This is a genomic window from Reyranella sp. (assembly GCF_965279625.1).
Taxonomy (GTDB): Bacteria; Pseudomonadota; Alphaproteobacteria; order Reyranellales; family Reyranellaceae; genus Reyranella.
Genome location: NZ_OZ257251.1, coordinates 627,651 through 681,708 on the forward strand (window position 1 = coordinate 627,651; position 54,058 = coordinate 681,708).

Annotated in this window: 59 protein-coding genes, 2 tRNA genes, 1 pseudogene and 1 riboswitch (2 of these 63 only partly in view); of the genes and pseudogenes, 31 read left to right on the top strand and 31 right to left on the bottom strand. The window is 65.6% G+C overall.

The window, feature by feature from the left end:
• The 5 genes from ACQY78_RS02850 to ACQY78_RS02870 all read left to right on the top strand — a co-directional run.
• On the top strand, positions 1-675 hold the 3' portion of the coding sequence (locus ACQY78_RS02850) for a ribokinase (protein ID WP_428682553.1). Its footprint begins 240 nt before the window's first position; 675 of the gene's 915 nt are visible here — the last part of the coding sequence; the start codon falls outside the window, past its left edge; its stop codon occupies positions 673-675.
• Positions 676-684: 9 nt separating this feature from the next.
• On the top strand, positions 685-1,386 hold the full coding sequence (locus ACQY78_RS02855; protein ID WP_428682555.1) for an alanyl-tRNA editing protein: 702 nt from the start codon (positions 685-687) through the stop codon (positions 1,384-1,386).
• Positions 1,387-1,397: 11 nt separating this feature from the next.
• Positions 1,398-2,255, top strand: coding sequence for a 3-mercaptopyruvate sulfurtransferase (gene sseA / locus ACQY78_RS02860; protein ID WP_428682557.1), 858 nt, complete (start codon positions 1,398-1,400; stop codon positions 2,253-2,255).
• 31 nt (positions 2,256-2,286) lie between these two features.
• Positions 2,287-3,483 carry a trans-sulfuration enzyme family protein gene (metC, locus tag ACQY78_RS02865; protein ID WP_428682559.1) on the top strand — a complete coding sequence of 399 codons (1,197 nt, stop codon included), beginning with the start codon at positions 2,287-2,289 and terminating at the stop codon, positions 3,481-3,483.
• Between the two features lie 87 nt (positions 3,484-3,570).
• A complete protein-coding gene (locus ACQY78_RS02870) occupies positions 3,571-4,290 on the top strand; it encodes a cupin domain-containing protein (protein WP_428682561.1) in 720 nt (239 codons plus the stop codon).
• A gap of 9 nt (positions 4,291-4,299) precedes the next feature.
• Here ACQY78_RS02870 and ACQY78_RS02875 read toward each other — a convergent pair whose 3' ends face one another.
• Positions 4,300-4,788, bottom strand: a complete 489-nt coding sequence (locus ACQY78_RS02875) for a Fur family transcriptional regulator (RefSeq protein WP_428682563.1) — start codon at positions 4,786-4,788, stop codon at positions 4,300-4,302.
• Positions 4,789-4,882: 94 nt separating this feature from the next.
• On the opposite strand from ACQY78_RS02875, the gene hisI reads away from it, so the two are divergent.
• The 3 genes from hisI to ACQY78_RS02890 are packed head-to-tail and all read left to right on the top strand — an operon-like array spanning position 4,883 to position 6,942.
• The gene (gene hisI, locus ACQY78_RS02880) at positions 4,883-5,284 is read left to right on the top strand and encodes a phosphoribosyl-AMP cyclohydrolase (protein WP_428682565.1); all 402 of its coding nucleotides are present in this window, start codon (positions 4,883-4,885) and stop codon (positions 5,282-5,284) included.
• Positions 5,281-5,754, top strand: a complete 474-nt coding sequence (locus ACQY78_RS02885; protein ID WP_428682567.1) for a hypothetical protein — start codon at positions 5,281-5,283, stop codon at positions 5,752-5,754. The genes hisI and ACQY78_RS02885 overlap by 4 nt, the downstream gene beginning before the upstream one ends.
• 15 nt (positions 5,755-5,769) lie before the next feature.
• Complete coding sequence (locus ACQY78_RS02890; RefSeq protein WP_428682569.1) at positions 5,770-6,942, top strand: MFS transporter; 1,173 nt, start codon at positions 5,770-5,772, stop codon at positions 6,940-6,942.
• A 4-nt stretch (positions 6,943-6,946) separates the two neighbouring features.
• On the opposite strand, the gene ACQY78_RS02895 is transcribed toward ACQY78_RS02890, so the two are convergent.
• Complete coding sequence (locus ACQY78_RS02895; RefSeq protein WP_428682571.1) at positions 6,947-8,473, bottom strand: M81 family metallopeptidase; 1,527 nt, start codon at positions 8,471-8,473, stop codon at positions 6,947-6,949.
• Between ACQY78_RS02895 and ACQY78_RS02900 the strand changes: the two genes are divergently transcribed.
• From ACQY78_RS02900 to ACQY78_RS02915, 4 genes are all read left to right on the top strand, one after another.
• Positions 8,441-8,944 (top strand): hypothetical protein, encoded by a 504-nt coding sequence (locus ACQY78_RS02900; RefSeq protein WP_428682573.1) that lies wholly within the window; start codon positions 8,441-8,443, stop codon positions 8,942-8,944. The genes ACQY78_RS02895 and ACQY78_RS02900 overlap by 33 nt on opposite strands.
• A gap of 175 nt (positions 8,945-9,119) precedes the next feature.
• Positions 9,120-10,520 carry a sensor histidine kinase gene (locus ACQY78_RS02905; protein ID WP_428682575.1) on the top strand — a complete coding sequence of 467 codons (1,401 nt, stop codon included), beginning with the start codon at positions 9,120-9,122 and terminating at the stop codon, positions 10,518-10,520.
• Between the two features lie 9 nt (positions 10,521-10,529).
• Positions 10,530-10,970, top strand: a complete 441-nt coding sequence (locus ACQY78_RS02910; protein ID WP_428682577.1) for a response regulator — start codon at positions 10,530-10,532, stop codon at positions 10,968-10,970.
• 2 nt (positions 10,971-10,972) lie between these two features.
• Positions 10,973-12,007, top strand: a complete 1,035-nt coding sequence (locus ACQY78_RS02915; RefSeq protein WP_428682579.1) for a sensor histidine kinase — start codon at positions 10,973-10,975, stop codon at positions 12,005-12,007.
• A 27-nt stretch (positions 12,008-12,034) separates the two neighbouring features.
• Here the strand turns inward: ACQY78_RS02915 and ACQY78_RS02920 are convergent, their stop codons facing one another.
• Together ACQY78_RS02920 and ACQY78_RS02925 are read right to left on the bottom strand one after the other, a co-directional pair.
• On the bottom strand, positions 12,035-12,928 hold the full coding sequence (locus ACQY78_RS02920; RefSeq protein ID WP_428682581.1) for an NAD(P)-dependent oxidoreductase: 894 nt from the start codon (positions 12,926-12,928) through the stop codon (positions 12,035-12,037).
• Position 12,929: 1 nt separating this feature from the next.
• The gene (locus tag ACQY78_RS02925; protein WP_428682583.1) at positions 12,930-13,259 is read right to left on the bottom strand and encodes a DHCW motif cupin fold protein; all 330 of its coding nucleotides are present in this window, start codon (positions 13,257-13,259) and stop codon (positions 12,930-12,932) included.
• A 51-nt stretch (positions 13,260-13,310) separates the two neighbouring features.
• On the opposite strand from ACQY78_RS02925, the gene mdcA reads away from it, so the two are divergent.
• The 6 genes from mdcA to mdcB are packed head-to-tail and all read left to right on the top strand — an operon-like array spanning position 13,311 to position 18,376.
• On the top strand, positions 13,311-14,960 hold the full coding sequence (mdcA, locus tag ACQY78_RS02930; protein ID WP_428682585.1) for a malonate decarboxylase subunit alpha: 1,650 nt from the start codon (positions 13,311-13,313) through the stop codon (positions 14,958-14,960).
• Positions 14,961-14,971: 11 nt separating this feature from the next.
• Positions 14,972-15,295: a malonate decarboxylase acyl carrier protein gene (mdcC, locus tag ACQY78_RS02935; RefSeq protein WP_428682587.1), complete on the top strand. Its 324-nt coding sequence runs from the start codon at positions 14,972-14,974 to the stop codon at positions 15,293-15,295.
• The gene (locus tag ACQY78_RS02940; protein WP_428682589.1) at positions 15,292-16,170 is read left to right on the top strand and encodes a biotin-independent malonate decarboxylase subunit beta; all 879 of its coding nucleotides are present in this window, start codon (positions 15,292-15,294) and stop codon (positions 16,168-16,170) included. Before mdcC ends, ACQY78_RS02940 begins: the two co-directional genes overlap by 4 nt.
• 3 nt (positions 16,171-16,173) lie before the next feature.
• On the top strand, positions 16,174-16,914 hold the full coding sequence (locus ACQY78_RS02945) for a biotin-independent malonate decarboxylase subunit gamma (protein WP_428682591.1): 741 nt from the start codon (positions 16,174-16,176) through the stop codon (positions 16,912-16,914).
• Positions 16,911-17,546, top strand: coding sequence for a malonate decarboxylase holo-[acyl-carrier-protein] synthase (gene mdcG, locus ACQY78_RS02950; RefSeq protein WP_428682593.1), 636 nt, complete (start codon positions 16,911-16,913; stop codon positions 17,544-17,546). The genes ACQY78_RS02945 and mdcG overlap by 4 nt, the downstream gene beginning before the upstream one ends.
• The gene (mdcB, locus tag ACQY78_RS02955) at positions 17,543-18,376 is read left to right on the top strand and encodes a triphosphoribosyl-dephospho-CoA synthase MdcB (protein ID WP_428682595.1); all 834 of its coding nucleotides are present in this window, start codon (positions 17,543-17,545) and stop codon (positions 18,374-18,376) included. Before mdcG ends, mdcB begins: the two co-directional genes overlap by 4 nt.
• Here mdcB and ACQY78_RS02960 read toward each other — a convergent pair.
• A complete protein-coding gene (locus ACQY78_RS02960) occupies positions 18,373-18,996 on the bottom strand; it encodes an HAD family hydrolase (protein ID WP_428682597.1) in 624 nt (207 codons plus the stop codon). The genes mdcB and ACQY78_RS02960 overlap by 4 nt on opposite strands.
• An 8-nt stretch (positions 18,997-19,004) precedes the next feature.
• On the opposite strand from ACQY78_RS02960, the gene ACQY78_RS02965 reads away from it, so the two are divergent.
• Positions 19,005-19,595, top strand: coding sequence for a GNAT family N-acetyltransferase (locus ACQY78_RS02965; protein ID WP_428682599.1), 591 nt, complete (start codon positions 19,005-19,007; stop codon positions 19,593-19,595).
• Between the two features lie 12 nt (positions 19,596-19,607).
• Here ACQY78_RS02965 and ACQY78_RS02970 read toward each other — a convergent pair whose 3' ends face one another.
• Positions 19,608-20,228 carry a TetR/AcrR family transcriptional regulator gene (locus ACQY78_RS02970; RefSeq protein ID WP_428682601.1) on the bottom strand — a complete coding sequence of 207 codons (621 nt, stop codon included), beginning with the start codon at positions 20,226-20,228 and terminating at the stop codon, positions 19,608-19,610.
• Between the two features lie 111 nt (positions 20,229-20,339).
• Here ACQY78_RS02970 and ACQY78_RS02975 point away from each other — a divergent pair, with 111 nt between their 5' ends.
• Positions 20,340-20,966 (top strand): LysE family translocator, encoded by a 627-nt coding sequence (locus tag ACQY78_RS02975; protein ID WP_428682603.1) that lies wholly within the window; start codon positions 20,340-20,342, stop codon positions 20,964-20,966.
• A 3-nt stretch (positions 20,967-20,969) separates the two neighbouring features.
• Here ACQY78_RS02975 and ACQY78_RS02980 read toward each other — a convergent pair whose 3' ends face one another.
• The 7 genes from ACQY78_RS02980 to ACQY78_RS03010 all read right to left on the bottom strand — a co-directional run bounded on the left by ACQY78_RS02980 (position 20,970) and on the right by ACQY78_RS03010 (position 27,927).
• Positions 20,970-21,386 (bottom strand): ExbD/TolR family protein, encoded by a 417-nt coding sequence (locus ACQY78_RS02980; protein ID WP_422012007.1) that lies wholly within the window; start codon positions 21,384-21,386, stop codon positions 20,970-20,972.
• 12 nt (positions 21,387-21,398) lie between these two features.
• Entirely contained in the window at positions 21,399-22,130 is a 732-nt protein-coding gene (locus tag ACQY78_RS02985) for a MotA/TolQ/ExbB proton channel family protein (protein WP_428682606.1), read from the bottom strand.
• An 11-nt stretch (positions 22,131-22,141) separates the two neighbouring features.
• Complete coding sequence (locus ACQY78_RS02990; protein WP_428682608.1) at positions 22,142-22,939, bottom strand: energy transducer TonB; 798 nt, start codon at positions 22,937-22,939, stop codon at positions 22,142-22,144.
• A 22-nt stretch (positions 22,940-22,961) separates the two neighbouring features.
• Positions 22,962-23,648 (bottom strand): PepSY-associated TM helix domain-containing protein, encoded by a 687-nt coding sequence (locus ACQY78_RS02995; protein ID WP_428682610.1) that lies wholly within the window; start codon positions 23,646-23,648, stop codon positions 22,962-22,964.
• Entirely contained in the window at positions 23,648-24,331 is a 684-nt protein-coding gene (locus ACQY78_RS03000) for a Fe2+-dependent dioxygenase (protein WP_428682612.1), read from the bottom strand. The genes ACQY78_RS02995 and ACQY78_RS03000 overlap by 1 nt, the downstream gene beginning before the upstream one ends.
• A gap of 21 nt (positions 24,332-24,352) precedes the next feature.
• Positions 24,353-26,644 (bottom strand): TonB-dependent receptor, encoded by a 2,292-nt coding sequence (locus ACQY78_RS03005; RefSeq protein ID WP_428682614.1) that lies wholly within the window; start codon positions 26,642-26,644, stop codon positions 24,353-24,355.
• A 332-nt stretch (positions 26,645-26,976) separates the two neighbouring features.
• Positions 26,977-27,927, bottom strand: a complete 951-nt coding sequence (locus tag ACQY78_RS03010; RefSeq protein WP_428682616.1) for an NAD-dependent epimerase/dehydratase family protein — start codon at positions 27,925-27,927, stop codon at positions 26,977-26,979.
• Positions 27,928-28,016: 89 nt separating this feature from the next.
• On the opposite strand from ACQY78_RS03010, the gene ACQY78_RS03015 reads away from it, so the two are divergent.
• Positions 28,017-28,910 (top strand): LysR family transcriptional regulator, encoded by an 894-nt coding sequence (locus ACQY78_RS03015; protein WP_428682618.1) that lies wholly within the window; start codon positions 28,017-28,019, stop codon positions 28,908-28,910.
• A 45-nt stretch (positions 28,911-28,955) separates the two neighbouring features.
• On the opposite strand, the gene ACQY78_RS03020 is transcribed toward ACQY78_RS03015, so the two are convergent.
• The 3 genes from ACQY78_RS03020 to ACQY78_RS03030 all read right to left on the bottom strand — a co-directional run bounded on the left by ACQY78_RS03020 (position 28,956) and on the right by ACQY78_RS03030 (position 30,970).
• A tRNA-Arg gene (locus ACQY78_RS03020) sits at positions 28,956-29,031 on the bottom strand.
• Positions 29,032-29,249: 218 nt separating this feature from the next.
• The gene (locus tag ACQY78_RS03025; protein WP_428682620.1) at positions 29,250-30,086 is read right to left on the bottom strand and encodes an aldo/keto reductase; all 837 of its coding nucleotides are present in this window, start codon (positions 30,084-30,086) and stop codon (positions 29,250-29,252) included.
• Positions 30,083-30,970 (bottom strand): hypothetical protein, encoded by an 888-nt coding sequence (locus ACQY78_RS03030; RefSeq protein WP_428682622.1) that lies wholly within the window; start codon positions 30,968-30,970, stop codon positions 30,083-30,085. Before ACQY78_RS03030 ends, ACQY78_RS03025 begins: the two co-directional genes overlap by 4 nt.
• 526 nt (positions 30,971-31,496) lie before the next feature.
• On the opposite strand from ACQY78_RS03030, the pseudogene ACQY78_RS03035 reads away from it, so the two are divergent.
• Together ACQY78_RS03035 and ACQY78_RS03040 are read left to right on the top strand one after the other, a co-directional pair.
• Positions 31,497-31,894: pseudogene (locus ACQY78_RS03035) on the top strand (IS5 family transposase); the annotation flags it as partial.
• Between the two features lie 156 nt (positions 31,895-32,050).
• Complete coding sequence (locus tag ACQY78_RS03040; protein ID WP_428686555.1) at positions 32,051-32,221, top strand: hypothetical protein; 171 nt, start codon at positions 32,051-32,053, stop codon at positions 32,219-32,221.
• Here ACQY78_RS03040 and ACQY78_RS03045 read toward each other — a convergent pair.
• The 10 genes from ACQY78_RS03045 to ACQY78_RS03090 all read right to left on the bottom strand — a co-directional run bounded on the left by ACQY78_RS03045 (position 32,194) and on the right by ACQY78_RS03090 (position 42,206).
• Positions 32,194-32,685: a class I SAM-dependent methyltransferase gene (locus tag ACQY78_RS03045; RefSeq protein WP_428682624.1), complete on the bottom strand. Its 492-nt coding sequence runs from the start codon at positions 32,683-32,685 to the stop codon at positions 32,194-32,196. The two genes, ACQY78_RS03040 and ACQY78_RS03045, sit on opposite strands and share 28 nt — an antisense overlap.
• Positions 32,686-32,688: 3 nt before the next feature.
• Positions 32,689-33,093, bottom strand: coding sequence for a hypothetical protein (locus ACQY78_RS03050; RefSeq protein WP_428682626.1), 405 nt, complete (start codon positions 33,091-33,093; stop codon positions 32,689-32,691).
• Positions 33,090-34,013: a class I SAM-dependent methyltransferase gene (locus ACQY78_RS03055; protein WP_428686320.1), complete on the bottom strand. Its 924-nt coding sequence runs from the start codon at positions 34,011-34,013 to the stop codon at positions 33,090-33,092. Before ACQY78_RS03055 ends, ACQY78_RS03050 begins: the two co-directional genes overlap by 4 nt.
• Positions 34,014-34,609: 596 nt before the next feature.
• Positions 34,610-35,797: a hypothetical protein gene (locus tag ACQY78_RS03060; RefSeq protein WP_428682628.1), complete on the bottom strand. Its 1,188-nt coding sequence runs from the start codon at positions 35,795-35,797 to the stop codon at positions 34,610-34,612.
• Between the two features lie 123 nt (positions 35,798-35,920).
• Positions 35,921-37,456: a PepSY-associated TM helix domain-containing protein gene (locus ACQY78_RS03065; protein ID WP_428682630.1), complete on the bottom strand. Its 1,536-nt coding sequence runs from the start codon at positions 37,454-37,456 to the stop codon at positions 35,921-35,923.
• A 37-nt stretch (positions 37,457-37,493) separates the two neighbouring features.
• The gene (locus ACQY78_RS03070; protein ID WP_428682632.1) at positions 37,494-39,965 is read right to left on the bottom strand and encodes a TonB-dependent siderophore receptor; all 2,472 of its coding nucleotides are present in this window, start codon (positions 39,963-39,965) and stop codon (positions 37,494-37,496) included.
• A 142-nt stretch (positions 39,966-40,107) separates the two neighbouring features.
• Complete coding sequence (locus ACQY78_RS03075; RefSeq protein WP_428682634.1) at positions 40,108-41,079, bottom strand: FecR family protein; 972 nt, start codon at positions 41,077-41,079, stop codon at positions 40,108-40,110.
• Positions 41,080-41,171: 92 nt separating this feature from the next.
• Positions 41,172-41,705: a sigma-70 family RNA polymerase sigma factor gene (locus ACQY78_RS03080; protein ID WP_428682636.1), complete on the bottom strand. Its 534-nt coding sequence runs from the start codon at positions 41,703-41,705 to the stop codon at positions 41,172-41,174.
• A gap of 95 nt (positions 41,706-41,800) precedes the next feature.
• Entirely contained in the window at positions 41,801-42,103 is a 303-nt protein-coding gene (locus ACQY78_RS03085) for an ETC complex I subunit (RefSeq protein ID WP_428682638.1), read from the bottom strand.
• A 26-nt stretch (positions 42,104-42,129) separates the two neighbouring features.
• A tRNA-Pro gene (locus ACQY78_RS03090) sits at positions 42,130-42,206 on the bottom strand.
• 83 nt (positions 42,207-42,289) lie between these two features.
• On the opposite strand from ACQY78_RS03090, the gene ACQY78_RS03095 reads away from it, so the two are divergent.
• A complete protein-coding gene (locus ACQY78_RS03095) occupies positions 42,290-42,700 on the top strand; it encodes a DUF2237 family protein (RefSeq protein ID WP_428682640.1) in 411 nt (136 codons plus the stop codon).
• A 1-nt stretch (position 42,701) separates the two neighbouring features.
• Here ACQY78_RS03095 and ACQY78_RS03100 read toward each other — a convergent pair whose 3' ends face one another.
• Entirely contained in the window at positions 42,702-43,592 is an 891-nt protein-coding gene (locus tag ACQY78_RS03100) for a PhzF family phenazine biosynthesis protein (RefSeq protein ID WP_428682642.1), read from the bottom strand.
• Positions 43,593-43,595: 3 nt separating this feature from the next.
• Positions 43,596-45,263 (bottom strand): formate--tetrahydrofolate ligase, encoded by a 1,668-nt coding sequence (locus ACQY78_RS03105; RefSeq protein WP_428682644.1) that lies wholly within the window; start codon positions 45,261-45,263, stop codon positions 43,596-43,598.
• A gap of 73 nt (positions 45,264-45,336) precedes the next feature.
• Between ACQY78_RS03105 and ACQY78_RS03110 the strand changes: the two genes are divergently transcribed.
• On the top strand, positions 45,337-45,996 hold the full coding sequence (locus tag ACQY78_RS03110; protein WP_428682646.1) for an O-methyltransferase: 660 nt from the start codon (positions 45,337-45,339) through the stop codon (positions 45,994-45,996).
• A gap of 12 nt (positions 45,997-46,008) precedes the next feature.
• On the opposite strand, the gene ACQY78_RS03115 is transcribed toward ACQY78_RS03110, so the two are convergent.
• Positions 46,009-46,509: a DUF192 domain-containing protein gene (locus ACQY78_RS03115; protein WP_428682648.1), complete on the bottom strand. Its 501-nt coding sequence runs from the start codon at positions 46,507-46,509 to the stop codon at positions 46,009-46,011.
• Between the two features lie 74 nt (positions 46,510-46,583).
• Positions 46,584-46,685, top strand: a riboswitch (TPP riboswitch).
• On the opposite strand from ACQY78_RS03115, the gene ACQY78_RS03120 reads away from it, so the two are divergent.
• The 3 genes from ACQY78_RS03120 (at position 46,671) to ACQY78_RS03130 (ending at position 49,067) form a co-directional block, all read left to right on the top strand.
• Entirely contained in the window at positions 46,671-47,390 is a 720-nt protein-coding gene (locus tag ACQY78_RS03120; protein WP_428682650.1) for an ABC transporter ATP-binding protein, read from the top strand. Its footprint overlaps the riboswitch before it by 15 nt.
• Entirely contained in the window at positions 47,387-48,124 is a 738-nt protein-coding gene (locus ACQY78_RS03125; protein ID WP_428682652.1) for an ABC transporter permease, read from the top strand. The genes ACQY78_RS03120 and ACQY78_RS03125 overlap by 4 nt, the downstream gene beginning before the upstream one ends.
• Before the next feature lie 7 nt (positions 48,125-48,131).
• On the top strand, positions 48,132-49,067 hold the full coding sequence (locus ACQY78_RS03130) for an ABC transporter substrate-binding protein (protein ID WP_428682653.1): 936 nt from the start codon (positions 48,132-48,134) through the stop codon (positions 49,065-49,067).
• 9 nt (positions 49,068-49,076) lie between these two features.
• Here ACQY78_RS03130 and ACQY78_RS03135 read toward each other — a convergent pair whose 3' ends face one another.
• Complete coding sequence (locus tag ACQY78_RS03135; protein ID WP_428682654.1) at positions 49,077-49,595, bottom strand: cold-shock protein; 519 nt, start codon at positions 49,593-49,595, stop codon at positions 49,077-49,079.
• A gap of 125 nt (positions 49,596-49,720) precedes the next feature.
• Here ACQY78_RS03135 and ACQY78_RS03140 point away from each other — a divergent pair, with 125 nt between their 5' ends.
• Both ACQY78_RS03140 and ACQY78_RS03145 read left to right on the top strand, forming a co-directional pair.
• Entirely contained in the window at positions 49,721-50,599 is an 879-nt protein-coding gene (locus tag ACQY78_RS03140; RefSeq protein ID WP_428682656.1) for an SDR family oxidoreductase, read from the top strand.
• Between the two features lie 192 nt (positions 50,600-50,791).
• Complete coding sequence (locus ACQY78_RS03145; RefSeq protein WP_428682658.1) at positions 50,792-51,418, top strand: hypothetical protein; 627 nt, start codon at positions 50,792-50,794, stop codon at positions 51,416-51,418.
• Between the two features lie 13 nt (positions 51,419-51,431).
• Here ACQY78_RS03145 and ACQY78_RS03150 read toward each other — a convergent pair whose 3' ends face one another.
• Positions 51,432-53,231, bottom strand: coding sequence for an IlvD/Edd family dehydratase (locus ACQY78_RS03150; RefSeq protein WP_428682660.1), 1,800 nt, complete (start codon positions 53,229-53,231; stop codon positions 51,432-51,434).
• A 98-nt stretch (positions 53,232-53,329) separates the two neighbouring features.
• Between ACQY78_RS03150 and ACQY78_RS03155 the strand changes: the two genes are divergently transcribed.
• Positions 53,330-54,058: the 5' portion of a sugar kinase gene (locus ACQY78_RS03155; RefSeq protein WP_428682662.1), read on the top strand. The gene runs 204 nt beyond the window's last position; 729 of the gene's 933 nt are visible here — the first part of the coding sequence; its start codon is at positions 53,330-53,332; its stop codon lies beyond the right edge, outside the window.

Below are 54,058 nucleotides of genomic sequence, written 5' to 3' on the forward strand. Positions count from 1 at the left end.
AGCACCGGCGTGACCGAAATCGACGGACCGGCGACCGGCGTGGCGCTGATCCAGGTGGCCGAAGGTGACAATTCGATCACCGTCGCCTCGGGCGCCAACATGCATTTCGGCGCGTCGATGCTGCCCGACGAACCGCGGCGCGACGAAGTTTGGGTGGCGCAGTTCGAGACGCCGCTCGCCGCCACACAGGAGATCCTTGCGCGCGCCCATGCGGCCGGGGCCCGCACCGTCCTCAACCTGGCGCCGTACACGGAGCATCCGCCGGAAATGCTGCAGGCGGTCGACGTCGCCGTGCTCAACGAGATCGAACTTTCTCAGGCAACCGGCACCGGGCTCGACGCTTCCAGCTCGACGGATGAAGTCGTCTCAGCCTGCAAGGTCCTGCGCGAGCGCGGGGCGCGCGCCGTGATCGCAACGCTGGGCGCGCGCGGCGCCGTCGTCGTGACCGCTACCGGCGTCGAGTCCATTCCCGCGTTCCAGACGCGGGTCGTCGACACGACGGGCGCCGGCGATTGTTTCGTGGGGGCCCTCGCCTCGCAACTGGCCGCCGGGCGGACACCGGCGGAGGCCGCGCGCTTTGCCAGTGCCGCCGCCTCCTGTTCGGTCGAACGTCTCGGCGCGGCGCCCGCGATGCCGACGGGTGAAGAAGTTGCGGCGCGTCTGGCGAAAGCCTAAATCCCGGTCATGGTCGAAGAACTCTTCAGGCAGGACGCCTACATCAAGGAAACCGACGCCACCGTGACCGGCGTCGAGGAACGCGGCGTGCGGCTGGACCGCTCGATCTTCTATCCGACCGGCGGCGGTCAGCCCGGCGACACCGGTCTCCTGCGTTGGGACGGCGGCGAGGCCCGGATCGTCGATTCGATCAAGGCCGACGGCGGCGACGTGCTGCACGTGCTCGCCCCCGATGCGCCGCGACCCGAGGTCGGGACGAAGGTTCACACGGTGCTCGACTGGGAGCGCCGGCATATGCACATGCGCATGCATACGGCGCTGCATGTGATGTCGGCCGTCATCAAGGGCAACGTCACCGGCGGCCAGGTCGGCGTCGACAAGAGCCGCCTCGACTTCAACCTCGAGGGGGAGATTCCGACCAAGGAATGGGTCACCGAGGAGGTCAACAAGCTAATCTCCCTCGACCGGCCGGTGACGCAGCAATGGGTCACCGACGAGGAGCTGACGTCACGCCCCGAACTCGTGAAGACGATGAGCGTTCGGCCGCCGATGGGCGCGGGCCGCGTCCGCCTCCTGTCGATCGAGGGCGTCGACTTGCAGGCCTGCGGTGGCACCCACGTTGCCCGCAGCGGCGAGATCGGCCGCGTCGAATGCATCAAGATCGAGAACAAGGGAAAGATGAACCGGCGCTTCATCATCGCGCTGGCTTAGGAGAAATCACGATGGACTACGCAAGGCCCGACGCCCTCGTCAGCACCGACTGGCTCGCCGCCCGCCTCGACGCGCCGGATGTGCGCGTCGTCGACGGCTCCTTCTACCTGCCGGCGCAGAAGCGCGATCCAAAGACCGAGTTCGTGAATCAGCACATTCCCGGCGCGGTCTTCTTCGACATCGACGAGATCGCCGACACGACCAGCAAGCTGCCGCACATGCTGCCGCCCCCGGAAAAATTCTCCGCCCGCGTCCGCAAGCTGGGCCTCGGCGACGGCAACAAGATCGTGATCTACGACACCACCCCGATGACCGGCGCCTGCCGTGTGTGGTGGATGTTCCGCGCGATGGGCTACAAGGACGTGTCGGTCCTGAACGGCGGCCTGCCGAAGTGGATGAGCGAGGGCCACCCCGTCACGGATGATCCGACGCCGCCGCGCGAGCGCCACTTCACCTCGCGTCTCGACAACTCTCTCGTGCGCTCCGTTGACGACGTGTTCGGCCTGATCGACAGCAAGCGCGAGCAGATCGTCGATGCCCGAGCCGCCAACCGCTTCCGCGGCGAGGTGCCCGAGCCGCGCGCCGGCCTGCGCGGCGGCCACATGCCGGGCGCCTTCAACCTCCCCTACAACGAGCTGCTGGATCCCGCGACCGGCACGATGCTGCCAGCAGACAAGCTGGCGGCCCGCATCGCCGCCTCCGGCATCGATCCCTCGAAGAAGGTGACCGCGAGCTGCGGCTCCGGAGTCACTGCCTGTGTCGTGGCGCTCGGTCTCTATCTCACCGGCTCTCCCGAGGCCGCGGTCTATGACGGCTCGTGGACGGAATGGGGCGGTCGTGCCGACACGCCCATCGTCACCGGCCCCTGAACTCCCTTCAACGCCCTGCCATAGTCGAGTCATGACCTCCAAAAAAACCTACACCCGCCCCGACACAGTCCTGGCCGTCTCCGGCCGCGATCCCGACAACAATTTCGGCATCGTGAACCCGCCCGTCTATCACGCGTCGACGATCCTCTCGCCGACGATGGACAAGTTCGAGAACCGGATTCCGTTCGAGGGCTTCGGGTACGGTCGCAACGGCACGCCGACGCAGAAGGCGCTGGAAGACGCCGTTGCCGCCATCGAGGGCGCGCACCGCTCCATCGCCGTGCAGTCGGGCCTGGCCGCCGTGACTGGCGCCATTGTGGGCTTCCTGAAGACCGGCGACCACATGCTGGTGACCGACAATGCCTACGGTCCGGCGCGCCGCTTCGCCAACACGACGCTGAAGGGCTTCGGTGTCGAGACCACCTACTTCGACCCGATGATCGGCGCCGAGGGCATCGCCAAGCTGATGCGGCCGAACACCAAGGTCCTCTATCTCGAAGCGCCGGGCTCGCAGACCTTCGAGGTCCAGGACGTCGACGGCATGGCCGCGGTCGCCAAGAAGGCCGGCGCGACCGTCATGATCGACAATACCTGGGCGACGCCGCTCTACTTCAAGCCGTTCGACCATGGCTGCGACATCTCCATCCACGCCGGCACAAAGTACATCGTCGGCCATTCGGATGCGATGATGGGCATCATCTCCTGCGCCACGCGCGAGATGTTCGAGACGGCGAAGACGGCCTGCCAGTCGTTCGGCTTCCACGCCGCGCCCGACGATTGCTATCTCGCCCTGCGCGGCCTGCGCACCATGGGCGTGCGCCTGCGCCACCACGAGAAGAGCGGCCTCGAGATCGCGAACTGGCTGAAGACGCGGCCTGAGGTCGACAAGGTGCTGCACCCGGCCCTGCCCGACTGCCCCGGCCATGAGAACTGGAAGAAGCAGTTCCAGGGCTCGTCCGGCCTGTTCTCCTTCACACTGCGCGACGGCATCAAGCGCCCCGCGGTGGCCGCCATGCTCGACGGCATGGACATCTTCGGCATGGGCGCGAGCTGGGGTGGCTACGAGAGCCTGATGATCCCGGCGCACCCCGACCAGTATCGCACCGCCGTGCCGTGGCCCGAGGGCAAGCAGCTCCTGCGCGTCCATATTGGCCTGGAAGACGTCGAGGATCTGAAGACCGACCTGGCCGAAGGCTTCGAGCGCCTCAACCGGGCGCACAACGCCTAGCTCATCCGACGAAGGTCGCTCTTCACGCGGCCCGCCGATCGGCTCCACTGTTTTGACAACAAAGAAGTCGAACAGTGGAGGACGCAGATGGGCAAGATTTCCTGGCCTTGGTGGCCACGCAAAACGAACAAGTCGCCGGCCGAACGTGAACTCTTGCCGGACCGGCGTCACCTGCTCGCGGCGCTTTCCGCGATGGCCGGCGGTGGCGCCTTGGCTGCCATGTCGCAACCCGCAGCAGCACAGGCTCCGAGCGACCTGCCACCCCCCAAGCGCGTCGTTACCGGCCGCGATGCCGCCGGCAAGTCGGTTTTCAAGTCCTTCGATCTGACGCCCAGGATCGTGGAAATCGATTCCAATCCGGGGCTGACGTTCCACGAGATGTACATCACCGAGGGCGTGCCTCAGCTCACCGGCCAGGAACCGGACCCGATGCTCAAGGGAACGATCGCATTCCCCGGGCCGGGCGGCACGATGTTCCGCCTGATCTCCTATCCGGGCCGACGCCCGGAGGGCTACAAGCCGCCGGCCGGCGTCACGCTTGAAAGCGCGCTGAAGGAATTGAACGACAAGGTGCCCGGCATGGGCGATGTCATGGAGCGTGGTGCGCCGGGCATGCACACGTCCGATACGATCGACTACGGCATCGTGGTTCGGGGCGAGATGACGCTGGAACTGGACGACGGACAGAAGATCCACCTTCGCCAGGGAGACTGCATCGTGCAGAACGGCACAAGGCATCGCTGGCGCAATCCATTGACCGAGCCCTGCCTCATGGCCTTCGTCTCGATTGGCGGCAAGCGCGCCTGAGGCTTGCGCCTAGGCTTGCTGGCACTCGCCGCAGATGCCGGTCACTTCCAGGGTCATGTCGCGCGCGGTGAAGCCGCGGCGCGTGGCGCTGGCGGAGATGGCGTCGGACAGGCCGTCGCCCTCGATCTCCTCGGCGTTGCCGCACTCGCTGCAGATCAGGAAGAAGCCGCGATGGGCCTCGCCGGGATGGCTGCAGCCGACGAAGGCATTCATGCGCTCGATGCGATGGATCAGGCCGTTCTCGATCAGGAAGTCGAGCGCGCGATAGACCGTGGGTGGCGCCGAGCCGAGATCCTCGTTGCGCAGACTGTCGAGCAGCGCGTAGGCGCCCACCGGCTTGTGGTTCGACCAGACGAGCTCCAGCACCCTGCGGCGCAGCGGCGTGAATCTGAGGTCCTTGGCGGCGCACAGTTTCTCGGCCGCGGCGATCGCGTCCTCGACACAGTGCTCATGATCGTGGGCGTGCCCGGCGGGCGCCGCTTTGGCGGGTTTCTTCACGGAACTCCCGATTTGCCAACCGAGTAGGCTGCGATTATACGCGCCGTTCCTTCCGGAGGCCAAGGCTCGCCCCATGAGCACATTGATGTCCCCAATGACCTACCAACAGCCCGAAATCGACGCCGCCCTCGCCGTCATCAAGTTCGATGCGCAGGGGCTGGTGCCGGCGATCGCCCAGCAGCACGACACGGGCGAAGTGCTGATGATGGCGTGGATGGACCGCGCCGCGGTGGCCGAGACGATGCGCACGGGCCGTGCATGCTACTGGTCGCGCTCCCGAAAGGGCCCGTGGCGCAAGGGCGACACGTCGGGGCACATCCAGACCCTGGTCGAGCTGCGCATCGATTGCGACGGCGATACGCTGCTGGCGCTGGTCGACCAGACCGGCGTCGCCTGCCACACCGGCCGTCACAACTGCTTCTTCCGCGCGATCCGCGACGGCGCCCTTGCGGAGATCGCTCCCATCGAAATCGACATGGAGAAGGACAAGGTTTGAGCAAGTTCGGATCGACGCGCCGCGGCTTCCTGCTCTCGGCCGCGCTCCTGCCGCTGGCCGCCTGTGCCACGACGCCCTCGCCCAAGTACACGCTCTCGGAGCGCGGCGACCGTCTTGTGGCGCTGATCCAGAGGACCGGCCGGGACAACATGACTGCGCCCGAGGCCTTGGCGCTCATGGGCATCGCCAACGAAGGCCGCGACATTCCCGTGCGCCAGCTCGCCGCCGATGGCCCCGACGGCCGCTACGTCGTGAACCTCGTGAACATCCGCAAGTATCACGAGTTCGTTTTCCAGCGCCGCCAGGGCGACGTGTTGATTCTCCATTCCGCCGACACGGCCTTCAAGCGCCTGGTGAGCGTGCGCTACGCGCGCAACGGCAAACCGACCGTCATCACGGACACCGCCTTCGCCGAACGCGATTTTCAGCAGCAGACCGCCTTTTGGTTCGACCGGATACCGGGTCGCTAGTAATGTGACGGTGAGATGACAATCACCGTCTCGGCTCCCACCACGGCCCGCCGCACCCTCACCGTCTGCGGCGGCGCGCATGCCCTGCACGACGGATTCACCGACCTGCTGAACGTCCTCTACCCGCTCCTGCAGTCGCAGTTCGGGTTGAGCTATGGCGCCATCGGCGCGCTGAAGACCTGCTATTCCGGCGCCATGGCCACCGGACAGATCCCGTCGGGCCACCTGGCCGAACGCTTCGGCGGTGTCCGGATCCTGGCCATCGGCACGATGCTGATCGCCGCCGGCTATTGCCTCGCGGGCCTCAGCGGCTCCCTCTCTGGTGTCATCGCCGGGCTGCTCCTCGCGGGGCTCGGCGCCAGCACGCAGCATCCCATCGGCTCCAGCCTGGTCGCAGCGGCCTATCACGGCCCGCGCTCCCGCACCGCGCTCGGCACCTACAACTTCACCGGCGACGTCGGCAAGGTGCTGCTGCCGTCCCTCTTCGCCCTGATCGCCGCCGCGCTCGGCTGGCAGCAGGCACTGGTCGTCATGGCCGCCCTCGCCGTCCTCGGCGCCGGCATCATCCTCGCTTCGCTGAAACCGATCGTGACGCACGGCACGGCCGAACCGTCGAAGGCCGTCGCCGGACAGGACCGGCCCTGGGCCTACTGGCTGCTGTTCTCGATCCACATCGCCGACGATCTGGTGCGGACCGGCTTCCTGATCTTTCTGCCGTTCCTGCTGCGCGACAAGGGCGCCGATCTGCCGACCATCGGCCTCGGCCTGTCGCTGATGTTCGCGGGCGGCGCTGCCGGCAAGCTGGTGATGGGCTGGGTCGGGCAGAAGCTGGGTGTCGTGCCGTCGGTCCTGCTGACCGAGATCGGGACGACCCTCCTCATCCTGGCGGCGCTGCCGCTGTCGCTCGACTTCGCGCTGCTGCTGCTGCCGGCGGTGGGGCTGATGCTGAACGGCACCTCGTCCGTGCTCTACGGCACCATTCCAGAATTCGTGAGCCCGGAACGGCGCACCAAGGCCTTCGCGGTCTTCTACACCGGCGGCTCGGTCGCCGGCGCGACCGGCCCACTATTGTTCGGCCTGTTCGGCGACGTGGTGGGCCTCACCACGGCGCTCATCGCCGTTTCCTGCGTCGCGCTCACGACGGTGCCGATGGTGTGGGCGCTGCGACCGGCCTTCGCCGACGACTGACCGATCAGGCGCCCTGCCAGACCGGTCCCATCGGCTTCAGCCGGATGCCCTTGCGAAGGTTCTTGTAGGGCATGTCCATCGGATCGGTGATGTGGGCACCGGTCGACCGCACCACCAGGATCGTCTCGGCGATCGGCTGGAAGTCGGCGCGGAAATGGACCGTCGATTTCAGGGCCAGGATCGGCACTTGCGACGGCTCGACCCCGACCGCGCGGAACATCTCCTGATCGGCCGCCTGCACGCGCTTGCAGGCGATGACCGCCGACACGCCCGACGCCTCGTCGGTCAGCAGCGCCATCGGCCCGATCTGGAATTTGGCGCCGCCATAGAACGGGCCGGTGCCGGTGAAGACCCCGTCGCTCAGCTTGACCACGCGCCAGTCGGCTTCGACCGGCTTCTCGTCGCCATAGCCCACCACGGCGCCGATACCGCGATGCATCACGTTGCCCTCGCCGGTCTCGACGGCAGCCCGGGCCGCGCCCTCGTCGACGATCATGCCGATCACCGCCCCCTTGGCCTTGTGACGCATCAGGGCCGCCAGCAGGCCGATCGTGTCTGAGGTTCCGCCGGCGCCGGGATTGTCCTGGACGTCGGCCAGCACGATCGGCTTGGTCGCGTTCTTCGACAATTCGAGGGCGCGAAGTGCGGCCTGGTCGGGATCCAGCAGCTCGCCGTCGAACGCCTTCTCCTGCGCCTTGACCGTGGCGGCGAGCTTGTCGGCGGCGGCCTCGACGGCCTCCTTGTCGTGGCCGTACACGACCAGGGCCGGGCCGCACTGGGCGATGTCGGCCGGGGGAAAGCCCGGCGTGTGCGTGACGCTGACGATGCCCTGATTGTGGCTCTTCTCCCCCGCCTCGAGCTCGCCCACCAGGTCGAAGATGCCCTTGGCGGGCTCGATGAAGGTGCATTGCCAGACCAGCGGGATCAGGAAGTCGAGCTGGCGATAGGCGCGATAGACCGGCCGCTTCTCGCGCAGCAGCTTGTCCAGGAGTTCGATCGCGCGGCTGCCGGTCACCGCCATGTCGATATGCGGATAGGTGCGATAGCCGACCAGCGCCGTGGCGAGCTTTGCCATCTCGGGCGTCAGGTTGGCGTGATAGTCGAGGCTGGCCACGATCGGTAGCTCGTCACCCACGAGGCCGCGGATCCGGCGCAGCAGTTCGCCCTCGCCGTCCTCGGTGTTCTCCGCGACCATGGCGCCGTGCAGGTCGAGATAGATCGCGTCGAACGGTCCGAGCTTCTTCAGGTCCTCGTCGAACAACGCCCACATCTTCTCGAAGGCATCCTCGGTCACGTAGGAGGCAGGCGACGCGGCCGCCCAGGCCAGCGGCACGATCTCGTGTCCCAGCTCCGTCAGCTTCCTGACCGCGCCGGCGATCGGGATGTTGAAGCCTTCGACCCCGGCGATCATTTCCGGGCCGCGCAGCAGCGGCGGCCAGGCATCGGCGCGAACGAACTCCTCCCAGGTCGCCTGCTGCGGCGCGAACGTGTTCGTCTCATGCTGAAAGCCGCCAACCGCGATCCGCGCCATCCCATGTCTCCCGAAAACAATTCCATCCCGTCTGCGGACAGTATTACGCATGTGAGGCAGCGATTGCGAGACGCCAGCGTTGCGTGCGGCATGCGTAGTCTGTCCTGGCCGGCCTTCCTCAAGAATTTCCCGCACGGTCACCTGGTGGCCGCAGTGGCTGTCGACGTCGGGGCCGATGAGATCGGCAGCCGGCGCCTGCGCGACTTACGCGACCTCCTCCACCGCATCATCGGGCGCAGGGCGTCGAGCGGGGTCTTTGCCCTGACGGTCTCGCGGGCGGCCGGATTCCCGGAAATTCTGTGCGGTTTCGAAGCGCAGACGGACGCCGATGCTCTTGCCGCGATGACTCATGCCAAACCGACGGACCGCTACCCCGGCTTCGCGACCCAGCGCCTGTTCGGCCTCGATACGGCGATGGAGGCCGCGATCCGCGCCGGCCTGTTGAGCGAGGGCGACATCGACCAGCGCTGAGCCTTGCAGATGCACGGGCCGCAGCCTATCCGTATTCCCCTGGCGATACCTGAAGGCCTGCAGGTGTCCATCGTTCCCCTGCGAGTGCCTTCCCTTCATGTCTATCTTCAGTTCTGCGTTCGCGCGCCGCACGATCGCCTTTCTCGCCGCCGGTGTTCTCGCCCTCCTGGCTATCGTGGGCGCTTCGGTGTGGCTGTCCGTTCGCACGGCTCAACATGCAGAAGAAGCCGTCGTGGAGCGCGAGATACGCTCGTTCGCAACCAATCTCCTCGCCGCCGCCATCGACGCCGAAACCGGACAGCGAGGCTACCTGCTGACAGGCGAGGCTCGCTATCTGGCTCCGTTCGAGCGCGCCCAACCCCGTCTGCAGCAGGACATCGTCGAACTGCGCAGGCGCGTCGCCAGGGACGCTTCCCAACTCGCCGCCGTCAACGAGTTGGCAGGGGTGATCGACGCCAAGATGGCGGAACTGACCGAGACAATCGACCAGGCAAAGGGCGGCCAGCGGGACGCGGCCATCCAGACGGTGCTGTCTGATCGCGGCCGCCTGCTGATGGAGCAGGCGCGGCTCCAGCTCGCAGGCCTGATCTCGAATGCGGAAGCGCGTGTCTCGGCACGCCTGCAGGCCGTAACTGACGGCGCTGAGCTCCTGACGTGGGTGACGGCGGCGGGCAGTCTCCTGATCGTATTGTTCGCCGCCGGCGCGTCGTGGACCGTCGTGCAGTATACGCGGGAGCTCGTGGCGGCCCGGATCGAACTCCAGGCCCTGAATGCCGGGCTCGAGGAGCGGGTGGCCGAGCGCACCGAGGCCCTGACCCGCGCCAACGACGAGATCCAGCGCTTCGCCTACATCGTGAGCCACGACCTGCGTTCGCCGCTCGTCAACATCATGGGCTTCACCAGCGAACTGGAAGCCGCCATGAAATCGGTGGGTCCGTACGTGGCGGGCGACGCGACCCTCGCGAACAAGGCGCGATTGGCGACCGAGGAGGACATTCCCGAGGCCCTGCGCTTCATCCGCGCGTCGACCGGCAAGATGGACGGGCTGATCAATGCCATCCTCAAGCTCTCGCGCGAAGGACGGCGGGAGCTGCGGGCCGAACCTGTCGATCTGGTCAGCCTGTTGAAGAACGCCGCCGCCAGCGTTCGACATCAAACGGAAGAAGTCGGTGCCGAGATTGCCGTCCCCTCATCCGCCCCTGGCCTCGTGACCGACCGGCTCGCCATGGAGCAGGTCGTCGGCAACGTCGTGGACAATGCGGTGAAGTATCTCGCGCGCGACCGGCCGGGACGCATCGTGATCACCACGGGCGAAACGGCGCGGCGGGTGCATATCGACATCACGGACAATGGCCGCGGTATCGCCGAACAGGACCACGAGCGCATCTTCGAGCTGTTCCGGCGGGCGGGTGCGCAGGACCGGCCCGGCGAGGGAATCGGCCTGGCGCATGTCCGCGCTCTGGTGCGCCGGCTGGGTGGCGACATTACGGTGCAGTCCGAACTTGGGCGCGGTACAACCTTTCGGATAGATTTGCCGCGAAGGCTGAGACTCAACGAAAACTCAACGACAAGGTAGAGGCTGCGAATGAACGCAAAGCCCGTTTCCATCGTCATGGTCGAAGACGACGAAGGCCATGCCCGGCTGATCGAGCGGAACATCCGCCGCGCCGGCGTCAACAACGAGATCGTCGCGTTCAGGGACGGCACCTCGGCGCTGGCCTATCTGCTCGGGGCCGACGGGACCGGCGAGGAAAACAGCACCCGGTCGCTGCTCATCCTGCTCGACCTCAACCTGCCCGACATGACCGGCGTGGATATCCTCGCGAAGGTCAAATCGAACACGCATCTCAAGCGCTCGCCCGTCATCGTGCTTACGACGACCGACGACCAGCGCGAGATCAAGCGCTGCTACGACCTCGGCGCCAACGTCTACATCACCAAGCCGGTGAACTACGAAAGCTTCGCCAACGCCATCCAGCAGCTCGGCCTCTTCCTCTCCGTGATGCAGGTCCCGGCCACCGACTGAAGATGGAACAGGTCAGGGTCCTCTACATCGACGACGACGCGGGTATAGGCAGGCTGGTGGAGCGTGCGCTGGCACCGCACGGCATCGGGATCCGGCATGTCAGTTCGGGCGACGAAGGGCTCGCGCTCCTGGCCAGTGAGAAGTTCGACGCCATCGCCCTCGATCACAATCTGACCAACGAGACGGGTCTCGACGTGCTGGCCAAGATCCAGCGCGTCACCGTCGACCTGCCGGTGGTCTACGTGACCGGGTCCGAAGATGCGCGCGTCGCCGTGGCCGCGCTCAAGGCCGGCGCCGCCGACTATGTCTGGAAGGACGTACAGGGCCACTTCCGCGAGCTGCTCGGGTCGGCCATCCGGTCCTCCCTGCAGCAGCAGCGGCTGAAGGCCGAGGCGGAGGAAGCCCAGCGCACGATCCGCGAGGCCCGCGACCGCGCCGAACTGCTGCTGCACGAGGTCAATCACCGCGTCGCCAACTCGCTGGCGCTGGTCGCTTCGCTTGCCCGCCTCCAGGCCAACGCCGTCCAGGACGAATCGGCGCGCAGCGCCCTCTTGGAAATGCAGGCGCGCATCATGGCGGTCGCCGGCATCCACCGGCGCCTCTACACCTCGTCCGATGTCCGGATCGTCGAACTCGGCTCCTACCTGATGAGCCTGATCGACGAGTTGAGCGCCGCCATCGACGCCGCCGACAAGAAGAACACCGTGGTCCTGCATGCCGATGCCGACATCCGTGTGCCCACCGACAAGGCTGTCTCAATTGGCGTGATCGTCACCGAACTGCTGACCAACGCCTACAAGTACGCCTATCCTGCCGCGATGCGCGGCGAGATCCGGGTGATTCTCCAGAAGATCGGCGAAGACACCGTCTCGCTCGCGGTGGAGGATGACGGCGTGGGCTGGAAAGGCTCCGGAGCGGCGCAGGGCACCGGCCTGGGAACGCGCGTCGTCACTGCGATGGCCGCCAACCTCCAGTCCAAGCTCGAGTACGACACCGGTGTCGAAGGCACGCGCGCCAGCCTGCGGTTCAGGCTTTAGGACCGCGCTTCGAAGCGGCCTGGTGGCCTAGGCCCCCGACTTGCCGGTCGCGTCCTCGATGGCCTTGAGCAGGACGGGCCAGTATTCCTCGCCATGTCCCAGTTCGACGGCGCGCTCCATCACTTCACGCGCCACGTCGGCGCCCAGCGCCGGCACGCCCGCCTGCTCGGCCATGTCGATGGCATAACTCAGGTCCTTCAGCGCGTATTTGGTCGAGAAGGCGCGCTCGGGAAAGACGCCGGGCAGCAGCGCCTTCATGCCGTGGTTGCGCAGCGCGAAGGAATCGGCCGACCCCTTTGTCAGGGTCTCGAACAGGACCTTGCCGTCGACCCCGTTGGCACGGGCGATCGACAGTCCCTCGGCCAGCGCCACCACCGTCTGGAACAGGATCATATTGTTCAGGATCTTGACCGTCTGGCCTGCGCCGACATCGCCGCAATGCGTGACTTCGCTGGCCATGTGGCGCAGCAGCGGCGCGATGCGCTCGAAGGTGGGCGTCGTCGCGCCGACCATGATGGAGAGCGTGCCGTCGATCGCGGCCTGCCGCGTGCGCGCGACCGGCGCATCGGCGAAGGCCGAGGCCTTGCCCTGGAACTCCTCGTAGAGCCTTCGCGCCAGGATCGGCGGCGCCGTGCTGAGATCGACCACGGTCCAGCCGAGCTTGGCCTTCGAGGTCAGGCCACCGGGCCCCATGCAGACTTCCTCGACCTCCTTGCCGCCCGGCAGGGAAAGGAAGATCGTGCGGCAGGTCTCGCCGATCTCGTCGACCGAGGCGGCCTTCACGCCGTCGGCCGCCAGCCTCTCGAGGGGCGCCTTGTCGCGGTCGGCGGCGAGCACGGTCATGCCGCTCTTGCACGCGAGATTGCGGCACATCGGTTCGCCCATCGTGCCGACGCCGATAAATCCGATCATGTCCGTCATGTCAGTCCACTATGAAGAGCTTGGCGCCGGTCGCCGTGCTCGACCGGTGACCGAGCGTGTTGTCGGCGACCTGGTAACTCTGGCCCTGTTTAAGCTCGACGGTGCTGCCGTCGGCCAGCTCGGTCGACAGCTCGCCCTCGAGCACCAGCAGGATGTGGCCCTTCTGGCACCAGTGATCGGCGAGATAGCCGGGCGTATACTCGACGATCCGCACGCGGATGTTGTTGAAAGTCCTGGTGCGCCAGAACGCCTTGCCCGTCTCGCCCGGATGTTCGGTACGCTCGACGGATTCCCAATCGGTCTTCCCGAAGGGTATTTCAAACATAAGCATGGTTCGCTCTAGCACATTGACCGGCAACGACAGATAGACGAAAAACACAACATGATCACTGCAAAAACGGCGAAGCGCCGCCAGAACAAGGCCGAGCGCATCGCGCGTGTCGGCAAGCTGGCCCGCGGCAAGTTCGTAAGTCCCGACAAGGTGCCCGAGGTGCTGCGCCGGATCATCGAACCCGGCGACATTCTTTGCCTCGAAGGCGACAACCAGAAGCAGGCGGACTTTCTCGCCAACCAGCTCGCCACCCTCGACAAGAAGGATATGCGCGACATCCACCTCGTGATGTCGTGCATCACGCTGCCGGCCCATATCGAGCTCTTCAAGAAGGGCATGATCAAGCAGGTCGACTTCTGCTACGCCGGCCCGCAGGGCACCGCCGTCGCCGATCTCGTGAAGGCGAAGAAGTTCCCGGTCGGCGCCATCCACACCTACAACGAGCTGTACGCCCGCTACTACATCGACCTGACGCCGCGCGTGGCGCTGATCGCCGCCGCCCAGGCCGACCGCAAGGGCAACCTCTTCCTCGCCGCCAACACCGAGGAGACGCCGGCGATCGTCGAGCCGACCGCCTTCTCCGACGGCATCGTCTTCGCGCAGGTCAACGAGATCGTCGATAAGCTGCCGCGCATCGACATCCCGGCCGACCAGGTCGACTTCGTCGTGCAGGCCCCCTACCCGATGCATCTGCAGGCGCTGTTCACGCGCGATCCGGCGGCCATCACCGACGTGCAGGTGCTGATGGCCATGGTGGCGCTGCGCGGCATCTACGAGAAGTACGAGGTCCAGTCGCTGAACCATGGCGTCGGCTTCAACACCGCCGCCATCGAGCTGCTGCTGCCGACCTACGGCGAGCGGCTCGGCCTCAAGGGCAAGATCTGCAAGTACTGGATGGTCAATCCGCTGCCGACCATGATTCCCGCCATCGAGTCCGGCTGGGTCGAGAGCGTCTTCGCGGTCGGAGGCGAGGTCGGCATGGAGCGCTACACCGCCGCGCGCTCGGACGTTTTCTTCACTGGCCGCGACGGCAGCTTCCACTCCAATCGCGCCATGGGCCAGCTCGCCGGCCATTACGCCATCGACATGTTCATAGGCGCCTCGCTGCAGATCGACATCAACGGAAACTCCTCGACCGTCTCCAAGAACCGCATCACCGGCTTCGGCGGCGCACCCAACATGGGCTGCCAGCCGACCGGCCGGCGCCACCCGACCAAGGCCTGGCTCAAGGCCGGTGCGGAGGCCAACCCGGGCCCCGGCTCGCCGCCCGGCCGCAAGCTCGTCGTGCAGATGGTCGAGACCTTCCAGGCCGGCCGCGTGCCGACCTTCGTCGAGGAACTCGACGCGACGGACCCGAGCATCCGCAAGGCGCTGCACGGCGTCACACCCGTGATGATCTACGGCGATGACGTCACCCACATCGTCACCGAGGAAGGCATCGCGAACCTCGCGGCCTGCCGCTCGGTCGCCGAACGCCAGGCGGCCATTCGCGCGGTCGCCGGCTACACGCCGGTCGGCCTCAAGCGCAAGAAGCGCGAGACCGAGGACCTGCGCGCCCGCGGCATCGTCCAGTTGCCCGAGGATGTCGGCGTGCGCCCCTCGGAGGCAAGCCGCAGCCTGCTGGCCACGCAGGACATCAAGGGCCTCGTGCGCTGGTCGAACGGGCTCTACGACCCGCCCTCGCAATTCGTCGACTGGTAGGACCGATCAGCATGGAAAAGTTCACCAAGTCTTTCCCGTCCAAACCACTCGGGACGAAGACCGCCAAGCCATGGTCGCTCGCGGGCGTCGTGGGCTCCGGCAATCTCGAAGTCCTGATGGAGCGTGGCGGCAAGCCCTCCGACGCGATGGAGTGCCACGTCGAGACCTCGATCCCCGGCTACAAGGCCTCGTGGCTCGCGGCCCTCGCCGACTTCGCGCACCATTATCCGGCCGGCGGCGCAAAGGTCACGATCAACGACCAGGGCGCCCCGCCCGTGCTCGTCAATCTGCGCCTGCGCCAGGCCTATGACCATCTCACCAAGGGCGACAAATGACCGGCGCCACTCTTTTCCATGAACTGACCGCGCGCCAGCGCATCGCAGCCCTCGTCGACGCGGGCTCCTTTGCGGAGCTGTTGCCGCCGCCGGAACGACTCACCAGCCCCTACCTCGCGCAACTCGGCATCCCGGTGTCGTTCGACGATGGCATCGTGATCGGCCGCGCCAGGATCGACGGCAAGAAGGTTTACCTCGCAGCCCAGGTCGGACAGTTCGTCGGCGGCGCCGTCGGCGAAATCCACGGCGCCAAGCTCACGGGCCTGTTCAAGGCCGCCGCGCGCGACAAGGTACCGTGCGTCCTGGTCATCGAGAGCGGCGGCGTGCGCCTGCACGAAGGCTCGTCCGGCGAGATCGCCATTGCCGAGACGATGCGCGCGATCTTCGAATGCCGCGCCCTGAAGGTCCCGACCATTGCCGTCATCGCCACCGATATCGGCGCCTATGGCGGCATCGGCATCCTGTCGACCTGCTGCGACTTCCGCGTCATGACCGAGCATGGACGCCTCGGCATCTCCGGCCCGATCGTGATCGAGAAGTGGATGGGCAAGAAGGCCTACGACTCCTCCAATCGCGCCCTGGTCTGGAAGACGAGCGGCGGGAAGACCAAGTACCTGCTGGGCGACGCCGACGCCCTGGTGCACGACACGGCCGCCGCCGTGCGCGACGGCATCTCCAGGTTCCTCGGCAAGTCGAGCGCGGTCAGCCTCGCTGCCGTCAAGGCGCGCCAGAAGGAACTGGCGAAGCGGCTGAAGAAGTTCGGCGCAGCGACCGATCCCGACGCCGTCTGGAAGGGCATGGGCGTGCGCAACATCCAAGCCGCGTCGCTGGCCTCCGGGCCGGAATTCGTCGCCCTCGCCAAGCGTGGGAAGTAGGTCATGAAGAAGCCGACACCGAAGAAACCGTCCGCCCGCGCCGTCCTGGCGCGCCTGTTCGGCGCCTCCGCCACGGGCATCGCCATCGAGAAATCCGTCCTGACGGGCTACGCCATGGTCGACGGCCGCAAGGTCTGTGTCATCGGCACCTGCGATGGCACCTACATCGACAACGAAGCCGCGCTGCGCCTGGCCGCGCACGTGATCCAGTGCATCGAACGCCAGCCCAAGACGCCGATCGTCATGCTGGTGGACAGCGCCGGCCAGGAGCCGAACCGCGTCGCCGAGATGCTGGGCCTCGCGAGCTACTTCGGCCATCTCCTCTCGTGCCTCCAACTGGCCCGGCGCAAGGGCCACAAGCTCATCACCGTCGCGACCGGCCAGGCCGTCGGCGGCGCCTTCCTCTGCTACGGCATGTTCGCGGATCGCATCTACGCCCTCGACTCGGCCAGCGTCGGCCTGATGCCGATCGCGGCGATGTCGGCGGTGACCAAGATCCCCGCCCCGGTCCTGGAGAAGCTGTCGAAGACCATGCCGTCGCTCGAATTCGGCGCCGCGCCCTTCGCCTTGCTGGGCGGCGTCGAGGAAGTCTGGTCGGAGAAGGACGACATCCCGGCCAAGCTCGCGAACGCCATCGCGACATCGACGACCGACGACAATCGCGCCGAGCTCGGCAAGAAGCGCGGCGGCCGCAAGCTCGCCCTCGACATCCGAAAGAAGGTCCTCGCCGAATCGGCGCGATGACCTGGCTCCGGCGCCATACGCTGGTCTGGCTGTCGCAGGCGCCCGAGGCGGAGACCGACGAAGATCGCGCCCGGGCGGCGGCCTGGCAGATGTCCGGTCGTCCCTTCATCGTGACGCGCCGCCGCGACGATGGCCGCGATATCGGACTGGGCTTCTGCACCACCGATCCGGCCCATCCCGAACTGCGGCCGCGCCGCGTGGCGGCACGGACCGATCCTGGTCGGATCGTTCGAGACGCCCGTCCGCCCGGCCTCGCGGAAATCGCGCGCTGTCCCGCCGCGACGGCAAAGGCGAACTCCTTTTCCCGACTGATCTCGGCGGCAGCCTCCGCCGGCGTCGACATCCGCGTCTACGGAAGCTGGATGTGGCAGGCCCTGACCGGCGAGCGTCATGTTCACGAGGCCTCCGATCTCGACGTGGTGATCGACGTCGCCGACCTCGATGCTGCCGGTCGCGCGGCCGCCTTCCTCGCGGCCGCGGAGCAGGACCTCACCTTTCGCATCGACGGCGAACTGTCCTTCCCTGGCGTCGGCGAGGTTCAATGGCGCGAACTTCTCCAGGACAAGGTCGAAGTCCTCCTGAAGTCCGTCGACACGCTGAAGCTCGTGCCACGCTCCCAGATCGGACGATGAGGTTGGACGACCAGGCGATTGCCCGCGCCGCGGTCACGGCGATGCGCGACGAGCTGCAGGCCTATCCCAAGCCCGGCCTGGTCAGTCCGGTCGATTCCGGCGCTCACGCCGACATGGATTTCGACCTGATGTGCCGGTCGGCCGACTCGCTGCTGTCCCCCTTCGTAGCTCTTGCCGCGGCAGGCCGCGCCGGGCGCTCGTTCGACCAGAGCCTCATCCCAATCGGGATTGAGGCCGAGCGCGGCATGCTGGCCGTCACCGGCGGCGTCAACACGCATCGCGGCGCAATCTTCTCCGTCGGCCTGATCGTCGCCGCCATCGCCCGAGCGCTGGCGCTCTCCCCCGTGATTTCTCCCGCCGCCGTTCGCGCGGCGCTCACGGAGACATGGGGCGACGCGCTCGACGCTCATGCCGAACGCGATCACGAGGCGAGCCACGGCGGCCTCGTGCGCCGCCGGACCGGCCGCGACGGCGCTCGCCGCGAGGCTGCCCGTGCCTTTCCCAGCGTCTTCGAACTAGGTGTTCCCGCCTATCGCCGTGCCCTGCAGGCCGGCCTCGACGACAACGCCGCGAGCATCCACACCCTGTTCGCCCTGATGTCGTCGATCGACGACACCACGGTGCTCTATCGCGGCGGCCTGGAGGCAGGCTCCTTCGTGCGCCAGTCGGCGGCAGACTTCCTTTTCGACGGTGGCTGTCACCGGCCCGACTGGTTCGAAAAAGCGGAAGCGCTGCACCGCGCCTTCATCGCGCGCAATCTCTCGGCCGGCGGCTGCGCCGACCTGCTGGCCTGCACACTCCTCGTCTCGCGCTGCTGCGGCGACGCCTAGCCCCAGCCCGCCAGCGCGCGTTCGAGACTCTCCGGCCCGCGATAGAGCATGGCGCGCCAGCCGGCCATGCGGGCCCCGTCGACGTTGCTGGTCTTGTCGTCGACGAACAGGATCGACTGGGCGACGGTGACGCCCATGCGGGCCTGCGCGTTGGTGTAGAAGACGCGCTCCGGTTTGCAGACGCCCAGCGCCGCCGAATAGACGATCTCGTCGAAATGCGCGCCCAGTCCCATCCGGTCGCGCAGATAGGCGATGCGATGATGCTCCTGATTGGTCGCCGCAAAGACCCGGCCGCCGGTGCGCTGGCGCCAGGCATCGGCCTGGGCCAGCACGCCGCGGTCGATGTCGGAGTCCTTCTCGAACCAGTAGGCGACGAACTCCTCGAGCCGGTCGGCCAGGCCCTTGGTCTCGAAATACTCGTGCAGCGCTACGTAGAGGTCGAGCCGGCCGCGCAGGACCTCCATGAATTCCGGCTTCAGGAAGAACTCCGGCGCCAGCTCCTCGTCATGGCTGAGACCCCAGTCTTCCTTGAGGGTCGTGTACCAGGGGTGAGGCGAGCCCGGCTGGGCGAGGGAAACGACGCCATCGATATCGAGGACGAGGACGGGGCTGGAAGTCATGCGGCGGCATGCTACAGCACCCGCCGTCCGAAAAGGAAAGTCCGTTGCAGCTCCTCGTCCCCGACCTCGCCCATCTCGACGGCTATGCCGACGCGCTTCGCCGCGGCTGGTCGCCCGACAATGTGCGCGTCGACGAAGCGCCGCGCGAGGAGCTGGCCCGGATCGCGGCCGATCCGGCAGCCTTCGTGGCCTCGCTGGACGATCCCGAAGCCAGGGGCGGCCCGATCACCCTGCCCGACGGCTCGAAAGTGCCGCGCATGCCCGGCTACCGGCGCTGGATGTGGGACGGCGAGTTCTGCGGCTCGATCGGCTTTCGCTGGCAGCCGGGGACGTCGACCCTGCCCTCGCACGTTCTCGGCCATATCGGCTACGCCGTGGTGCCGTGGAAGCGTCAGCGCGGTTACGCGACCCTGGCGCTCGGGATGCTCCTGAAGGAGATCCGGCGGCACGGGTTGCCCCATGTCGACCTGACGACCGATCCCGACAACCTGAGCTCGCAGAAGGTCATCACGGCCAATGGCGGCGTCCTCGTGGGGCGCTTCACCAATGTCGCGGCCCATGGCGGCACCGAAGCGCTGCTGTTCCGCATCGGTCTCTGAGCGTCGATCGGCTCAGGGTCGCGCGAGGCGCACGACCGTTTCCGCCATCGCTGCCAGGGTGGCCAGGCCCCGCGCCTTCAGCGCCTTGGACGAATCGCCGCCCCCGATCTCGCCTTCGAGCACCAGGGTGATGAACCCGTGCATGGTGGCCCAGGCGAAATCGGCAGCCTGCTGGCGTACCTCGTCCGATGCCTCGGCGAGCACGTCGTCGAGAACGGCCGCCAGCAGGGGGCGGAGGCTCGCTGCGCCCTCGTCTCCCGCCTTGGCCTCGATGTGGTTGGCCTCGCGACTGAACATGAGCTGAAACAACGTCGGGTTGGCGGCGGCGAAGGCCATGTAGCCCACGCCAAGCCCGACCAGCCGCGATGCCGGCTCGTCTTCTGCCACGCGTTCGGCTTCCGTCGTCATGGAGGCCGTCAGCTCCGCGAAACCGCGGCGCACCAGTTCGGCCAGCAGATCGTCCATCGAGGCGAAATGATGGGCGGGCGCCGCATGCGAGACTTCGGCGCGCCGCGCGCATTCACGCAAGGTGAAGCCGCGAATGCCCTTTTCCTCGACGAGCTTGCGGCCTGAAGCCACCAGCGCCTCGCGCAAGTCTCCGTGATGATAGCCTCGCGCCTTGGACCGAGTCATTCAGCCTCCATCAAGATCGAATACCTCGCAATCTTGACGTTGGAAAGAGGCCAAATTTCGGCTGACGCCCGCTTTGCGGCATGGCTTGATCGCGCCATCCATGGAGTTGTCATGACCTTCGAAACCTGGGCCGCCTTCGCTGCGGCGTCGAGCGTTCTTCTGGTGATCCCAGGCCCGACCGTCCTGCTGGTCGTGTCCTATGCACTGGGCCAGGGCTGGCGGACCGCGCTGCCCATGGCGATCGGCGTCGCCCTGGGAGACTTCACCGCCATGACGCTCTCGATGCTCGGATTGGGCGCCCTGCTGGCAACCTCGGCCACGCTGTTCACGATCCTGAAGTGGGTCGGCGCCGCTTACCTCGTCTATCTCGGCATCAAGCTCTGGCGCGCCGGCGGCACGCTCGACACCGCGCCGCGGACCGATGCGGTTTCGGCCGCGAAGATGCTGGGTCATGCCTGGCTGGTGACCGCCCTCAACCCGAAGAGCATCACCTTCTTCGTGGCCTTCCTGCCGGCCTTCCTCGATCCGAAGGCGGACTTCCTGACCCAGATGCTGGTGTTCGAGACGACGTTCATTGTACTGGCCTTCGCCAATGCCTTCGGCTACGCGCTGGTCGCCTCGCGGGCGCGGCGGCTGGCCTCTAACCCGCGCGCCATCGGCGTCGTCAACAAGGTGGGCGGCGGCCTGCTGGTCAGCGCCGGCGTGGCAACCGTCAGCCTCGCCGGAACCCGCAGCTAGGCTTCAGCGCGCCGGTTCGCTGACGAAGGCGATCTTGGAGAGGCCGCCCTTGGAGGCATCGGCCAGGGTCTCGGAGACGTAGCGGTAGGGCACGGTGGCGTCGGCGCGGAGATAGACTTCCGGCTGCGGCCGCTTGCGGCCGGCCTCGACGAACTTCTCCATCGCCTCCTCGCGCGTCACCCGCTCGCCGCCCCAGAACAGCGAGCCCTGGGCGTCGATCGCGAACTCGATCTTCTCCGGTTTCTGCAGGTCGGCGTTGGCCGTCGCCTTGGGCAGGTCGAGCTTCACCACGTTGGTGAGCAGCGGCGCGGTCACGATGAAGATGACCAGCAGCACCAGCACCACGTCGATCAGCGGCACCATGTTGATCTCGGCCATCGGCTGGGACGAGGTCTTGCGTTCGAAACTTCCGAATGCCATTGCCCGTCTCCCTCAGGTCACGGCCGCGAGCGGAACGCTGCCCGGCTTGCGGCCGGCCTGCAGCGCGCGGCCCATCGACAGGAAGGTCAGCAGCTCGAAGGCGAAGGCGTCCAGCTTGGCCGTCAGCACGCGGTTGGAGCGGGTCAGCCAGTTGTAGCCCATGACCGCCGGCAGGGCGACCGCGAGGCCAATGCCGGTCATGATCAGCGCCTCGCCCACCGGGCCCGCCACCTTGTCGAGCATGCCGGAGCCCGACATGCCGATCGCCACCAGCGCGTGATAGACGCCCCACACCGTGCCGAACAGGCCCACGAACGGCGCCGTGGCGCCGATCGTCGCCAGCATGGTGAGGCCGTTCTCCAGCGAGGTTGTCTCCTCGTCGAGCACCTTCTTGATGGTGCGCGTCAGGAACTCGGTCTCGCTGCCCGCCTCCTCGAGCTTGGCCGCGCCGAACTTAGCGTGATGCGCCTGGGCGTGCAGCGAATGCGCCGTCAGATGGCCGAACGGCTCGCGCACCCCGTGGACGCTGAGTTCGTTCTGCACCTGCTCGAGCGAGGTGGCGCTCCAGAAGAAGTTCAGGAACCGGCGGCTGCGCCCCTGGCGGATGACCTGCCCGATCCCCTTGTAGATGATCAGGTACCAGGAGATCGCCGACATCACTGCCAGAACGCCCAGCAGGATCTTCGCGACGATGTCCGCCTGCGCGATGAAATGGCCGAAGCCCAGGGCCGATGCGTCGCCCATGCGATACTCTCCTACTGCAACACGAATTTGATCGGAACGTGGACCCAGACCGCCTGCGCCAGGCCGCCTTCCACATAGGGTCGGAACTGCGCCGCGCGGACGGCACTCAGCGCCGCCTGGTCGAGATCGGCATGGCCCGAGGAGGACATCAGCGAGACCTGGGCCGGCCGGCCGGTCACGTCGACCAGCACGCGGATCGTCGCCGTGCCCTGCTCGCCCGCCCGCCGCGCCCGCGCCGGATAGGCCGGATTGGGTTGCACCAGCCAGCCGAGCTGCGCGGCCTGCACCGTGCGCGGCGCCGCCGGCGCCGCGGGCGCGGCCTGTTGCGGGCCCGCCTCGACCGGAGCCGCCGGACGCGCCGGCTGCGGCTTGCGCTGCACCGGTTTCGGCTCGGGCGGCTTGGGCTTGGGCTCGACCTTCTCCGGCGGTTTGAATTCGGGCGGCGGCGGTTCGTCGGGTGGCGGCAGCTCGACCTTGGCCAGCGGGAATTCCGGCGGCGGCAGGTCGGGCGGCGGCGGCTCGACGATGGTCGCCAGCTCCGGCGGCGGCGGCTTCAGCTCGACCGGCGGCGGCGGTTCGGAGTCCTCGATCTCGGGCTGGGCCGGCTCCGCCGCCGGCACCATGCGCACTTCCATCGGCGCGATGTCGCCCACCACCAGCTTCACCGGCTCGACCTGCGTCAGCGCCCAGCCTCCTCCCACGTGGAAAAAGATCACCAGCGCGAGGATCCCCCGCCGCGCCGCTGTCGACAGCGGCTCGCGTGACGGGCCCGGCGGACCGGGCTCCACGAAGGGCGGACTTGAGGACACGGGATTTACCACGGCTTCGCCCCTACAATTGGAGCGGACTGACGGCAAGCGCCACCGTGGTAGCCACGGCGACGGCGAAAATCGTGATGCCGACCGCGCGCTTGCGGTGGCTTTCCCACCACAGGACGACGCCGCTGATCGACAGGAAGATCATGCTGCCGGCCAGCGTATCGATCAACAGGATCCACGGCACCGGCATGGTCGTGCCCTTGTGCAGGTTGGTCAGGGTGGCGACGAACCCGTTCTGCGTCGTCCGCACCGAAAGCGACTTGTTGCCGACCCAGTATTCCGCCTGGACCAGGTGGTTGGGGCCGCCGAAATTCAGCATCCAGCGCTCGGGTTGTTGCAGGGGGCGGGCATTGCCTTCTCCGCCCCTTTCGCCCCACGGCACGGGCCGGGCGCGCTCGACACGCGCCGTGCTGGGGCCGCGATCGAGCTTCAACGTCTGCTGCAGCCAGACGCCCATCGCCTCGATGTTCTGCGGCCGCGGGTCGGGCAATTCGAGTTGGGCATTGATCTGCTGCTGGTCGGGCAAGGACAGCTTCATGGTGCTGCGGTGATTGAGCCAGATGCCGCTGAACCCGAACAGGAGACCGAGCAACGCACCCCACAGGCCGAACCACCCGTGCGTCTTGCGCACCCAGCGCACGAACGTGAGCCGGCGATTGACCTTGCCGGCCTTTCCAGCCACGGCGGCGGTCACGGACATCAGGTCTCGCTCCATTGCCGCACGAGATTGTGGTAGCAGCCGATCAGCGACCGTCGCGCCGCCTCGTCCGCGTTGGTCTCGTTCAGGCGCTGAATGGCGTTGTCCATGTCGTGCAGCAGAGACCTCTGCATGTCGTCGCGGATCAAGCTCTGCGTCCAGAAGAAGCAGGCCATCCGCACGCCGCGCGTGATCGGCGCCACCGAGTGCAGGCTGGTCGCGGGATAGACGACCATGTCGCCGGCCGCCAGCTTGACGCTGTGCTGGCCGTAGGTGTCCTGGATCTGCAACTCGCCGCCGTCATAGTCTTCCGGATTGGTGAGGAACAGCGTCGCCGACACGTCGGTCCGCAGCTTGCGGCCGTTGTGCGGGTTGATGCGCACGCTGCCGTCGACATGCGCGCCGAACCTCATGCCTTCGCCGTAGCGGTTGAACATCGGCGGGTAGATCTCGTTCGGCAGCACGGCGCTGATGAAGAGCGGATGGACCTCCAGCGCCGCGCCGACGATGCGCTGGCACGCGACCGCCGTTTCAGACCGTTCGTCGATCTGCTGGTTGAACTTCACGGGCGCCCCCTGGTAGCCGGCGGTCACGCGACCGTCGACCCAGGCGTTGGAGCGCTCGAGACGCTCGCGCAGACTGACGAGCTGCGCGGCGTTGAGGACTTGGGGAACACAGACCAGCATGACGGGCGGCGGCTTCCGTCATCACAGGCGGTAGTTGAGCGTGATCATGCCTGTCGTGCCGGACCCCATGACCGCACGACCGCCGTCCGATGCGATGACACCGTCGTAGTAGACCGAGTTGAACAGATTGTAGACGTTCAGGCGCACGTCATAGGTGGGCTGCTTGTAAGCCGCCGTCAGGTCGAAGCGGGCGTAGGCCGGTACGACCACCGTGTTGGCGTTGTTGGCGTAGCGCTGGCCGACATAGAACATGCCACCCCCGATCTCGTAGGTCTCCTTGAACGTGTAGGTCGTCCAGAGGTTCGCGGAGTCCGTAGGCGTATTGAGCGGCACCTTGCCGGTCGTGTTGCCGAGGCCGTTCTGGTAGCTCAGTCCCTGCAGGATGACGCCGTTGAGATAGGCGTAGCCGCCGAACACCTGCCATTCCGGCGTGATGCGGCCGGCGAAGCCGACGCGGCCACCGCTCACCTGCACGTTGCCGCTCGGCGAATAGGTCCCGTCCGGATTCTGCGTGCGCGCGTTGTTCTTGACGATCGAGAACACGGCGGCGTTGAGCGACAAGTTGGCGTTCAGCAGCTCGTACTTGACGCCTGCCTCCACGCCCTTGTTGTTCTCGGGCGGCAGGTACGACCCGCCGGTCGTCGAGGTGAGCTGCTCGAGCGACGGATTGAACGAGGTGCTGTACGACACGTAGTAGGACTGGGCCGGTGTCGGCTCGAAGATGACGCCGGCTCGAACGCTGAGGAAGCTGTCGGGTTGATACTGGTACGGGACCGCCGTGCTGCCGGCCGTGTTTCCGCTGTTGATCGAATTGCTGATCGACGCGGCGTAGTAATCCCAGCGCAGGCCGCCGACGAGCTTCACCTGCGGCAGGAGCTGGATCGTGTCGTTGAAGTAGAAGCCGGCGCCCCAGGCCTGCGAGGAGGCATAGTTGCCAAGCGTTGTTGCAACGTTACCGGGCGTGCTGGCGCCGACCGTATAGCCTGCGGGGGTGCAGCCGACCGATCCGGTCGGGAGTGCCACGCCGTTGCACGTGCCGGTGCGGCTGAACGCCTGGTTGGTATAGGATTCGTAATTGATATCGATGCCCATCAGCAGCGTGTGTCCGACACTTCCCGTGTTGAACTTTGCCGTGAGCTCGGTCTGGTTCTCGACCGTCATATCGTTGATGGTCCGGTCGCGGCTGAGCTGGCGGATCCAGAGATTTCCGAGCGGTGCCGCACTGTAGTAGACATTGTTCGGGCCCTGCTGCGCGCCGACGAAGCCACCATTGGCACCGAGGGTTCCAACGAAGCCGCCGGACGTTTCACGAACGGCGGTGTTCACCCACACGAACTCCGTCTGGTTCCGAAGGTTGAGGTCCGGGGAAAACTTGTGCTCGATCAAACTCTGGAGGTTGACCACGTCCTGTTCGGTGTAGTCGTCGCTGAAGCCCCACGCCGTGTTGCGCGGCGCATTCAGGGGATAGCCGTTCAGATTGGGCACGCCGTAGTTCACCTGGTCCTTGCGGTGCATCAAGTAGGCACTCAGCGTGACCTCGGTCGGCGTACCGATGCCGAGCTTGACCGTCGGCGCGAGACCGAAGTCGAGCACGTTTGTCTGGTCGACCGTTGAGGCCTTGCCGGCCTGGAACATCGCCGACACACGGGCCGCATTGTTCTCGCCGAACGGCGTGTTGACGTCGGCGGTGCTACGCACCAATCCGTTCGTCGTCGCCTGGACGCTCACTTCGGTCGCCTGCTTCTGGAACGGCTTCTTGGTCACCTGGTTGATGACGCCGCCGGTCGAGCCGCGGCCGAACAGCATCGAGGACGGGCCCATCAGCACCTCGACCTGCTCCAGCGCGAACACATCGCGATAGTACTGGCCGCGGTCGCGCATGCCGTCGAGATAGATGTCGGTGCGGGCGGAAAAGCCGTTGATGTTGATGTTGGTGCCAATGTTGCCGCCTTCGGCCGAACCGATGGTGACGCCCGGCGCGTTGCGCACGGCATCCTCCAGCCGGGTAACGCCCTGCGACTGCATCAGGGCCCGGTTGATGACGACCACCGACTGCGGCACGTCCATCAGGTTGGCGGCGCCCAGCCGGTTGATCGAGGCGCGGGTCGTCTGGAAGTCCTCGCTGGGACGGCTGCCGGTGACCGTCACCGTCTGCATCGTCGCCGGGGCGGTGGACGGTGCGGCGGGCTGGTTCTCGGTGGAAGGCGTGGCTGGCGCGGGGGCTGGCGTCTGGGCGGGGTCCTGCTGGGCCATGGCGCTCGGAGCCACCAGCAACCCAACCAATGCCGTCTTAACCGGTACGCGCTTTGCCATGACTTCTCCCCAGAAGCTTACTCGTCTCCCCCGCCGAATGCGGAGAATGCGAGTTATTATCACGGAAGAAAAATGGCACTGAGAATGAATCGCATCCTTTCTCGGGAAGCAGCCTTGCAAGAATACGACACATGGACTGCATTACTTCCGGAGCGATGACTTGCCGAACCTTCGACCCCCCTGCGGTGGCTATCAAATGTGAGCTGAAGCCTGTTGCAGTCACTTTTGAAGAAAGCGAAAGGCTCCTCACTTCGTTCGGGATGACAGCGTTTTCTGCAACGACGCAAGGCGCCACTGCCTCACGCGCGATAGCCCTCCACCCTGGCAGGCCGCTAGATGCATCCGAGAGCAGCCAGGGTCGACGCCACCGCCTCCTTCAGACCGGTCCGAGGCTCCGCGCCAAGGGCCGCCTCGAGCTTCGCGTTGCGCAGTCGGATCGGCTGCTCCCAAAGGTACCTCATCTCCATGAGTTCCCTCAGCAGCGGCACGAACGGCGCGGCGAGGCGCATCGGGAGCCATGGCAACCGCCGGACGGGCACTTCGGGGTCCCCCAACACGCGGCGAATGGCATCCGTCATTGCTGTGCCATCGGGGTCCCACTGTCCCTCCATGTGGAAGGTCGCAAAGGGATCGAGCCTGTCATTCCCGATCAGCCTGAGCATCGTCTCTGCGACGTCGGGCAGATAGGCCCACTGATGGCCGACACCGCGCCTGCCGGGATAGGTGATCGCCCGCGGGCGCCCGCCAGGCTTGACCAGCCCCTGACTGAACCAATTATTGGCGGCCCCGGGTCCGAAGAAATCCCCGGCGCGAACGATCAGCACCCTGGCCCTGCCCCCCTCGGCGGCCCGCCGCAGCCGGCGCTCCATCTCCACGCGGATGCGTCCCTTGCGCGTGTGCGCGTTCTGCGGCGCGTCCTCTGGAATGTCGGGAAAGGCGTCAGGCCCATAATTGTACACGGTGCCCGGCAGAAGAATGAGAGCGCCGGCCGCCTCGGCGGCAGAGACGCTGTTGTCGAGCATCGGCAGCACCAGTCTGTCCCAGTCGCGGTAGCCGGGTGGATTGACCGCGTGCACGATCAATGACGCTCCCCGCGCGGCCGCCGCCACGTCGGCCGCGGCGAGGGCATCCCCTCTGATCCACTCAAATCGCGCGTCCGCTCCGGCGCGTGTCGGATTGCGATGCAGCGCACGGACACGCCAGCCCGCTGACAACAGCCGGGCCGCCATCTCGCTGCCGATACCGCCGGTCACCCCGAGCACCAAGGCCGTCCTGCTTTCCATGTCAGCTCCATCTTTCGACAGGGGCAGGATCGTGCGTTCGATGGATCAACGAAATTGCCGAATTGCCTTCATATGCTATACGAAAATAGATGAACTCCTTGCCCAGCTGGGACGTCTACCGGACCTTCGAGGCCGTCCTTCGGGAAGGGTCACTCTCGGGCGCGGCGCGGGCCCTTCAGCTGACCCAGCCCAGCGTCGCGCGCCATATCGATGCACTCGAGAAGGCGATCGGCGTCACGCTGTTCATGCGGACACCTCGTGGCCTGTCGCCAACCGATGCCGCGCTGGAATTGAAGCCTTTCGCCGAACTGCTCGCTTCGACCTCCGCGGCGCTCCTGCGCACGGCAGAAGGCCGCCTGGGCGAGGTCCGTGGAACGGTGCGGATCAGTGCCAGCGAGGTCGTTGGAATCGAGCATCTGCCCGCGATCCTGACCCGGCTGCGTCGAAGACATCCCGCACTCACCATCGAGTTGTCGCTCTCCAACGCGCTCGACGATCTCCTCCAGCGCAAGGCCGATATCGCGATCCGAATGGTCCGGCCCGAACAGAAGGCGCTGGTCGCGAAGCGCATCGGCTTCATTCAGGTGGGTCTGCACGCGCATCGTGACTATCTCGCGCGGCGCGGCGTTCCCGCGAGCATGGATGATCTGCGGGACCACGATCTGATCGGGTATGACGCGGAGACGCCGGCAATCCGGGCGATCGCCCAGAAATATCCCGCGCTCGATCGCGGAGCCTTCGCCCTGCGGGTAGACAGCGATGTTGCGCAACTTTCGGCGATCCGAGCGGGCTTTGGGGTCGGCATCTGCCAGGTGCCGATCGCCGCCTCCGAGTCCGATCTCGTGCGGGTGCTACCTCGCGCATTCACCGTTAATCTCGAGACCTGGATCGCGATGCACGAAGATCTCCGCAGCAGCGCGCGCTGCCGCGCCGTATTCGATGCGCTCGCCGAAGAACTGATGCCGCTCGTGCAGGGCAACTGAAGCAGGCGCGATACAGGCTCGCGGGAGGACGGAGAAATCCTCTTTTGGCGCACCCGGCTGGATTCGAACCAGCGGCCTACCGCTTAGAAGGCGGTTGCTCTATCCACTGAGCTACGGGCGCTTTGCCAATCAGATCAACGACTTGCAGGCTCTTGGCCTTTGGCCGCTCCGGCTTGTCAGGGACTCGGTTCCCATTTCTCTCCGGCGCAATATCCATAGCACACCTCGAAAATGCCCGGCAGTACACCTGCACTTCTCATCGAGAGTTCTTCTGGCGCCCCGCTAGCGCACCCACACCTGATCTCCATGGGGAACCCTGACACCCATCCAGATTGGCATTTATCGACTGCACGATTTCCAGTTGGCAACGTTGGCGGCCAGATGGTCGGCACCGAACATGGAGCAGACGAGTGCGTCGCATCGGCAGGCTTCGCCGAGCGCCGGGAGAAGCCCAGCGAGCGTCACGAGAGAGTTCCCGGCTTCGGCTTGTTGGCGCATGAAGGTGAAAGGCGAATGCGCTATGAACCGCACACTGCGCCACTCCGACGGCAACGAGAGCAACTGATGACTGACCGGCACCTGCACCACTGCGTCAGCCAGTAGCTCCTTGGCGCTCAGACATGCTAGTCCCTTCAGAAGATCGCCTTCCACCGAGAAGCCAAAGCGCCGGATTATACCGGCTCGTTGCAGTTCCCTGAACCAGGCGCCGACCTCCTCAAGTCCCGGTCGGTCCGAGGAGAAATTATGCAGGAGGAGATCGTCGATGTAAGACACGCCGAGTTCTGCGAGGCTTGTCTTGAGGCTGCCGGCCAGCTCAGCGATATCGTAGGTTTGCGCGGGCTGTAGCGCATCCGAGCTGGCAATCCGCCGCACTTGCGCCTTGAGCCCAGGAGCAAGCGTAAGTGCCCAACGTGCTGTCGACTTGGCCAACCTGAGTAGGTGAGAATTGCGTACCGGCAGGATGCCGCATTTAGTAACGAGGCGGATGTCCTCGCGCCTATGTTTCCCAAGCACGGTGCCCACGACACCCTCGGCCTCGCCCCATCCATACGAACGGGCGGTGTCGAAATGCCGGATGCCGGCCGCATGCGCGCGTTCCAGTGCTTCGCTGCCGGTCCGCCGGGAGATACGGCCCATGATTCCGGCCGTACCGAAGCCCAGCGCAGGAACAGTCATTGGTAGCGCAATTGAAGCATGAGACGGTCGCCGCTCTCGGGCGCGATGGCCTTATGATAACATGAGGCGTCTTCGAGGAAGCCAAAGCCGGCGGGTCCTTCAAGCGTGCGCACGGCGTCGCGACCGTAAGCCTCGAATGCCTCGGCATCGTTGAGGCGGGCGATTCCCAACAGGTGGCCGAGCCGCTTACGCCGGCTGCTACCGGTGATCAGCGAATGAGCACCGTTCTGCGCCGTCGTATCGAGCAGATAAAAATTGGCATACATGAAGTTAAAGCCATCGACATCATAGTGAAAATCGATTGTTTGATATGCCGCGCGCCGTTGATCGGCGGAAAGCTGATTGGCCAAACTCCAGAAAAACCAGATCGATACCTGGCGCGGTCGGTACCCGAGAAACAGCGACGCGGCGGTGTAAAGGAACGCGTCGCTTGCGATTGCACGGATCAAAGGCAGTTTCGACGAGTCTTCGACTGTCGCAATCGCGATCTTCTCGCGCGACAGCGTAGAGTAAGTTCCAACTGTCTTGTCGTCGACGTGAAGGGGCAGTTTTTGCGCTTCGTCCTGGAGCATTGCCAGCGCCGCGCTGTCGAGTTGCGGTCCAAGCGAATAGGACTTGACCTTCATCTCCTCGACCTGCTCCGCCGGGCTTCGAGAGGGAAGCACGTGACCGGAGTACGCGACATCCACGGCAGTAGTGGCAGGCTTATAGAGGTCGCCGATCAGTAAGGGCGGGGTTTGGACAACGAAATCCTTAAGACCTTTCAGACCTGAATAAGCATCGCGGATGATCGCGAAGCGTCCCAGCAAATAATGCGGCCGGCGCAACACCAAGAAGATCAATCGCTTGGTGCGCTCGAAAATTTGGGAGGCGAAGACTGCCATTTCGGTTGCTGTAGGCACTCGCGCCCTCAGGCGAACGCCGTGTGGGCGCGCCTATCCGGAGGCTGTGTCGAAGACCGGCACAACCCTACCCTACCGATAACCGAACTTGTCTGGTCTGTGGCCGGCAGGCAAATCTCCAAAAGAGGCGTGACGATAGACGCGATTATCTTGAGGACCATTTTGCGCATGACACTACTGTAACCCGGTCTTGAAACGAAGAAAAAGGGCCGGTTGGCGTCGGGCCATTCTCGGTTCGCCCCTCGCGAGGCTTGAGCGCGCAATGGGGCTCACTCGCGAGCTGTGGTGGTAGTTCCGGCTCGTCTATCGCAGGCGCGCTATCACAAGATCAGGTACCCGAAGTCGCCGTTAGCGGCGATGCGATGTCATGTGGCATTTCACAAGCACGCAGCAGCCAGGAGGCCCGCGCCGCGCTCAAACCGCTCTGCGCAGAACTAGGCTGTGGTGACAATTTGAGGATTCCCTTGGGAAGGCAGTTCTGATTCAACGCTGGCTTTAGGAGGCTGGCGTGGAAGGCGAAGCGTTAAGAGACGATCAGTGGGCACGACTGGAGCGGTTCGTGCCTGGCGGTCGCAAGGGGAAGCGCGGTCCCCGCAGTGATGGTCGTCGTTTTCTGGATGCGGTGTTGTGGCTGGCACGCTCTGGGGCCCGCTGGCGTGATCTCCCGGAGGACCGGTTTGGTCCCTACCAGACGGCCAAGCGGCGTTACTATCGATGGATCGAGGCCGGTGTCTTTGATCGGATCTTCGAAGCCGTCGCGGCCGATCGCGATCTGGAATGGCTCTCGATCGACGCCACCGTGATACGCGCCAATGCGCAAGCCGCGAGCGGGCGGCGTAAAAGGGGGGACCGCAAGCCCAGGCTCTCGGCCGCTCGCGCGGGGGCTTCGGCAGCAAGCTCCACGCGGTACGCCGGTACCAAGCAGCGCTGGCGGGCCTTCAGGTAGGGCTTCCAGTAGCTGCTCGCCGTGTTGCGGACGTTCGTGACGTCGGCCTTGATTTTATAGAAGGGCGGCGCCGGGAAGCCCCCGCGCATCAGCGCGATGTCCCGCACGATGGTTCGTTGTCAGGCCGCTTGCCAGGGCGCGCCATCTGCGATGTCAGCCAGCAGCTCGTCCATGTCGTTCAGTCCAAGCGCGCCGACCTTGCCGCGCACGACACCGGCGCCGCCGGGCGCGATCGCCAGCAGGACGTGCCGATATCGAGTTACGAAGCTCGCATCGGGAAGGCATAGGAGCTTCTCGCCCTTCTCGCTGCACTGAGCCGACGCTTCACGTCCGGCACGATGATGCGAAGTACCCCGTCAGGACGGAGGACGCGATGCCAGTCGGCGAGAACCCGTGGAATGTCCTGCCGGAAGTCAAGATGCTCGACGACGTGCTCGGCCAGCATACGTGCCACCGAGCCGTCGGCCAGGGGCAGAGGATGACGTATGTCGAGGCAGAATGTTGTGTCGTGATGCCGTCGCAACTCGACGTTGATCCAGCCCGGCAACCCTTTCCCGCCGCTTCCTAGGTTTACAGATAGGTCTTTCCGCTCTCGAAGCTTGCGGACCTTTCCCTGGTGGCTCGGGTTAATGGCATTCAGCGCACGCGTGCAGAGAGCCAGCAATTCGTAGCGTAGAATGTCGAAAGTTCTGCGATTAATAGGCAAAGCAGGAATAACGACTGCGCCTATTCTACTCTTTAGTATTGCCATCGCCTAGCTTCTGAGAATCGCAAGGGAGAACACTCCGGCAAACGCCATGAGACCACCTGTCGCTGGCGAGGCGCCGGTGACGCGAAAACGCAGCCGCATATGCTGCTTTCGCAACTCCGAGAGATATTTCGGGTCGCTCGTCCTACCTGGGTATTCGTAATTGCCCGGCAGACTTTCAATATTGAGCATAGCTCTCCACCATCCCCAGAAAGCGGCGAGGACGACGCCCCAGATAATAGCGACTTCAATTAATGAAGCAGTCTCATGAGCTTGCCGAAACCCAATCTCTAGGGAGGCCAGCAAAAAGCCTCCAGTTACGCCTCTTTCGAGACCTTCCATAAGGATGCGCGGAGAACAACATCGCCTCAGCTGTACGGCGGCTTCCATATTGGTAATCAGCTTTGTCAAGCGATCGATTTCCGAGCAGTGCAAAAAACACTATCGGCAGCGTGCGCCATTGGCGGCAATAGCCGACTCAGCTGACGTAGAGCCTCCGATGCGAGCAGGATCGGCTTATGGCGAGCCTGCATATACTTCATGTCAACCCACTGCCAACCAAGCCCAAAGAAGCAATCAACACTCACTTTGGTGGGACCGATCGCCGTCTCGAAAGCCTTCCGCAACTCGCCAATCGGCCAATATCGGACTTCGAACATGATAGGCTCGCGAAAGCCTCGCTTTGCCTGATGTTGCAGACTCCGTAAGCCGATCCGATTGGCCATCTGGATCCTTGCGAGTCCATCCGACGTCAGAACCCGACTCGTCTCAGACAAAGCCCGACGGGCATCTTCCTTCGAGAAGTGTTGTAGAACGCTATAGGAATGGACCACTTTAAAGCTCTCGCGTGCGAAGGGTAGCCATCGGCCATCCCCGACCACATAATGGATGTCATAACCCAGCTCTCGGGCCACGCGCCGGGCCGCCATTGCCGCGCCGAGTGAGGGGTCAATTCCGACGACGTTGTAACCGGCGCGGGTCGCAGCCATGCACCATCGTCCCCAGTTGCAGCCGATGTCGAGTAGCGTCCGCCCCTCCCCCGGTGGGAGATCGATGCGGGGGATGGGATACTCAGTCAACTTATCGTTGCCAGTCAGATGTGCGTATGCGTTCCCGGAGGTGCCACTGACTAACAGTGAAACCGCAGGGTCGATGTGACCGATACGGTTCCGCACGAGCTCGACGAGCCTTGCCTTCTCCTCCTCGCTGATGCCTAAGGTCTCTAAGTAGAATTCCGGTGCGCGGCCGTCCACGACCTCGAGATTTCCGTTGGCTCGCTCGATCGACAACCCGGCGATTCCCATGGTCTGCACTTTATCCGGAAGCAGCATCACCGGCAGACCTTCAACCACAGGATAAGAGCGTCCAGCCGAAGTGGTTAGAGCGGTTCCATTCCATGACAGCGCCGAGCCATCGACTGGACAGCGGAGATTTTCGAGGTACCAGGAGCTAATCGTCATCGGATCCAAGCCGTACTGTGACCTTGATAGTATAAACTATCACTACCCATGCAAGCAATTAGTGGATGCACTTTCGAAACTTTGGCTAAGCTCGCCGGGGGGCGAGACGGTCTGGCAGCCGCTGAAGAGCGTGCGCCGCAGCTGGCGCACCTCGGTTGCAGCGGCCGGCGTCGAGACCCGCATCGCTTCCACGACACCCGCGCCTCCTATATCAGCGACGTCGCCCGGCTCGGCTCTCGACCATCACCAAGAATCTCGCCCGCCATTCGAGCATGGCCACAATCGAGGGCTATATCGCCGTCGTCGCGCAGGACCTTCCGGAAGCGGCCGCGGAAGCCGCGCGTAGGGGCACAAGCCTTACGATGGTGGGCTCCTTGACTAACTCAGCCACTCCGCGGCCCCTCTCCGGGAGCCGCGCGTCTGGTTCGGGTGCCCTCTTCCGCCCTGACCAGACATCATACCATACCTCAATTGACCACTTCGTCATGACCGAACAGGAAAAGCTCCGGGCATTCGGAAGGCGCCGGCTGTGTCGGTCTGGCGAGGCCATCCTGCGTGATCAGGACCACGCCGTACCGTGCCGGATCGTCATGGGTCAGGGTTGCCAGGCACCCCATCCGGCGGATGCCGGGAACAGGTATCTCGAAGTAGAAGGCCTTGCCACGCATCACGGGCAACGGCAGGCCCGTGGCTGCAAGTTCGGCATAGAGCGCCTCCACGCCCCTGCCCCCCCGCAGCACCTGCTGCAGACGGGCGGCGATGCCGGCGCGCACGTTCGCCTGGGCGGCGTGGAATGCGATCTCGCCGAGCAGCAGCCGCTGCGCTTCGAGGGGTGTGTATTCGTTCACCAGGTCCGGCCAGACCGGCAAGTGTCCCTCGCTCGCATTGCTGCAGATGTTCGAGGCACGTTGGGGCAGCGTAGCTCGAGGCAGCTTGAGCGCGACCGGGCAGATTCCCAGGTCCACGAACTCGCCGGCGGTTTCGATGTACGTCATCTCCTCGGGCGGGCGCACCAAGGCACGAAGAATCGGGCCGGGGGCGATCCCCATTTCGAGGACGTAGGCAACGACGAGGGCAGAGGTCGCCCGTCCCTCCGTAACGCCTCGCGCGCGACTCGTTGCAGCGTCATGAGCGTCGCCATCTCGGGGTGCATAGAAGGCGTGGAAGCCGAGGCGGCCGCCGACCTCCAGTTGCCGGTCGGCTTGCGGACCGGCCGGCCCGAGTGTGCTCCCGCCGAGAAAGGCGATCGCACATGACGACAGGCAGCGCCTGCCGCTTCGCACGATCGTCGCAACGGCGAACTGCCTCAGGAGCCGGCCTACGCGCATCCCCTCCTCGAGGGCGCCCCCCTTGCTATCGAAGGAAAGGAGCGCCAGCGACTCGCCGGGCTTGGTCCCTCCGCGTCCCTTGAGGTCCTCGAGCATGTTCTTGAGTTGATCGGAATCGCCGCGCTCGAACGAACCGGTAAGTCGTATCTCGTGGTTGAGATAGCCGCTGGATCCGCCAGCAACGCGTTCCGTCACGATGGCAAGGGTTATGGCATGGCTGGTCGCTGCAAGGAACAGGATCGCGGCCAACACCAATATGAAGACCGCTGATTTGAACCCGAACCGCGAAGCAGCGGTCCTTGCGTCAGCGGCCACTAACATCTGCACGACTTGCTCCCGAGAACGTCACACTTCTGCAACAACTTAACGGGGAAGCGGGAGGAATAACCATTCCAACCCGTGTTCCTTGGACGCGTTCCAGCACAAAGTATCGTGATGCTTACATGCCGATCATCGTGGGGGTAGCGCGCGCACCTGACCTGGCTTCGGGAACTGTGCGATCGCCGCTACCCCTGCGAGCAGTGCTCCGAGAAGGAGCGCGACATCCATGCCTGCGATGGGCCAGAGGCGCTTCTCCAAAAGGGTGCGCCACAAAGAATCGCCGGAAGTGACACCATTGAGGACGACCGCCGCCACCCCGAGCAGTGCGATTGCGATGCATTGCTCTCGCCAGGCCGCTCGGGGACGCGACCAGGCGTGCACGAACGATCCCAGCCAGACCAGATAGAAGGCCCAGACCTCGAGATCGGCGCGCTCCAGCCCCCCTGCCGACGCGGCTGGCGGCAAGAGGCGGTTGACGACGAAGAAGGTGAAGGTGGCCGCCACGATGCCACTGACCGAACCGATCGTCAGGCCCTCGACCAGGCGAACACCTCGAAGTCCGAGTTGAGCGTGGCGTTTGCGCCGCGACTCCAGCCAGAACAGGAATCCTGTCGCGATCAGCACGCAGCCGGTAAGCCCCAGCGCGAAGTAGAGCCAGCGCAGCAGCCAGTTATCGAACTGGATGAAGTGGAAGCCAGTGATGAAGCGATGCGCGTTCATGACCGGCTGCGCCGTGTGCCTCGACAGCACGGCTCCTGTGCCCGCGTCAAAATAGAGGGCATCGACCGGCATGGTCACGCGATCGTCGACGAACGACCGTCGCACCTCGACATAGGCGTTTGCGTCGCCCGGATGGAACACCCGCAACAGCTGCGGCGAGCCCCCGCCCCACTCACGCGAAGCCTGTCCGACCATGGCATCGAGCGACGTCATGGGAGGGCCCGGACGGTTGAGACGGGGCCGCGCGTAGATGCCGTACGACTCCTGCACGAAGGCCTGGCGGTCGCCCCGGTAAGGCATCTCCCAGGCAGCCGAAAAGTACACGGTGAAGAAGATGACCAGACCGGACAGGGTGATGAAGAAATGGAAGGGCAGCCCGAGCACCCCCGTGAGATTGTGAAGATCGAGGACGAGCCTTCGCCCTTTCCGATCGGATCGAAAGGTGAAGAAATCGGCGAAGATCTTGCGATGGATGACGACCCCGGAGACGCAGAGCGCGAGCATCGCCATACCCGCAAGACCGACCAGCCAGAGCCCCAGCGACCAGGTCCTTATGTGCAGATTGACGTGAAACGGATAGATGAAGCCCGTGCCGCCCCAGGTCCCGGCGTCCGGAAGAAGGATCGAGGTCGAGGGATCGGCCTGGCGATATCGCATCTTGCCGCCCGCCAGATATCCCAGGCGGGCGACGGGCTCCCGGTCGCTCGGAAAGAGAACGAACCAGAGCGACGCCCCACCGGTCAGGGGCTGCACTTGGCCGGCGAGCGCATCCACGGAATTCAGCTTGGCCGGTGCCAGCCGCGTGGCGGGCATCATCCAGCGATCGATCTCGCGATCGAACACCGACAAGGTGCCCATCCAGAAGACGGCGAACAACACCGTGCCGAGACAGAGCCCCGCCCATGTGTGCAGCCACTGCATGGAGTCGCGGAAGTTCTTCCCCATGTCAGTCAGATCCGCGCGTCGCTCGCATCCCGTCGGCTTAGAAGTCGGCGGTCAGCGAGACACGGAACGTTCGCGGCGCTCCCAGGAACATGAAGGTCGCGGTCTGGTTGCTGCCGGCCCAGTAGTTGGCGTCGAGGACATTGTCGACGTCGAAGCGCGCCACCAGCATCTTTCCCTTGGCGCCCGGATTCTCGAAGGCGTAGCGGGCGCCGAGGTCGAAGCGGGTCCATTGCGGCATCATGCGACGCGGATAGGTCGTGTCGATGTACTGCGCACCGGTATAGATCGCGCGCCCCGTCAGGGTCAGGCCCGGCACGAACGGCAGGTCGACCTCGCCCGACAGGTTCAGCGTGAATTGCGGCGTGAACGGCGCGATCCAGCCGTCGGTCGTTCCTCCCGCCGTCTTGGCAAGGACCGGATTGAGGAACATGGCGCCGCCCAGAACGCGGAAACCCTTCATCGGTTCACCGAACACGTTCAGTTCGAGGCCCTGGTTGACCTGCTGCCCGTCGACGTTCTGCGTGTTGGTCGTCGTGTTGGTGATCAAGCTGGGCTGCGTGATCTGGAACAGCGACGCGGTCGTCGTGAGCTTGCCCCAGTCGACCTTCACGCCCACCTCGATCTGGTTGGACACGTAGGGCGGCAGGATGGTGCCGGCGTTGGCGAACGGCACCTGAACCACGGTACCCTGCTGCAGGCCCTGGATGTAGTTGCCGTAGAGCGAGACGTTCTCGAGCGGCTTCACGATCAGCGCCACGGCGGGGCTGACGACGGTCTGGTCGTAGCTGCCGGTCAGCGCGCCGGTCACGGAATTGAAGTTGGCCGACTGGACGTTCTGCGCCCGCAGGCCGGCGGTCAGCTGCACCCTGTTGTTGAGCGAGGAGATCGTGTCGGCGATGCCGATACTGTTGAAGCCCGAGGTCGAGGTCTTGTTCGCCGCCGGCGTCGGAATATTCGGCCGCGCGATCAGCGTCGGACTGTAGATGTTGGTGGCAAAGTTGCCGCCCTGCGAGATGTTCACCTGACCGTTGTCCTGCTGCAGGGTCGAGGCGGTGAGCGCGAGCTCGTGATTGACATCCGCGGTGTTGAACAAGGCGCGCAGGCCACCCTGGGCGGTCAGGCTCGTCGTGTACTGGCTGAAATTGAGGGGCGCCAGGGCCGAGCCTGCACCATTGAAATTGGTGATGGTCGTCGCCGCCGAGTAGAGGCCGCCCATGCGATAGTCATGCGCGCCGGCCGAGGCGTAGAGCGTGACATTGTCGGTGATGTCCATCTCGAGCCGCAGCACGCCGAACGCGTCCTTGCGGCCCTGGAAGCCCCAGGGCTGCGCGGTCGGATTGGTACGGACGTTCGGCGCATAGGGAAGCTCTACGCCCGGTGCCAAGGTCAGATAGGGCGTGATCCCAGAGATGTACTGGTTCTGATAGCCCAGATCTGCGGACAGGCGCACACGCTCGCCGCGAAGGTCGAAGCCGAGGACCGCGAGCGCCCTCTCATCCGCGTTGTATTGGACGTCCGTCTGGCCGCCCCTGAACACGCCGTTGAAGCGCACGCCGAATTCCTTGTCCGCGCCGAACCGGCGCCCGAAATCGATGTGCCCGCCGAACTGGCTGCCGGAAATGTAGCTTGCCGTCGACTGGTTCAGATCCTCGTCGGGCGCGCGCTTGGGGACGACGTTGATGTTGCCGCCGATCGAGCCGAAGGGCGGGATGCCGTTGAGCAGCGCGCTCGGCCCCTTCAGCACTTCGACCCGCTCGGCCATCTCCGCCATGATCGACGAGTTGGGCAGCATGCCATAGAGGCCGCCATACGAGGTGTCGGAATTGTCGACGGGAAAGCCGCGGATCTTTACCTGATCGGTGCCGGGGCTGCTGTCGCCGCGGGTGATTCGAACCGACGGGTCGTCGATCAATACATCGCGGACCGTCTTGGCCTGCTGGTCCTGCGCCTTCTTCGCCGTGTAGTTGCTTTGGTTGAACGGCGTGTCCATCACAGCCCGATTGCCCAGTAGCCCGAGCTGGCCGCCGGTCGCGACCTGTCCGCCGGCATAGGCCGGCGGCGCGTTGTCGATCATCGCCTGCGGCGGCACCGTCAAGGCGCCCTGAACCTGAACGGGATCGAGCACCAGCGCGCCGCTCGCCTCCGGTGCGCCCGTGATGGTTACCGACGTGGGCGAGGTGAAGCGGTAGCTGATGCCGGTGCCGGCGAGCATGAGCCGCAGTGCCTGCTCGGCCGTCATGGCACCCGCCACAGGCGTGCTGGTCTTGCCGGCGACGACGGAGGCGGTCACCGCGAACTGCAGCCCGGCCTGCTGCCCGAGCGTCGTCAGCGCCTGGGCCAGCGGCTGCGCGGGGATGTCGAAGGTCCTGGCGGGCGCAGCTTGCGCCTGCTCCATGATGCGCGTGGATTGGGCCAGGGCCGGCACCTGGAAGGCCGCGAGCGAGCCCGCGGCGACGACGGCCGCCGCAAGACCGTGCGCGGCCTGCGCCGTCGAGCGCTTGAATGACACGAGAGTTCTCTCCCCCAGAGTCCGTTGCCGGCGGGTCACGGAATGTTGCGTGTGCGGATCGCAATCGATCGCGCCCTCGAATCCATGACTGAGCGGGCTGGCCCGATTTGTAGGGGTATGGCGAAAAAAAGACCTGAGCCGATCAGCGTCGCGAGACGATGAGAAGATACGGAGTGACTTCGGTGACCGTTGCGTTCTGCGACGCGGCCAGCGTTCGCAGCGCGTCGACCGGCTGCGTGAGGTCGAAGACACCGGTGATCGCCTGCCGGTTCAGCGAACGGTCGGCGACGACGAGAGCGCCCGGCAGATGACGACCCAGCGTCTCGACGATGTCGCCGAACGAACTGTCGACGACCACGAGGCGGCGCGAGCGCCACGAGGCGATCGACTCGGGGGCCGTCCGTTCAGGGCGTACCGATTTGTCGTTTCGGCCCACCACCAACCGATCACCCATTGCGAGCGCGTCGCTCAGCCGCCTTCCGTTGCGCAGTACCTCCACGCTTCCCGACTGGACCGCAACATCGACGGTGCTCTCGGTCTTGCCCACCTCGAAGGACGTGCCGGTGACGACGACGGAGACATCTCCCGCCAGAACCGAGAACGGGCGCTGCGTATCGCGTGTGACCCGGAAGAAGGCCCGACCGGTGAGAAGTGTGACCCGCCGATCGCCTTCCCCGTAGTCGACGGCAATCGCGCTCCCGGCATCGAGGTCCACGACGCTGCCGTCCGGCAGGACCACTTCCCGCAGTTCCGCGACGCCGGTCGTATAGTCGGCCATCAGGTGCTTCTGGAGCATCGGGAAGGCAACGAACAGCATGCAGGCGGCCGCAACGGCGGCGGCGGCGAACCAGCGGGCCCTGTGCGGCTTCCGCACTGGCAACGGAACGACACGGCCTGCCGTCTGCTCACCGGCTGGCGACGCGGTCGGCAGCTTCCCGAGCTCGGCCCATGTGGACAGGACGGACGCATAGGCGGTGCGGTTGGCTTCCGACTGCGCGAGCCAGCGTTGGAAATCGCCTTCGAGACTCGCGTTGCCGGGCTCGGTCTCCCGGCGGAGCAGCCACTCCATCGCCCGTTCGATCTCGTCGCCCTGCTCTCTTGTGGAAGCGCCCACGAAACTTTCCATCCCCGCTGCGGTTCCCCCTGCAACGAGGTCCCATCCTATAGAGCGAATCCGATGCACCATTTTGAATAGCGCGATCCAGTTTATTTTTGCCCCTCACGATCGTCGCGCTGACCGATCAGCCGTCGCGTTGCGTGGGCGCCGGCGTCGCGAACGAGCTGGAAAGTGCGGGCGACGGAAATGCCGAGGTGATCGGCGATCTGCTGAAGGGTCTTGTCTTCCAGGCGATACATGCGGAAGGCGACCTGCGTGCGCTCCGGCAGTTCCGCGATCGCCTCGGCGAGAAGGCGCAGCCTGTCGCGATGGATGACGACCTCCTCGGCGGAGGGGGCCTCGTGCGGGATGGTGTCGTAGGGCGCCAGCGCGGTATCGGCGACCGTTTCGCGGGTCGCGCGGTTCAGAATGTCGAACGCGAGATTGCGCACGATCGAGTACATGTAGTGCAGCGGATTTACGATTTCGGCGCCCTGCCCGTGGCGGGCCGACAGCCGAATCCAGGCTTCCTGGACGACGTCCTCGGCCTTCGAGCGGTCTTGGTTCAGGAGCCGGCTCGCATACTCCACGAGATCGTCCCGATGCGCGACGTAGAGGCCGAGAGAAGGATCTGAGGGGGACACGAAGAATGCCTGCGAATGGTTCGCATTCTTATATCCTCAGGCCAAACAAATGCAATCCGGCTCGCCGCCGCCAAGAAGTGCCCCAGCTGCCGCGTTCAGTGCGTCCAGCGACCGACGCGGTTGTAGGCGAAATTGTCGGCGTAGGCCTTGGCCCGGACCGGCCGGCTGTGCGGCTCCTCGACCGTATATTGCCAGCCGTTCTTCTCGGCATGGGCCTTGGCTTCCTCGAGCGTCGGGAAGAACAGGCGGACTTGCTGCATCGTATTGCGGGAGCTCGTCCAACCCATCAGCGGGTCGATCTCCTTGCGCGACGGCTCCGGTTCGAGCACCCACTCGTGAGTATTGCCCGTTCCGGACTGCATGGCCGTCTTGGCCGGCTTGAAGATGCGAACCTGCATGGATCCCGCTACTCCGTTTTCAGGCGTGGTCGGGGCGGCCGGATTCGAACCGACGACCTTCTGCGCCCAAGGCAGACGCGCTACCAGACTGCGCTACGCCCCGCCGATACACCTCTTTGACGCGAGGGTTTCTACCAGCGGCCCCGCCGCCTCGAAAGCTCAATTTCCAGGTGCTACGATAGGTCCATGTTCGATCAGACGCCCGAGGAAGGCCGCCACGGCCGACGCGCCCCGTCCATAAACGTACTGGGCGGCGTGCTCGAGCCCTGCTCCACCCAGCCCGTCACCGGCTTTTATCGTGACGGCTGTTGCAATACGGGCGCCGAGGATATCGGCCTGCACACGGTTTGCGTCGTCCTGACCGCCGATTTTCTGCTGTTTTCCAGGTCGCGGGGCAACGATCTCAGCACGCCGATGCCACAATATGGCTTCCCTGGCCTGAAGCCCGGCGACCGCTGGTGCCTCTGCGCCAGCCGCTGGAAGGAGGCTTTCGACGCCAAGGTGGCCCCGCAGGTCGTGCTCGAGGCGACGCATGCGGTCACCCTGCACGTCGTCTCGCTAGCCGACCTGAAGCAGCACGCCTTTCGACCGCACTGATCTAGAGCTGGGCCTCGCCGCGCAGCACCGGCACGCACTGGCCGGCAATGGTGGCCCGAATACCGTCGGCGCCACGCCGCGCCACCACACGCAACAGGCTTGGCCTTCCCATGGCGACGCCCTGATGGATGTCGAGACGGAGCTCGGGCGCATCGGACAGCGACAGAAGCAGCGCGCCGAGCGGCCCCGCGGCACTGCCGGTGGCGGGGTCTTCGATCGTGCCGCCCAGGGGGGCGAACATGCGAGCCTGAACACTCCTCTGCCCGGCATGGGCATAGAGATACAATCCGAGGCGGCCGTTCAGGGCGGGCGTCTGTTCCACGGTCTGGCGGAATGACGGGAAATCCGGTGTCGCGCGCGTAAGCGCCGATGGCTCGACTTCGGCGATGACGAACGGATTGCCGAGCGACGCGCCGACCGGCTTGTGGGCGCCGGCGCGAATGTCCGCAGGCGTCAGCGACGCGCAGGCGGCGATGGTCTCGACCGGCAGCTCCGGGCCCAGCGAGAGCGGCTGCGGGGCCGCGATGGTCGCACCGATCGGCGCCCCTGACGCATCGCGCTCGACGTCGATCTCGACGAGGCCGGCCAGTTCCTCGAACAGAAGCTTGCCGTTCCGGTCCCTGCCCTGCTGCGCCAGCACATAGGCCGTGCCGACATTGGGATGGCCGGCGAACGGCATCTCGCGCGTGCGCGTGAAGATGCGGACCCGCGCCGTGTGCGCGGGATCGTCCGGCGGAAGTACGAAAGTCGTCTCGCTGAGGTTGAATTCGGCAGCCAGCGACTGCATCTCCGCGTCGCTCATCCCACGCGCATCGGGAAAGACCGCAAGCGGATTGCCGCCAAACCGGGTGGTCGTGAACACGTCGACGGTGACAAACGAATAGGTGCGCATGGTTCAGAAGATCCCGTCCACCTGGCCATCCGCCGTCAGCCGGATATTCTCCGCCGCCGGCACACGCGGCAGGCCTGGCATGCTCATGATCTCACCGGCCATTGCCACGACGAAGCCGGCACCGGCCGACAGGCGCACCTCTCGGATCGGCAGCGTGTGGCCCGTCGGGGCGCCGCGCAGCTCTGGATCGGCGGCGAAGCTGTACTGTGTCTTGGCGATGCAGACCGGCAACTTGCCGTAGCCCGCCGCCTCCAGTGCCTTCAGACGCCGCTGCGCCGGCCCGGCGATGGCCACGCCTGAGGCGCGATAGATCTCGCGGGCGATGGTCTCGATCTTCTGTGCGAGCGGCAGGTCGTCGGCATAGAGCGGCTTGAAGGCCGCCTTGCCCTCGTCGATGGTCGCGACCGCCGCCCGCGCCAGCGCTTCCGCGCCCGCACCGCCCTTGGCCCAGTGCTCGCAGAGATAGGCCCTGGCGCCGGCTGCCGCACACTTGGCTTCGATCAGTTCCAGTTCGGCCGGCGTATCGGTCAGGAAGCGATTGATGCCCACCAGGACCGGCAAACCGAATTTGCGCAGATTCTCCACATGGCGCAGCAGGTTGGGCAGGCCGCGCTCGACCGCGCCGACATCTTCCTTCTCCAGTGCTTTCTCATCACCACCGCCATGGAGTTTGAGCGCCCGCACGGTGGCGACGACGACGGCAAGCTCGGGCTTCAACCCGGCCTGCCGGCACTTGATATCCAGAAACTTCTCCGCACCCAGGTCGGCGCCGAAACCCGCTTCCGTGACCACATAATCGCCCAGCGCCAGGGCGGCGCGGGTGGCGATCACAGAGTTGCAGCCGTGCGCGATGTTGGCGAACGGGCCGCCGTGGATCAGCACGGGATTGTTCTCGAGCGTCTGCACAAGGTTCGGCTTGGCGGCGTCCTTCAGCACCGCCGCCATCGCGCCGGCCGCCTTGAGATCGCCAGCCGTCACCGGCTTGCCCTCGCGCGTCTCGGCCACGACGATCCGCGCCAGACGTTGCTCGAGATCCTCGAGATCGGCGGCGAGGCAGAGGATGGCCATGACCTCCGACGCGGTCGTGATGTCGAAGCGCGTCTGCCGCGGAAAGCCGTTGGCGACACCTCCCAGGCTCGCGACCATGTCGCGGAGCGCACGGTCGTTCATGTCGAGCACGCGCGGCCAGAACACGCGCCGGGCGTCGATGCCCAGTGCATTGCCCCAGTAGATGTGATTGTCGAGCATGGCGGCCAGCAGATTGTGCGCCGTCGTGATCGCGTGGAAGTCGCCGGTGAAATGCAGGTTGATGTCGGCCATCGGCACGATCTGCGCCTGGCCGCCGCCGGTGGCACCGCCCTTCTGTCCGAAGCACGGGCCGAGGCTCGGCTCGCGCAGCGCGATCGCCGTCTTCTTGCCGAGACGGCTGAGCGCATCGCCCAAGCCGATCGTGGTCGTGGTCTTGCCCTCGCCCGCCTTAGTGGGATTGATCGCGGTGACAAGGATCAGGTGCCCCGGCGTGCGGCCGGCGAGCGACTTCACATAGTCGCCATCGAGCTTCGCCTTGTCGCGACCATAGGGCTCCAGCGCCTCTTCCGGGATGCCGAGGCGGCCTGCGACTTCATTCATTGGCTTCTTGATTGCACGCCGCGCGATCTCGATATCCGACATACCCACTCCCCAACCCGCCATTTCAGGGACGCGACCCTAGCGAGGCAGGCGGTATGAGCCAACAGGAGAGACGATGAAGAGCTGGCCGAAAATCGACGGCGCGCTCAGCGAGTATGTCGACGCCAACTGGCTGCGCGAACCGCCTTTGCGCCGCCGCCTCCGTGAGGAAACAGCGACTCTGCCCCGCGCGGGCATGCAGATCTCCGCCCATCAGGGCCAGCAGATCGAACTGCTGGCCCGCGCCATCGGGGCGCGACGCGCCGTCGAGGTCGGGACCTTCACCGGCTATTCCTCCCTGTGCATCGCCGCCGCGCTGCCGGAAGACGGCAAGCTCTGGTGCTGCGACGTCAGCCCCGACTATACGAAGGTCGCGCGCCGCTACTGGAAGGAAGCCGGCGTCGAAGGCCGCATCGAGCTCACGATCGGGCCGGCGCTGGGCACGCTCGACTGGCTACTGGCACAGGGCCTCACCGGCCAACTCGATCTCGCCTTCATCGACGCCAACAAGGACGACTACGACGCCTACTACGAGCGCTGCCTGAAGCTCGTGCGGCCGGGCGGGCTCGTTCTGATCGACAACGTCCTGTGGGGTGGCTCGGTCGCCGATCCAACGGAGGTCGACCGCGACACGCAAGCGCTGCGCGCACTCAATGCCAGGCTGAAGGACGATCGGCGGATCGACCTCGCCCTCTTCGCCGTCGGCGACGGCATGACCTGCGCGCTCAAGCGCTAGGCCCTTGAAGCGCTAGGCGTTGCCGAAGATCGGGTGAAGCACCTTGTCGCCGGGCTTGATGCCCAAAAGCTTGGCGCTGCCGCCGTTTATCTCGAGGACGGCCCGCACCGGGAACTGGCTGGGAATCGTCTCGGTCGAGTGCGGCACCGCATTGGCGTGGACCGACTTGATCGTGCCGTCGCCGGCGATGAACACCATGTCGAGCGGGATCAGCGTGTTCTTCATCCAGAAGCTGACCGGCGCGTCCTTGTAGAAATCGAACAGCATGCCTTCGTACGGCCCGAGCTTCTCGCGGAACATCAGCCCGCGAGCCCGCTGGGTATCGTTCAACGCCAGCTCGACGTCGAACTTGATCTCGCGGCCGCCGGACACCACCATCAGCGACGAGCGCGTGAAGTTGAAGTCGTTGGCGCCCTGCTGCGCCCACGCGGCTCCGCCGGCCAGGACGAGAGGCGCTGCGAGGAAGAGGCGCCGGCCGAGCGGCGGCTTGGAGAGTGCTTGAACCATAGCCATGGATAGAGCGTGGACAGCGATTTCGTCAAACCGATGGCGCTTGCGTGAACAGGGTCACGTAACCATAGTGGCCGCCGCTCATCGGGGGGAGCCGCCTGGCGGCTGAGAGGTCCGGAAGGACGACCCCGAACCTGATCCGGTTAATGCCGGCGTAGGGACTGGTGGCTTCGTTGACGTCTTCGCCTGCTCTTTCTGTGCGTTCGGCACATATCGTCCTCGACGGCCATGTCGTGGCCGACAACCTGTCCCTCGAGTTCCCCGGTGGCCGCACGACCTGCCTGCTGGGCCGCAGCGGCGTCGGCAAGACGTCCCTCCTGCGCCACCTCGCGGGCCTGCTGCCCCGCACCAAACCCGCCGGACCCGTCGCCTACATGGCGCAGCGCGACCTGCTGCTGCCGTGGCTCAGCGTGCTCGAGAATGTCCTGCTGGGGTATCGACTGCGCCGTGACGCGGCGGCGCGCCGGGCGGCCGAACCGCGGGCGCGTTCACTGCTCGCGGAAGTGGGACTCGGCGACCGGATGCAGGATCTGCCGCAAGCCCTTTCGGGTGGCATGCGGCAGCGGGCGGCGCTGGCACGCACGCTCTGCGAGGACCGGCAGATCGTCCTGATGGACGAGCCGTTCGGCCATCTCGACGCGGTCACGCGGCTGGACCTTCAGGACCTGGCGGCGCGCCTGCTAAAAGGCAGGACGGTCGTGATGGTCACGCACGACCCGCTGGAGGCGTTGCGACTGGGCCATGAGATCCGTGTCCTGTCGGGCACGCCGTTCGTCGCGGGCCCGGTCATCGCCCCACCCGGTGCCGTGCCGCGCGATCCCGGCGACGCCGCGCTTCTCGCGCTCCAGGCGCGTCTGATCGGCGAACTGCGGAGCGGAGCGTGAGGCCCCTCATAACCGCACTGGGCCTGATCGCCGCCTGGGAAGCGCTCGTGTGGCTGACCGGCCTGCCGCCGTACATCCTGCCACCGCCCTCGCGCGTCGCCGTGGTGCTGGTCCAACGGTTCGACCTCCTCGTCGAACAGGCCGCGTGGACGGCCAGCGAAATGGTCCTGGGGCTTGCACTAGGGCTTCTACTTGGCGCGGCCCTTGCGGTGATCTTCGCGGCGTCGGCCGCCTGGCGCCGGTGGGCGTTGCCGCTGGTGATCGTCTCGCAAGCCATCCCTGTGATCGCGATCGCTCCCCTCCTGGTGCTGTGGCTGGGCTACGGCATGGCCTCCAAGGTCGCGATGGCGGCGCTGATCATCTTCTTCCCCGTGGTGAGCAGCCTCTATGACGGGCTGCGCCGGACCGATCCGGGCTGGCTCGAACTTGCCCACACGATGAATGCGCCGCCGCGCGCCGTACTGCTCCAGATCAGGTTGCCGGCCGCCCTGCCCGCCTTCGCGTCGGGCGTGCGCATCGCCGCGGCCGTGGCCCCGATCGGGGCGGTGATCGGCGAATGGGTCGGCGCCAGTGCCGGGCTCGGCTTCCTGATGACCCAGTCGCTGGCCCGCGGGCAGACGCCTCTCGCCTTCGCGGCCCTCACTATCCTCTGCCTGCTCGGGCTCGCGCTCTACACCGCGGCAGACCGGCTCGCGCGGCGCCTCGTGCCCTGGCACCCCCCTCAAGGAGACTGATATGCAAATGATGACCCGTCTGATCGCCGTGCTGGCCCTCAGTTGCCTGGCCCTTCCCGCAGCCGCGCAGGACAAGGTGCGCATCCTGCTCGACTGGTTCGTGAACCCCGACCACGCGGCGCTGGTCATCGCCAAGCAGCGCGGCCTGTTCGAAAAGCAGGGCCTGGACGTGGAGCTGATCGCGCCGGCCGATCCCAATGCGCCGCCCAAGCTGGTCGCGGCCGGCCAGGCCGACTATGCGCTGTCCTACCAGCCGACCCTGCAGATGCTGGCCGCCGAAGGCCTGCCGCTGGTGCGGGTCGGCGTGCTGGTGGCACAGCCCCTGAATTCACTGGTGGCGCTGGAAGACTCGCCCGTGAAGACCATCGCCGACTTCAAGGGCCGCAGGATCGGCTTCTCCGTCTCGGGCTTCGAGGAGGCCGTGCTGGGGGCAATGCTGGAGAGCGCCGGCCTTACGCTGAAAGACGTGACCCTCGTGAACGTGAACTTCGCGCTCACCACGGCGCTCATGAGCAAGCAGGTCGACGGCGTGATCGGCGCCTTCCGCAACTTCGAACTCAACGACCTCGAGCTGAACAAGGCGAAGGGCCGGATCTGGCTGGTCGAGAAGCATGGCGTGCCGACCTACGACGAGCTCGTCATCCTGGCCAAGCGCGAGACGGTCGACGCCGCCCGTACGAAGAAGCTGCTGGCCGCCCTTGCCGAAGCCACCGCCTGGCTGACCGCGAATCCGGCCGAAGCCTGGGCGAGCTTCTCCAAATACGGCAAGGACCTCGACAACGAGCTCAACCGCCTGGCCTGGAGGGATACGGTCCCGCTGCTCGCTGCCGATCCGGCCGCGCTCGACCGTGCGCGCTACGCGACCTTCGCGGAGTTCCTTGTGAAGCGCGGATTGATCAAGCAGGCACCGCCGCTCGACAGCTATCTGCGCGAGATCAAGTAGAGGGCGCCCTCAAACGCCGCGGATCTCGACGACCTGCAGGCCCTTCTGGCCTTCGGCGATCCGGATCATCACCTTCTGGCCCGGCGCCAGCGAATCCAGCCCGTGCCGCCGCAGTACCGCGGCGTGCACGAAGATGTCGCCTTCCGCTGTCTCGCGCGTGACGAAGCCGTAACCCCGCTCGTTGTTGTACCATTTCACGAGGGCACTGATGTAATCGCTCATCGCGATCCCGTCGGGAACCGGCGACGGTCTGGTCGTCTTGGCAATGGCCGTCGAATCGTCGACGCCGATCACCTTCATGACCTGCCACCCTTTCGGGCCCTGGACACCTGCGCAAATTACGGTTGCACCGGGCTTGATATCCTCATGCCCAGCCTGTCGCAGTGTCGTTACATGCAGGAACGCGTCGCTATTATCGATGTCCAGGGCAAGAAATCCGTACCCTTTGACAGCGTTGAACCACTTTACCTTACCACGCAGCTCAACCGTACCGACGTCCCCGCTCGTCTCTCCCTGAAGGGTCGTCATTCAACGATCCCATGTTGTTATGCATAAATCGTAAACATCCTGCGCGTGGGAAGCAACAGTCCTTGTCGAGGATTACAACCTCACGCTAGACGAATCGCCTGAAGCGTTACTGGGAGGACCGAAAAATGTTCAAGGCCGATCTGTTCAAGGGCAAGCGTTTCCTCGTCACCGGCGGCGGCACCGGTCTCGGCCGGATGATGATGGAGAAGTTCGTCGAGCTTGGTGCAGACTGTGTGATCTGCGGACGCCGTGGCAGCGTCCTCGAAGAAACCGCCCGTCAGGTCATGGAGAAGCATCCCGGCCGCCGGGTCGACTTCCACGCGGTCGACATTCGCGTCGCCAGTGCCGTCGAGGAGATGATCGAAACCATCTGGGCGACCGGACCGCTCGACGGACTGGTGAACAACGCCGCCGGCAACTTCATTTCACAGACGAAGGACCTCAGTCCGCGCGCCTTCGACGCGATCGCCAACATCGTGCTCCATGGCACGTTCTACATGACCAATGCCTGCGGCAAGCGCTGGATCGCCGAGAAGCGCAAGGCGAGTGTCCTCAGTATCCTCACGACCTGGGTGTGGACCGGCAGCCCGTTCGTCGTGCCTTCCGCCATGTCCAAGGCCGGCGTCGCCGTCATGACCCAGAGCCTCGCCGTCGAATGGGCGCGCCACGGCATCCGCCTCAACGCGATCGCGCCCGGCCCCTTCCCGACCGAAGGCGCATGGGCCCGGCTCAACCCGCTCCAGGAAGGCAACGACTCGCGCTACAACACGCGCAATCCAATGGGGCGTGTCGGTCGCCCCAGCGAACTCGCCAACATGGCGGCCTTCCTGATGAGCGAGGAGGTCGAGTACATCAACGGCGAGGTCATCGCGATCGACGGCGCCATGGGCATTATGGGCAACGGCACCTTCTCCAACATGATGTCGTACAGCGAAGAGGACTGGGTTCGCATTCGCGAACAGATCCAGTCGACCAATGCCGCCGACAAGGCCAAGCGCAGCTAACGGCGGCTAGATGCGTGCCCCATGCCGACCTGTGGCTTTCGTGCAACATGCTCGCACGAATGAGACGGAGCGCGCGGCCGAGGGGCTAAAGTGGCCGTCCCTATTGGGTCTCCGGCCTCAATTGAGCCAAAGTGTCATGGTGTTTTGAGGCTACCAAAAACAAGCAATCACCGGGTCCCCGAGAGACCAATCGTGCAGTCCACTAACAAGCCGGTCGCCCCCCTCATCGAGCATTTGCCCCGCCGGCAGCTGCTGCTGATGGGCACTGCCGTGACCGGCCTGTTGATGGTACCTCCCGTCTTCGCGCAGAGCGTGGAGGCGCGGCACTGGCAAGGTTCGACCGCCGCCACCCGACAGCCCGAGCATGTGGTCGCCACGACCCTGGCCGAATGGCGGAGTCTCTGGAGCCGAGTGGGCTCCCCCGCCCCCGACATGTTCGAAGCGGGACGGATGAATGCCGTCGGGATCTTCCTCGGTCGCCGCGGCGGCGAAGGATACGCCGTCAACGTCCTCTCGACGGCTCGCCGCCGGGATCGCATCGTCGTCGTCTTCGAAGAGCGCATGCCTGCCGAGATGATGATGGCGCAACGCAGCGCAGGCCCCCGCCCTGTCGCCACTGCGCCGCCGGCGTCCGCCTTGCCGCAGGGTGCCACGGGTTTCGCCCCCGGGGCGGCCGGCTTCGCGCCGCCCGGTTCCGCCGCCGTTGCTCCGCCGCCGCCGGCCGCACGTCCCGCCGGACAGCCGACCTCGCCGTGGGCGATCATCCTGATCAACCGGGCCGATCTCCCGGTCTCGGTCGAGCAGCGCCTCTTCCGTTGAGGCACACGCTGGACTAGTGGGAGTGCCGAGGCACTCCCTTGGTCTTGGCAATCTTCTGATAGTTCACCGCAAAGTCGAGGCAGGCGCCGCTCGCCAACTGACCTACGAACTTGCGCTGCAATTCCTGCCACGGTGTCTGGCTGGGGACCACATTCGGCTTCCAGGCCTTTTTCCGCTTCGCCAGTTCCCTGCCCGTGATCAGGATGTTGGCGGTGCGCTTGCCGATATCGACCCGGACCTTGTCGCCGGTCCTGAGCAGCGCGAGCCCGCCGCCGACGGCGGCTTCCGGCGAGGCATTGAGGATCGACGGGCTGGCCGAGGTGCCGCTCTGGCGACCGTCGCCGATGCAGGGCAGCAGAAGCACGCCGCCCTTCACCAGCCGGTCGGGCGGCAGCATGTTCACCACCTCGGCAGCGCCCGGATAGCCGACCGGTCCGGCATTGCGGATGACCAGGATGCTGTTCTCATCGATCGGCAACTTTGGATCGTTGATGCGGTGGTGATAGTCCTCCGGCCCCTCGAACACGATGGCCGTGCCTTCGAAGGCGTCCCGGTCGCCCTTGCGCTCGAGATACTTCTCCCGGAACTCCTGCGAGATCACCGAGGTCTTCATGATGGCCGAGTCGAAGAGGTTTCCGCCGAGCACGGCGAAGCCCGCCTGATCCAGCATCGGCTTGTCGTAGGTCTTGATCACCTCGCCATCGGCCTTGATCGCGTGACGCAGGTTCTGCGCCATGGTCTTGCCCGAGACCGTGAGCGCATCGCCATGGATCTTCTTGCGATCCAGAAGCTCCTTCATCACGGTCGGCACCCCGCCCGCGCGATGGAAGGCCTCGCCGAGATACTTGCCGGCCGGCATGCAGTTCACCAGCAGCGGGATGTCGTAGCCGATCTTGTCCCAATCCTTGTTCTCGAGCTTCACGCCGATGTGGCGTGCAATCGCGTTCACGTGCGGCGGGCAGTTGGTCGAGGCGCCAAGCGCACTCGCGGCCACAATGGCGTTCTCGAAGGCCTTGCGCGTCAGGATATCGGAGGGTTTCAGGTCCTCCCACACCATGTCGACGATGCGCTTGCCGGTCTCGTAGGCCATCTGCCCGCGCTCCTTGTAGGGACCGGGAATGGCGGCGCAGCCGGGCAGCGACATGCCGAGCGCCTCGGCCATGCTGTTCATCGAAAGCGCGGTGCCCATCGTGTTGCAATGGCCGACGCTGGGGGCGCTCGACGCCACCATCTCGATGAATTGCTCCATGTCGATGCGGCCGGCCGCCAGTTCCTGACGCGCGTACCAGACGATGGTGCCGGAGCCTGCGAGGCCGCCGGCGAAATGCCCGTCCAGCATCGGTCCGCCCGACAGGACGATGGCCGGAATGTCGACGGTGGCGGCGCCCATGATCATCGCGGGTGTGGTCTTGTCGCATCCGGTCGTGAGGACGACGCCATCGAAGAAATAGCCGTACAGGCATTCGACGAGGCTGAGATAGGCGAGGTTGCGGTCCAGCGCCGCCGTCGGACGCTTGCCGGTCTCCTGGATCGGATGGACCGGAAATTCGATGGGAATGCCGCCGGCGTCGCGAATGCCGTCGCGCACGCGCGTGGCCAAGTCGAGATGATGCCGGTTGCAGGGAGAGAGGTCGCTACCCGTCTGGGCGATGCCGATGATCGGCCGGCCACTGCGCAGCTCCGCCAGGGTGAGGCCGAAGTTCATGTAGCGCTCGAGGTAGAGGGCGGCCATCGTCGGGTCGCCCTTTGCGTCGAACCACTCGCGGCTGCGCAGGGCGCGTTTGCCGCCGTTCCCGCTCTTCTTGCTGGCCATCCATTTCCTCCAGATTTGTTGCCGCAACCCTGAGAGAAGCTTTGCCGGAAGTCCAGCGCCTCGCTTGAGGTCCGGCCGATGCCGTGGGACTTTCGGTCATGACCAGCTCCCCGGACATCGTTTGCCTCGGCGAACCCCTGATCGAATTCAACCGCCCGAAGGAAGGCGACGGTCGCACTTGGCTGCAGGGCTTCGGCGGCGATTCCCAGAACGTGGCAATCGCGGCAGCCCGCCAGGGCGCCTCGACCGGTTACCTGACGGGTGTCGGCCAGGACTGGATGGGCGATGCCTTCCTCGAACTCTGGAAGAGCGAGGGCGTCGACGCGTCGAGGGTCACGCGGCATCCCACGGCGCCGACCGGCGTCAGCTTCGTCACCCACTCCGCGGCGGGTCACAAGTTCGACTACCTGCGCAAGAACTCGGCGGCCTCCCTGATGACGCCCGGCACGCTCGCCGCCGACTACATCGCGGGCGCAAAGGTGTTCCATCTCTCGGCGATCGGCCAGGCGATCAGCGACAGCGCCCGCGAGACCTGCCATGCGGCCATCGACGTCGCGCGCAAGGCCGGCGTGAAGGTCTCCTACGACACCAATCTGCGCCTGCGGCTCTGGGAGCTCGACGTCGCGCGCAAGGTCATCGACGCCACCATCGCGCGCTGCGACATCGCCCTGCCCAGCCTCGACGATTCCCAGCAGCTCACGGGCCTGAACGAGCCCGAAGCGATTGCCGACTACTATCTCGGTCTCGGCGCGCCACTGGTCGCGCTCAAGATGGGCGCCGAGGGATCGCTGATCGCCACGCAACAACGGAAAACCCGCATCGCCCCG

Coding starts and splice junctions, on each gene's coding strand:
- ACQY78_RS02855 (WP_428682555.1), top strand. CDS start 685: ATGGTCGAAGAACTCTTCAGGCAGGACGCCTACATCAAGGAAACCGAC.
- sseA (WP_428682557.1), top strand. CDS start 1,398: ATGGACTACGCAAGGCCCGACGCCCTCGTCAGCACCGACTGGCTCGCC.
- metC (WP_428682559.1), top strand. CDS start 2,287: ATGACCTCCAAAAAAACCTACACCCGCCCCGACACAGTCCTGGCCGTC.
- ACQY78_RS02870 (WP_428682561.1), top strand. CDS start 3,571: ATGGGCAAGATTTCCTGGCCTTGGTGGCCACGCAAAACGAACAAGTCG.
- hisI (WP_428682565.1), top strand. CDS start 4,883: ATGACCTACCAACAGCCCGAAATCGACGCCGCCCTCGCCGTCATCAAG.
- ACQY78_RS02890 (WP_428682569.1), top strand. CDS start 5,770: ATGACAATCACCGTCTCGGCTCCCACCACGGCCCGCCGCACCCTCACC.
- ACQY78_RS02900 (WP_428682573.1), top strand. CDS start 8,441: ATGCTGAAAGCCGCCAACCGCGATCCGCGCCATCCCATGTCTCCCGAA.
- ACQY78_RS02895 (WP_428682571.1), bottom strand. CDS start 8,473: ATGGCGCGGATCGCGGTTGGCGGCTTTCAGCATGAGACGAACACGTTC.
- ACQY78_RS02910 (WP_428682577.1), top strand. CDS start 10,530: ATGAACGCAAAGCCCGTTTCCATCGTCATGGTCGAAGACGACGAAGGC.
- ACQY78_RS02915 (WP_428682579.1), top strand. CDS start 10,973: ATGGAACAGGTCAGGGTCCTCTACATCGACGACGACGCGGGTATAGGC.
- ACQY78_RS02920 (WP_428682581.1), bottom strand. CDS start 12,928: ATGACGGACATGATCGGATTTATCGGCGTCGGCACGATGGGCGAACCG.
- ACQY78_RS02925 (WP_428682583.1), bottom strand. CDS start 13,259: ATGCTTATGTTTGAAATACCCTTCGGGAAGACCGATTGGGAATCCGTC.
- mdcA (WP_428682585.1), top strand. CDS start 13,311: ATGATCACTGCAAAAACGGCGAAGCGCCGCCAGAACAAGGCCGAGCGC.
- mdcC (WP_428682587.1), top strand. CDS start 14,972: ATGGAAAAGTTCACCAAGTCTTTCCCGTCCAAACCACTCGGGACGAAG.
- ACQY78_RS02940 (WP_428682589.1), top strand. CDS start 15,292: ATGACCGGCGCCACTCTTTTCCATGAACTGACCGCGCGCCAGCGCATC.
- ACQY78_RS02945 (WP_428682591.1), top strand. CDS start 16,174: ATGAAGAAGCCGACACCGAAGAAACCGTCCGCCCGCGCCGTCCTGGCG.
- mdcG (WP_428682593.1), top strand. CDS start 16,911: ATGACCTGGCTCCGGCGCCATACGCTGGTCTGGCTGTCGCAGGCGCCC.
- mdcB (WP_428682595.1), top strand. CDS start 17,543: ATGAGGTTGGACGACCAGGCGATTGCCCGCGCCGCGGTCACGGCGATG.
- ACQY78_RS02960 (WP_428682597.1), bottom strand. CDS start 18,996: ATGACTTCCAGCCCCGTCCTCGTCCTCGATATCGATGGCGTCGTTTCC.
- ACQY78_RS02965 (WP_428682599.1), top strand. CDS start 19,005: ATGCTACAGCACCCGCCGTCCGAAAAGGAAAGTCCGTTGCAGCTCCTC.
- ACQY78_RS02970 (WP_428682601.1), bottom strand. CDS start 20,228: ATGACTCGGTCCAAGGCGCGAGGCTATCATCACGGAGACTTGCGCGAG.
- ACQY78_RS02975 (WP_428682603.1), top strand. CDS start 20,340: ATGACCTTCGAAACCTGGGCCGCCTTCGCTGCGGCGTCGAGCGTTCTT.
- ACQY78_RS02980 (WP_422012007.1), bottom strand. CDS start 21,386: ATGGCATTCGGAAGTTTCGAACGCAAGACCTCGTCCCAGCCGATGGCC.
- ACQY78_RS02985 (WP_428682606.1), bottom strand. CDS start 22,130: ATGGGCGACGCATCGGCCCTGGGCTTCGGCCATTTCATCGCGCAGGCG.
- ACQY78_RS02995 (WP_428682610.1), bottom strand. CDS start 23,648: ATGTCCGTGACCGCCGCCGTGGCTGGAAAGGCCGGCAAGGTCAATCGC.
- ACQY78_RS03000 (WP_428682612.1), bottom strand. CDS start 24,331: ATGCTGGTCTGTGTTCCCCAAGTCCTCAACGCCGCGCAGCTCGTCAGT.
- ACQY78_RS03005 (WP_428682614.1), bottom strand. CDS start 26,644: ATGGCAAAGCGCGTACCGGTTAAGACGGCATTGGTTGGGTTGCTGGTG.
- ACQY78_RS03010 (WP_428682616.1), bottom strand. CDS start 27,927: ATGGAAAGCAGGACGGCCTTGGTGCTCGGGGTGACCGGCGGTATCGGC.
- ACQY78_RS03015 (WP_428682618.1), top strand. CDS start 28,017: ATGAACTCCTTGCCCAGCTGGGACGTCTACCGGACCTTCGAGGCCGTC.
- ACQY78_RS03025 (WP_428682620.1), bottom strand. CDS start 30,086: ATGACTGTTCCTGCGCTGGGCTTCGGTACGGCCGGAATCATGGGCCGT.
- ACQY78_RS03030 (WP_428682622.1), bottom strand. CDS start 30,970: ATGGCAGTCTTCGCCTCCCAAATTTTCGAGCGCACCAAGCGATTGATC.
- ACQY78_RS03045 (WP_428682624.1), bottom strand. CDS start 32,685: ATGGCAATACTAAAGAGTAGAATAGGCGCAGTCGTTATTCCTGCTTTG.
- ACQY78_RS03055 (WP_428686320.1), bottom strand. CDS start 34,013: ATGCTGCTTCCGGATAAAGTGCAGACCATGGGAATCGCCGGGTTGTCG.
- ACQY78_RS03065 (WP_428682630.1), bottom strand. CDS start 37,456: ATGGGGAAGAACTTCCGCGACTCCATGCAGTGGCTGCACACATGGGCG.
- ACQY78_RS03085 (WP_428682638.1), bottom strand. CDS start 42,103: ATGCAGGTTCGCATCTTCAAGCCGGCCAAGACGGCCATGCAGTCCGGA.
- ACQY78_RS03095 (WP_428682640.1), top strand. CDS start 42,290: ATGTTCGATCAGACGCCCGAGGAAGGCCGCCACGGCCGACGCGCCCCG.
- ACQY78_RS03100 (WP_428682642.1), bottom strand. CDS start 43,592: ATGCGCACCTATTCGTTTGTCACCGTCGACGTGTTCACGACCACCCGG.
- ACQY78_RS03105 (WP_428682644.1), bottom strand. CDS start 45,263: ATGTCGGATATCGAGATCGCGCGGCGTGCAATCAAGAAGCCAATGAAT.
- ACQY78_RS03110 (WP_428682646.1), top strand. CDS start 45,337: ATGAAGAGCTGGCCGAAAATCGACGGCGCGCTCAGCGAGTATGTCGAC.
- ACQY78_RS03115 (WP_428682648.1), bottom strand. CDS start 46,509: ATGGCTATGGTTCAAGCACTCTCCAAGCCGCCGCTCGGCCGGCGCCTC.
- ACQY78_RS03130 (WP_428682653.1), top strand. CDS start 48,132: ATGATGACCCGTCTGATCGCCGTGCTGGCCCTCAGTTGCCTGGCCCTT.
- ACQY78_RS03135 (WP_428682654.1), bottom strand. CDS start 49,595: ATGACGACCCTTCAGGGAGAGACGAGCGGGGACGTCGGTACGGTTGAG.
- ACQY78_RS03140 (WP_428682656.1), top strand. CDS start 49,721: ATGTTCAAGGCCGATCTGTTCAAGGGCAAGCGTTTCCTCGTCACCGGC.
- ACQY78_RS03150 (WP_428682660.1), bottom strand. CDS start 53,231: ATGGCCAGCAAGAAGAGCGGGAACGGCGGCAAACGCGCCCTGCGCAGC.